Source organism: Stenotrophomonas sp. TWI700, assembly GCF_039673645.1.
In the GTDB taxonomy this organism is placed as follows: Bacteria; Pseudomonadota; Gammaproteobacteria; order Xanthomonadales; family Xanthomonadaceae; genus Stenotrophomonas; species Stenotrophomonas maltophilia_AA.
The window spans coordinates 168,979-224,777 of record NZ_JBDJMB010000002.1; the positions used below are offsets into that span (position 1 = coordinate 168,979).

The following is a 55,799-nucleotide window of genomic DNA, read 5'->3' on the forward strand; positions in this document are numbered from 1 at the left end:
TACGGCAAGGCCAGCCCGCAGTGCGACAAGGCGCGCGTGGCGCACGGCATGCCGGCGCTGACCCTGGCCGACTGGCGCTGGCGGGACGAGGCGGATAATGACGATGATCATCCCGATGACAACGGGAATTCCCCGGCGCCGCCGCAGGCACCGATCGCGGCGTGAGATGCGTACCGACCAACGGTCGGTACCTACCGGATCGACGATGGGTAGGTGACGACCGTTGGTCGTCACGCCGATCAGATCGGATTGCGATCCAGGAACGCGCGGATCTTCGGCACCAGCACCTCGTGCTTGTCTTCCAGCACGTAATGCCCGGCATCCTCGAAGGCATGCACTTCGGCCTGCGGCAGCGCGGCCTGGAAGCCCTTCAGGAAGTGGTGGTCGAACACGAAATCGCGCAGGCCCCAGCCGATGAAGGCCGGTCGATCGGCGTAGCTGGGCAGCGTCTGGCCGGACCGCTCCAGCAGCGACCAGGCCTTGTCGGCCGGCGACAGCGGGATGTCCTGCATGAAGCGGATGGTGCTGATGCGGTTGGCATAGCTGTTGTACGGCGACACGTACGCGCGGCGCACGTCCGCCGGCATCTTCCGTTCCACGCCCAGCCACGAGGCACCGGACGAGAAGGCGTTGAAGGTGCGGATGATCCACTCGCCCACCTTCCAGTGGCGGCCCAGCGCGATCTGCCACGGCATCGTCTTTGCGGCCGGCATCGGGAAGGCGGCGGTGTTGAGCACCACCAGGCGCTTGACCTGGGCATGGTGCGAGAGCGCCCAGCCGAAGCCGATCATGCCGCCCCAGTCGTGCACGGCCAGGGTCACCGGGCCGGTGATGCCCAGGTGCGCGAGCAGCGCATCCAGGTCGTCCACGCGCGACTGCAGGGTGTACTCGTAGTGCGCGTCATCGGGCTTGTCCGACAGGCCCATGCCGATATGGTCCGGCACGATGCAGCGGTAGCTGTCCGACAACCCGGCCACCAGGGTGCGCCAGTAATAGCTCCACGACGGGTTGCCGTGGACCATCACCACCACCTCGCCATCGCGCGGGCCTTCGTCGAGATAGTTCATCGACAGACCGGGACGCACCTCGAAGCGGTGCGGATGGGCGGGGTAACCGGGCAGCTGGGGCATGCAAACGCACCTGTGAAAAGGGCCGGCAGAACCGGCCCTTGATGTTCAATTCCAACGCCGCAGCAGGCTGCGGCGAGTGGTTTACCAGACCACTTCGGCCATCGAGCAGTTCAGGCCCGAGCCGATGCCGAGCAGCGCGATGCGATCGCCCTTCTTCAGCTTGCCCAGCTGCTTGAGCTTGCTCAGCACGATCGGCACCGAGGCCGGGCCGATGTTGCCGTGCTCGCCGAAGATCGTCATCACCTTCTTCGGGTCGATGCCGAAGTTCTTGATGAAGGCGGCGGTGTGCGGCTGGCTGACCTGGTGGATCACGAACTGGTCCAGTTCCTCCACGGCCCAGCCCAGCGCTTCGCGGGCGGCGACAAAGGTCTTCTGTGCCAGCTTGATGCCTTCGATCAGCAGCATGCGGGTGTCGGTGACCATGCGGTCCAGGTTGCCGCGGCACAGCTGGTTCCACTCGGTGGCCGAGCGGGTCACGCCACCGCGGTAACGCGGGGCATCGGGCACCAGCTCGGTGCGCGCCATGACCATCGCCGCGGCACCGCAGCCCAGGGTCAGGGCGGCCATCTCGTTGCGGAAGTCATCGGCGGTCACGCCCGGCAGGGCCATGCGCTCGAGGGTCTTCTCGTACACCAGATTGGCGGTTTCACCGTCGACGATCAGCGCATAGTCGATCTCGCCGCGTTCCAGCATGCGGGCGGCGATGTCCATGCCGTTGATGAAGGCCAGGCAGGCATTGGCGACGTCGAAGGTCATGCACTCGTCGCCGACGCCCAGGTTGCCCGAGACGATGCTGGCCGTGGACGGCTCCAGGTAATCGCGGCTGACCGAGGTGTTGACCAGCAGGCCGATCTTGTCGGCGCCGATCCCGGCGTCTTCCAGTGCCTTGCGGGCGGCCAGCGTGGCGGCGTCGGAGGCCAGCATGTCGGCATCCCACAGGCGACGGGCGTGGATGCCCGCGATGTCGCCGAGCACATCGGTACGGATGCCAAGGCGATCCAGCGTCGGCTTCAGCCGTTCGTTGATTTCCTTGGACGTCAGCGTGTGCGGCGCGTCGATGTGCGCCAAGCCGGCGATCGAGACATTCTTGAAGAGCATCAGTTAGCGCCAAGGCTCAGGCAAAGGGGGCGTTATTGTAAGCCGGCACGGCTTTCACCGCACCTTTACGAATTCACGCCCGGGCGTATGGTCCGGGCGCGGTGTGAAGGGTTCAGCGTGGCGGGCACTGGAAGGCCAGGAAGCGTTGGCTGCCATCGGCAGGCAGGCCCGAGGCCTGCACGGCATTGGCACCGGCACTGGGTGCCTCGTTGCGGGCCAGGGTTTCCAGCTCTTCCTGCACGCGCAGCGGGTTGCGGTTGTAGAAGGCGACCTTGCTCTTCACGGTCACCACCACCTCGCCCTTGCTCTGGCAGCCGCTGGGCGCAGGGCCGGCCGGCAGCACGCGGACCGTCTTCCCGGACGACTCGATCGGCACCCAGGTGCAGGCGGAAACGCTGAGGATCAGGGCGGACAGAAGCAGAATGCGCATGGACAAGGCCTGGCTGGAATACATGAGGGAGTGTGCGGGAAACATCTGAATCGGGGGTGATCAGGTGCCGGGACAGTGCCCGGCACCCGATGTGCTGGCCGGCGCGATGGCCGGCCAGCGGTCGGCATCACCGGGCCTTGGGCTTCGCAGCCGCCGGAGCGACCGCAGCGGCCGGGGCCTGGACGGCGTTCCCTTCCGCATCGATCACCTGCACCTTGCCGAGGTTGAGCGCACGCACCGGCGCCTCGGTCTGCTTGAGGTCACCGACCACCACCCAGGTCAGTGCGTTCGGGTCCAGCGTGGCCGCGGCCTGCTGCACCTGGGCCGGGGTCATCGCTTCGACCTCGGCCTTGCGCCGGACCACATAGTCGTCCGGACGCTGGTAGCGCACGATCCCGCTGATGGTGCCCATCACCGCACTGGCGGTTTCATAGGCACCGGGCAGGCTCAGGTTCTGGATGTTGCGGATGCGGGTGACTTCCGCGGCGGTCGCCGGCTCGGTGCCGTCGGCGAATTCCGCGATTTCCTTGCGCATCTCCTTCATCGCCTCGGCGGTCTTGTCGATCTGCACCGGCGCCACGGCCATCCACGGGCGCTGGCCCAGGGTGCTGCTGGCGGAGGTGCGGGCGCCGTAGGACCAGTGCTTGTCCTCACGCAGGTTCATGTTGAGGCGCGACGTGAAGTCACCGCCCAGCACGCCATTGGCGATATCGAAGCGGGTTGCACCCGGGTCCATGGTCGACGGCACCACCTGGCTGGCGAACAGGTTGGCCTGCACCGCGCCCGGCTGGTCGATCAGGTACACGCGCGACTGCGCAGGCCGTGCCACGGCGACCGGAGCCTTGACCTGCGGCGCCGGGCCTTCGGCCTTCCACGTACCCAGCTGGCGTTCCAGCAGCGGCACGATTTCCTTCAGCGTGGTATCGCCGACCACGATCAACGTGCCCTGCTCGGGACGCAGCCAGTCGCGATGGAAGCCGACCAGGTCGTCGCGGGTCATCGACTGGATGTCCACTTCATTGCCGCTGCCGGTGAACGGAATCGCATACGGGTGGCCCGCGCCGTACAGCAGCGTCGGCAGGACCCGCATCGCCACCGCGCTCGGGTTCACCTTTTCCTGCTGGATGCCGGCGATCCAGGTGGCCTTGATGCGGTCGATCTCGGCTTGGTCGAAACGCGGCTGGCGCAGCATGTCGGCATACAGGGCCAGCGACGGCGCCAGGTTTTCCTTCAGCGCGGACAGGTACACGCTGGTGCTGTCCAGCGAGGCGGAGGCATCGAGCTTGGCGCCCAGCGCATCGGCCGCATCGGCGAACGGCAGCGCGCCGAGCTTGCCGGCACCTTCGGTCAGCAGGCCCATGGTGAAGTTGGCCGTGCCGGACTTGCGGCCCTGGTCGGCGGTGAAGCCGCCCGGGAATTCATAGCTGAACTGCACGACCGGGATGTCGTGACGCTCGGCCAGGATCACCTGGGTGCCGTTCTTCAACGTGGCGCGGTGCAGCGCCGGGAATTTCAGATCCGGGAAAGTCTTGGTCTGCGGCACGCCGGTGCTGCGGTCGACCTGCTTGGCCAGCGTCGTGAAGCTGGGGTCCACGGCGGGCACGGTGAACGGCTTGGGCGTTTCCGACGGCAGTTCGGCCAGGGCAACGCGCGCACCCGGCTCGACCACGATGGTGTGGTCGCCGATGCCCAGCCACTTGGCACCGACATCACGCACCTGCGCGGCAGTGGCCGCATCGATGGTCGCCAGCGATTTGCGGAAGCAGCCCGGGTCACCTTCGTACACGGTGCACTCGGCCAGCGCATCGGCCTTGCCGCCGAAACCACCGATACGCTCGATGCCGCGGATGAAGCCGGCGCGGAACGCGGTCTTGCCACGGCTGAGCTCATCGGCGGTCGGACCGTCCTTGGCCAGGCGCTTCACTTCTTCATCGATGATCGCCTCGACCTTGGCCGGGTCAACGCCCTGCTTGACGCTGGCCATGATCACGAAGTTGGAGCCCAGCTGCGAGCTGTAGGCACCGGCGCTGATGTTGTCGACCAGCTTGTCCTGGTGCAGCAGGCGCTGATCGAGGCGCGAAGACTTGGCACCGCCGAGGACCTGCGCGAACAGCTGCAGCTGGTCGATGTCGGTGGTGCCGACCTGCGCCACGTTCCAGGCGCGGTAGATGCGCGCCTGCGGCACCTTGTCGGTCATCACTTCGCGCGTGCTCTTCTCGCGCTTGGCCACGTCCACCCTGGGCTGGGCCATGCTCGGGCCGGCCGGGATGTCGCCGAAGTACTTGGCGACCTTTTCCTTCGCGGTGGCCACGTCGATGTCGCCGGCCAGCACCAGCACCGCATTGTTCGGGCCGTACCAGGTGCGGAACCAGGTCTTCACGTCATCCAGCGAGGCGGCGTTGAGATCGTTCATCGAGCCGATCACGCTGTGGTGGTACGGGTGGCCGGCCGGATACATCGCGCGCGTCAGCTTTTCCCAGACCTGGCCATACGGCTGGTTCTCGCCCTGGCGCTTTTCGTTCTGGACCACGCCGCGCTGTTCGTCGAGCGCGGCCTGGTCGATCGCGCCGAGCAGATGGCCCATGCGGTCGGACTCCATCCACAGCGCCATGTCCAGCGCGGTGGTCGGCACGTTCTCGAAGTAATTGGTGCGGTCGGTATTGGTGGTGCCGTTCTGGCCGGTCACACCGACCTGCTTGAAGGGCTCGAAGTACTCGCCGTCGTGGTTCTCGCTGCCCTGGAACATCAGGTGTTCGAACAGGTGCGCGAAGCCGGTGCGGCCGGCCGGCTCGTCCTTGCTGCCGACGTGGTACCAGATGTTGACGGCCACGATCGGCGCCTTGCGGTCGGTGTGCACCACCACGCGCAGGCCATTGGGCAGGGTGAACTGCTCGAACGGAATGTCGACCTTGGCCACCGTGGCCGGCTTGGCGAGGACCGGTGCGGGCGCCAGTGAGCCCAGCGCGGCGGAGAGCGCGACAGCCAGCAGCGCAGCACGCGGTCGAAGTTGGACGGTCATTCCGGTTCCTTGGTCATGAAAGTGAAGCCGGATGCTAGCGCGCCGCCCAGGCAAAAGGCATCGGCCAACAGTCATTGGGGTCGAAACGGACAGCCTGCGGGCCCTGCGGCGGACAACTGTCCGGACAGCGGACACCGTCATACCGGGGAAAACCCTTTTAAATCAACGGCGAAAAGTTGGCACGCGGCCTGCTTGGTACTGGGCAAGGGAAGCAAGGATCAAACCGAAACTGACTGGATGCTGAACAAAAACAAGAAAGTTGAAATTGTTCTTGCAAGCCCCGAATCGGTGTACTACCTTACTACCACACCACTGCTCACCAACACTAAACAGGACCTCGCCATGAACACCAAGACTCTCGCCATCGCCATCGCCCTCGCCGCCGGTTCCGCGTTTGCTTCGTCGGTGCAGGCCGCCCCCGCCATCGTCACCCTGGAGACCGTGCAGGTCCGCCCGTCGGCCGACCAGATCGCCCAGGCCGAGGTCGAGCGCACCAGCAGCATCCCGACCCTGGCCGTCGTTGAAGTCCGCCCGACCGCCGGCCTGATCGCCGATTACCGCGCCGAACTGGCTGCCACCCGCCGCGTCACCACGCTGGCCGCCGTCGAAGTGCGCCCGACCGCCGAACAGCGCCAGGCCCTGGCTGCCGAACAGAGCAAGGACCGCGGTTACGCCGCTACCTTCACTGCAGTTGCGACCGCCGTCGCCAACGAAGTGATCATCAACCTGCCGACCCTGCAGGTGCGTCCGTCGGCCGCCGATCTGCAGGCCCTGGCGCTGGAAACCGCTGCTGCCGCCGCCTCGACCCTGATCCGCCAGTAAGCCGTAGCTGCGGTCCCCCGCAGCCTCGGCGTACACTTCGCCGATGACTGCCACGCCCACGTTCCATGTCGTCCTGTTCCAACCCGAAATCCCGCCGAACACCGGCAATGTGATCCGCCTCTGCGCCAATACCGGCGCGCGGCTGCACCTGATCGAGCCGCTCGGTTTCGACCTGAGCGACAAGCAGCTCAAGCGCGCCGGCCTGGACTATCACGAGTACGCCCGACTGCAGGTCCATCCAGACCTTGAGACCGCCCTGCAGGTGATTGCGCCCAAGCGCCTGTTCGCGCTGAGTACCCGCGGCAGCGTGCGTTACGACACCCCGCAATTCGACGATGGCGATGCCTTCCTGTTCGGCCCGGAAACCCGCGGCCTGCCCCAGGACCTGCTCGACAGCCTGCCCCACGGCCGACGCCTGCGCCTGCCGATGCAACCGGACAACCGCAGCCTCAACCTCTCCAATACCGTGGCCGTGGTGATGTACGAGGCGTGGCGCCAGCACGGGTTTGCCGGCGGGGTGTGACAGTGCGTGATCGCGTGCCGACCAACGGTCAGCACCTACCCTCTCAGAACGCGTTGATCCCGGTCAGCTCGCGCCCGATCACCAGTTGGTGCACGGTCTCGGTGCCCTCGTAGGTGATCACCGATTCCAGATTGAGCGCGTGCCGGATCGCGACGTGCTCGGTGGTGATGCCGGCGCCGCCGAGCAGGTCGCGGCACTCGCGCGCGATGTCGATGGCCATGCGGCAGTTGTTCCACTTGGCCAGGCTGACCTGCTGCGGCTGCAGCTGGCCGGCGTCCTTCAGGCGCCCCAGCTGCAATGCCAGCAACTGCGCGGTGGTGATCCGCCGCGCCATGTCGGCCAGCTTGATCTGCGCGCTCTGCGTGGCGGCCACCGGCCGGCCGAACAGCACGCGCTGCTTGGTGTAGGCCAGCGCTTCATCCAGACAGGCCACCGCGGCGCCGATCGGGCCCCAGCTGATCCCGTATCGGGCCTGGTTCAAGCAGCCCAGCGGACCTTTAAGCCCCTGCACGTTCGGCAGCCGGTTGCGGTCGGGCACGCGCACGTTGTCGAAGAACAGCGCACCGGTGAGCGAGGCGCGCAGGCTCATCTTGTGCTTGATCTCCTGCGTGGTGAACCCGGCCATGCCCTTTTCCAGCACGAAGCCCTGGATGCCATCCTCGGTATGCGCCCAGATGATCGCGATGTCCGCCACCGGCCCGCTGGTGATCCACATCTTGCTGCCGTTGACCACCCAGTCACTGCCGTCGCGCACCGCGCGGGTCTTCATCGCCGCCGGATCGGAGCCGCCGTGCGCCTCGGTCAGGCCGAAGCAGCCGATCACCGTGCCGGTGGCCATGTCCGGCAACCAGCGCACGCGCTGTTCTTCGCTGCCGTAGGCGTAGATCGGATACATGCACAGCGAGCTCTGCACCGAGACGAAACTGCGCAGGCCCGAATCGCCGCGCTCCAGTTCCTGGCAGATCAAACCGTAGCTCACCGCGTTCAGTCCGCCGCCGCCGTACTGCTCGGGCAGGCTGGAGCCGAGCAGGCCGAGCGAGGCGATTTCCGGGATCAACTCGTCCGGGAAACGTCCGTCGTCGAAGGCATCGCCGATGATCGGCAGCACCCGCGTATCGGTGAAGCGCGCCACCGTTGCCTGCACCGCGCGCTCCTCCTCGCTGAGCAGCGAACGGATATCGAACAGATCGAACGGATTCAGTGACATGGCATCCCGGCAGGTGGCGGTGGAACAGGCCCCCATTGTGGTCGTTGTCGTGGAATGGGCCAAGGGAAGCGGCAATCGCCGGCACGCGCGCGACGTGCTGCACCGCAGCATCCGCGCACCGAACACGCGGCGACACCGCTGTCATCGTCGGCGATCTAGGCTTAAATGCGCCGGGCCGGTACTCTGGCGCACTGATCCAACCGTTTCGCCGTGGTGTGACACGCGCGATTCCCAGGCAACCGCCGCCCGTTCAACCGCGGCACTACCCAAGAGTTACGCAGCCCCATGAGCGAAGAAATCAACGTCCTGCCCCCGCGTGAAGTGATGGAATTCGATGTGGTGATCGTGGGTGGTGGCCCTGCCGGCCTGGCCACCGCGATCCGGCTGCGCCAGCGCGCCATCGAGGCCAGCCGCGAGCTGTCGGTGTGCATCCTGGAAAAGGGCTCCGAACCCGGCGCGCACATCCTGTCCGGTGCGGTGATGGACCCGCGCGCGCTGACCGAACTGTTCCCGGACTGGGCCGAGCGCGGCGCGCCGCTGAAGCAGAAAGTGACCCGCGACGAATTCCTGTTCCTCAATGAGACGGGCTCGCGCAGCACGCCCAACGCGCTGCTGCCGGAGTGCTTCCACAACGAGGGCAACTACATCGTCAGCCTGGGCGAAGTCACCCGCTGGCTGGCGCAGCAGGCCGAGGCGCTGGAAGTCGCGATCTTCCCCGGCTTCCCGGCGGCGGAAGTGCTGTACAGCGACGACGGCGCCGTGATCGGCGTGGCCACCGGCGACATGGGCATCGAGAAGAACGGCCAGCCCGGCCCCGCGTTCGAGCGCGGCATGGCACTGCAGGCCAAGTACACGGTCTTCGCCGAAGGCTCGCGCGGCCATCTCGGCCGCCAGCTGATCGCGCGCTTCCAGCTCGATGCCGGCAAGGATCCGCAGGCCTACGGCATCGGCATCAAGGAACTGTGGCAGATCGATCCGGCCAAGCACGAACCGGGCCTGGTGGTGCATGCCGCCGGCTGGCCGCTGGACAATGACACCTACGGTGGCGCGTTCCTGTACCACGCCGAAGGCGGCAAGGTCTCGATCGGCTATGTGGTCGGCCTGGACTACAAGAACCCGTGGCTGAGCCCGTTCGAAGAGTTCCAGCGCTTCAAGACGCACCCGGACATCCGCAAGCACCTGGAAGGGGGCAAGCGCATCGGCTATGGCGCCCGCGCGATCACCGCCGGTGGCCTGATGTCGCTGCCCAAGACCGTGTTCCCGGGTGGCGCGCTGGTCGGCTGCGAGGCCGGCTACCTCAATGTCAGCCGGATCAAGGGCAGCCATGCCGCGCTCAAGACCGGCATGCTCGCCGCGGATGCCGCCTTCGATGCGCTGGTCGCCGATCGCCAGCACGATGAGCTGAGCGCCTACCCGCAGGCGTTCGAGGCCAGCTGGCTGCGTGCCGAGCTGCTGCAGTCCAAGAACTTCAAGCAGTGGTTCAAGAAGGGCCAGACCGTGGCCGCGCTGATGACCGGTGTCGAACAGTGGCTGCTGCCCAAGCTCGGCATCCGCAACCCGCCGTGGACGCTGCGCCACAGCACGCCGGACCACGCCTGCCTGGAGCCCGCGTCGAAGCACGCGAAGATCACCTATCCCAAGCCGGATGGCGTGCTCACCTTCGACCGGCTCAGTTCGGTGTTCCTGAGCAGCACCAACCACGCCGAAGACCAGCCCGGCCACCTCACGCTCAAGGACGCCAGCGTGCCGGTGCGCATCAACCTGGCCGAGTACGCCGGGCCGGAAGCACGCTACTGCCCGGCCGGTGTGTACGAATTCGTCGGCAGCGAGGGGCATGAGCAGCTGCAGATCAACGCGCAGAACTGCGTGCACTGCAAGACCTGCGACATCAAGGACCCGACCCAGAACATCGTGTGGGTCACACCGCAGGGCGGCGGCGGCCCGAACTACTCGGGCATGTGACCGGCATGGCCTGCGACCACCGGTCGCAGGCCATCGGGCGCGGCAGGCACGGCCGTACTGGCTATCCTGATCGTCCTGCCGGACATCTGCGCTGCGCCATGCCCCCCGCGTTCCGATCCCCCCTGCCGCTGCTGGTCTGCCTGGTGCTGAGCGCGTGCTCGCGCACCCCGCAGACGCCGGAACAGATCCGCCAGCAGGATCTGCAGCGCGCGTTCGCGATCTGCGCCGGCTGCCACACGGTCAGCGCCGGTGGCGTGCACCGCTTCGGCCCGAACCTGCATGGCGTGATCGGCCGCCGCGCCGGCAGCGTCGCGGGCTACCCCTACTCCAACGCGATGCGCGAGGCCGGGCTGACCTGGAACGAACAGACCCTGGATGCCTTCCTGCGCTCGCCTGCGCAGGTGGTGCCGGGTACCCGCATGGTCAACGCCACCGTCGACCCCGAGCGTCGGCGCCAGGTGGTCGAATACCTGCAGCAGCAGCGGTGATCGCCATCGCGGCGCTCAGGATGCCTGAAGCTGTACCAGATAATCGCGCAGCGCCGCATCGAACGCACTGATCGCCTCGGCGTGTGCCGCGACGCCGTCTGTGTCGACGCTGTCCATCAGATTGCGCGCCTGCAGCGCCAGGGTCTCCGCTCCCAGCGTCGCCAACCCGCCCACCAGCCGGTGCAGCACCTCCACCAGCGCCGGCCCCGCACGCTCGTTCAGCGCGGCCTGCAGCGTCACCAGATCGAGCGCGGAGGCCGTGCACAGGCTCTCGATCAACACCCCCGCCACATGCGCCGACCCGAACCGGCGCACGAGCGCGGCCCGGTCGGGCGGCGCGTCGATGACGCCCAGCGCATCCGCTGCGGCTGACGCGCTCGACGGTACCTCGGGCAGCCACTGCAGCAGTGCCTGACGCAACGCGGCCAACGCCACCGGCTTGGCCAACATAGCGTCCATGCCCGCCTCCCGGCAGCGTTGCAGATCATCCTCCATCGCGCTGGCGGTCAGCGCGATCACCGGCATCCGGGCGCTGCCGCGGTCACGCTCCTGGTCACGGATGCGCCGGGTCATCGCGTAGCCGTCCATGACCGGCATGCGGCAATCGGTAAGGACCAGATCGAAGTGGGTGCGCGCCAACAGTGCCAGCCCCTGCTCGCCATTCTCGGCCATCACGTGCGGCAGGCCGAGCTGCTGCATGCGCCAGCCCATCAGTGCCTGGTTGGTCGGATGGTCCTCGACGATCAATACCCGCCGCTGCAGCAGCGCGGCCGGCAACGGCAGTACCTGCGCCTGTGCTTCGGCGACGCCCGGCTGCTCGTCGATCGGCAGCGTGGGCAGGCTCAACTGCACCTCCACGCAGGTGCCTTCACCGGGCACGCTGCGCAGCGTCAGCGCACCGTGCATCAGCGCGACCAGCCGCTGGCAGATGCTCAGCCCCAGGCCGGTGCCGCCGTACTGCCGGCTGATCGTCGCATCGGCCTGCGCGAAGGGGGCGAACAGACGCTCACGCTGCTCCGCTGAAATGCCGATGCCGGTATCGCGCACGGTCAGGCGCAGCCGTTGCGTGCCGGCGGCATCGGTGTCGAGCACCGCGAGGGCGATGCCGACTTCACCGACGTGGGTGAACTTGATGGCGTTGCTCAACAGGTTGAAGGCGATCTGGCGCAGGCGCATGCCGTCAGCCAGATGCAGGGCCGCGACGTCGTCGTCGATCTGGATATGCAGGTCCAGTCCCTTGGCCACCGCCTGCGGCGCGAGCAGCTGCTGCACATTGCCGAGCAGCGCGCGCAGCGCGACCGGATGCGGCTGCAGCGACAACGCGCCGGCCTCGATCCGTGAGTAGTCCAGAAGATCATCGAGAATCTGCCGCAGCAACTGCGCCGAGTCTTCGATCACGCCGATGATGCGGCGCTGCTCCCCATCCAGCGCGGTATGCGAGAGCACCTCCACCATGCCCAGCACGCCGGACATCGGCGTGCGGATCTCATGGCTCATGGTGGCCAGGAACTCGGATTTGGCCGCCGTGGCGCGCTCCGCGGCCGCCTTGGCCAACGCCAGCGCATCGGCCTGCGCGCGCGCCTCGGTGACGTCCACCCAGTAACCACTCCACAGCAGCGCACCGTCGTCGGCGTCATAGGGCAACGCGCGCGAACGCACCCAGCGCAGCGTGCCCCGTGCCGAAGTACGGAACTCGACGTCCAGGGGCGTGAAGTCACGCGCGGCGCGCTCGATGGCCTGACGGACACTGGCGCGGTCGCGCTCGTCGATGCGGTCCAGCAAGGCGCTTTCGTCGGCCATGGCTTCGGCCGCGGTGACCCCGAACAACGCCTCGATGTCACCGGCGATGTACGGCAGCGACAATCGGCCATCGCGCTCGCGCCGGCCCTGATAGACGATCGCCGGCAGGTTGTCGGTAACCTCGGCCAGGCGCTGTTCGGCACGCCGGCGCATCGCCACTTCCCCGCGCAGCCGCCAATGGCCCCAGCCATGCACCAGCAGCGCGGTCAGCAGCACCAGCGCCAACGGCACCGCCCAGCGCGCGATCACGCGCCAGTCGAGGTTGCTGCGGTACTCGGCCGTGAGCCAGTCGCTGCGGATCGCCTCGTGCTCGCGGGCGCTCATGTTGACCAGCATGCGGTCGAAGGTGGTGGCCAGCGGCGCGTACTGGCGTTTGACGGCCAGCGACAGGCGATCGCTGAAGCCGGCCGGCGCGGCCACGTGCAGCTGCGCCGGATAGCGTTCGCGTACGATCCGGTCGACGACCGCCAGGTTGCCGATGTACGCATCGGCGTCGCCATGGGCCAACCGTGCCAGCGCCAGTTCGGCACTGCGCGCCGGCACGATGCGCGCATTGGGCGCCTGCTGCAGGATGTAGCCGCGCAGGCGGTCCGGATCGGTCAGCAGGATGCTGCGCCCGTCCAGGTCGCGCACGCCCAGTACCGACGGACTGCCCGTGGCGGTAACCACGACGTTCGGGACGGTGATGAAGGGCTGGCTGAACACCCAGTCGTCGCCCAGGTAGCTGGAATCGTTGGGGATGCCCATGATCGCGTCGACGTCACCGCGCCGCAGTTGTTCGCGCACGTCGAACCAGTCGTGGGCGGGGACCCGGGTGAGCTGCGCGCCGAAGGTGCGCAGCAGGCGCAGGTATTCGGCCGACACACCACTGGGCTGCTGGGCGCCGTCGATGAACGCCAGCGGCGCCGCGTTCGGCTCGAAGGCGAGGCGCAGCGGCGTGGCCAGCACGCGCTTCTCGGCATTGCCGAGGATCATCTGCGACTGCGCCGACCACTCCGGCGTCTGCAGCCAGCGCTGCCGCAGCCGTTCCCGCTCGGGCTCGGCCAGTGCGGCCAGTCCCATGTCCAGCGCCTCGGCCAACGGCTGCTTGGCATTGGGCACTCCGAAGTGCAGGCGTTCCGGGGCCAGGTCACTGGGGCGCAGCAGCGCGACATCGGTCAGCCGCCGCTCGGCGATCAGCGCGGTGGCGACGTAGGCATTGCCGATGTACACATCGGCCTCGCCTTTTCCCACCATGGCGAGCGCGGCGGTGGTGTCGTTGGCCACCACGCGACGGGCAGCAGGAAAGCGCGCGCGTACATCTTCGCTGGTGACGAACTCGCGCTCGGTGACCACGCGCAGGCCGCGCAGATCGGGATCGGCCGATGCCCGCGTATCGCCGGGGCGACCGACCAGGGCCAGGGGCGCACTGGCATAAGGACGCGTATAGACCATGCAACGGGTGCGGTCGGCGGTGAGGGTGATGTTCATCACCACGTCGACTTCACCGCGGCACGCCGCATCCAGCACTTCGGTCCAGTCGCGGTACATGCGTACCTTTACCTGCACGCCCAGCTGCTGTGCGAGCAGGCTCAGATAGTCGAATCCCAGACCGGCAGGTTTACCGTCGCGCAGGGATTCGAACGGCGGCCACCCGCTGTCGTACATGCCCAGGATGATGGTAGGGTGCCTGCCAAGCCACTCGCTCTGCCGGGGCGACAGGGCGGGAGGGTTGGCGGCGGAGGCCGACACGGCCCAGGCCATTGCCAGCACGACCAGCACCAGCCAGCGAACGACGTGGATACGCATGCTGCCTGATCTCCGTAGAATGATATCCCCATCCCGGCACGGCCCGACGGCTGCCTTACAGGCAATACTAGTCCATGACCCTGCGCATTATCATTGCCGATGACCATCCGGTCGTACGGATCGGCACGAAGGCCGTGATCGAATCCAGTGGCGTTGGCCAGGTGGTGGCCGAAGCCAGTACCGTGGCCGAGCTGATGACCGCGCTGTCCGAACATCCTTGCGATGTCCTGGTCACCGATTACTCCATGCCCGGCGGCCAGCAGGCCGATGGCTTTACGATGATCGCGATGATCCGCCGGCGCTTTCCCACGTTGCCGGTGCTGATGCTCAGTGTGTCCAACAACCTGGCGATCCTGCGCATGGTGGTCGCCACCGGTGTGCTGGGCCTGGTCGACAAGACCTCCTCGATGGACGAACTGCCCACCGCGATCCAGACCGTGCAGCGTGGCATGCCCTACGTCAGCCAGACCCTGAAAGAGCGCATTGACGCGATCGGCACGAACAGCGTGGAAGAAGGCGAAGCCAAACCGCTGTCGCCGCGCGAGGTGGAAGTGCTGCGCCTGCTCGGCAGCGGCATGACGGTCAAGGAGATCGCCATGCATCTGCACAAGAGCGTGAGCACCATCAGTCGCCAGAAGGGCGATGCGATGTTGAAGCTCGGCCTGAAGGGCGACGCCGAGCTGTTCGATTACCTGCGCGACGGCGAACGCTGATCGCCGCCGTCCGCTGACGGCCGCTCAACCGCATTTCCAGCCACCGCGATGCACGCTCATCGCAGCGATGCCGTGCGCGTGTGCGTAGCAGATACGGCGGATAAAGTTCCTTGAAATACGCTTGTATTTATGTACTGCTCAGTTTGATATTCAGGGCTAATTGGGGTGACTAACGGATAATTCACACCTGTCGCCAGCAGCGATTTCCCCTCCCCTCTGCTGGCGGACAAAACCAAAAAATAAAAAGGTGTCCCCGATGATGAAGACTTCCCTGCTTGCCCTGGGTCTGCTCGCTGCACTGCCGTTCGCTGCTTCGGCAACCGACGGCCTGTCGTACAACTATGTTGAAGGCGGCTACGTGAACACCGATGCCAAGGGCGGCGACGCCGATGGCTGGGCGGTGAAGGGCTCGGTCGCCGTGGCGCCGAACTTCCACGTCTTCGGTGATTACAACGCGCAGGAAACCAAGCGCGGCAGCAATGATGTGGACCAGTGGAAGGTCGGTGTCGGCTACAACTACGGCATCGCCCCGACCACCGATCTGGTCGCCCGCGTTGCTTACCAGAAGTTCGATCCGAAGCACGGCCTGGACTTCAACGGCTACTCGACCGAAGTCGGCGTGCGCAGCGCGTTCACCCCGAACTTCGAAGGCTACGTGATGGCCGGTTACGAGGATTACAGCAAGAAGCACGGCATCAACCCGGACGGCGAGTTCTACGGCCGCGTCGGCGCCCAGGCCAAGCTCAACCAGAACTGGGGCCTGGCTGGCGAAGTGAAGCTGGCCAAGGGCGGCGACAAGGAATGGTTCGTCGGTCCGCGCTTCACCTGGTAATACGCGATACGCAACACCGCGGTACGTTGTTGGATGGCGCGGTCTCTCTCCCCTGCGCCATGAAGCCCGGCTCACGCCGGGCTTCTTTTATGCAGCACCTGGCGACACCCTCGTCGGTACGCCACGAAACAACCCGGCCACGTGCCGGGTTTTTTCGTTCTGGCGCTGAAAAAAAACCCCGGCGCTTGCCGGGGTTTTTCATGCGTCACTTGAACAGCGTGTCCGGATACTCCGGCTTCTGTTCGCGTGCCAACAGCGCACGCAATCCTTCTTCCGGGGTCTGCTCACCGTGCAGCACGGCGCGCACCCGGTCGGAGATGGGCAGGTCGATGCCGTGACGCCGCGCCTGGCGCATCACTTCATCGGCGGTCTGCACCGACTCCACCACCTGGCCGATCTCGCGCACGGCATCGTTCAACGATTGCCCGCGGCCCAGGGCCAGGCCCAGCCGACGGTTGCGCGAAAGATCGCCGGTGCAGGTCAGCACCAGATCGCCCAGGCCGGCCAACCCCATCAGGGTTTCCGGCTTGGCGCCGATCGCGGCGGCCAGCCGCAGCATTTCATTGAGGCCACGGGTGATCAGGCCGGCACGGGCGTTGAGGCCCAGCTGCATGCCATCGGCGACGCCGGTGGCCACCGCCAGTACGTTCTTCATCGCACCGCCGAGCTCGGCACCGACCATGTCATCGCCGGTATAGGCGCGGAACGCTGGGCCGTGCATCGCATCGGCCACCTGCTGGGCGAAGTCCGGCGCGTCACCGTGCACGGTGATCGCGGTCGGCAGGCCCTGGGTGACTTCCTTGGCGAACGACGGGCCGGTCACCACCGCCAGCGGCACGTCCGGCCCGAGGACCTCACGTGCTACTTCGTGCAGGAACCGACCGGAGCCGGGTTCGAAGCCCTTGGTCGCCCACGCCACGCCGGCATCGGCCGGCCGCAGCGGTGCCAGCGCACGCACGGTTTCACCGAAAGCGTGCGACGGCACCACCACCAGCACCCAGGCCGCGTCCTTGACGGCAGCGGCGAGGTCGGTGGTCGCGCGCAGCGACTCGGGCAGCGGGATGCCCGGCAGATAACGGGTGTTCTCGTGGCGCTGGTCGATGGCCTCGACCATCGCCGCATCGCGCCCCCACAGCACGGTCGGGTGACCGTGCCGCGCGAGCAGGCTCGCCAGGGCGGTGCCCCAGGAGCCGGCGCCGAGAACCGCGATTTTGTCTGCGTGGTTGCTCATCCGTACGACCGCAGCGCCGATCAGGCGTTGCCGGCCGGCTCGGAATCGGCGAGCGAGGTCTCGCCCTGTTCCTGGCGCTGGCGCAGGGTTTCGGCGTACAGGCCTTCGAAGTTGATCGGCTGCAGGAAGAACGGCGGGAAGCCGCCGGCCTGGATCAGCTCGCTCACCAGCGAACGCACGTACGGGAACAGGATGTTCGGGCACTGGGTGCCGAGCAGCACATCGATCGACTGCGGGTCCAGGCCGACCAGGCCGAACACGCCGGCCTGCTGCACTTCGGCCACATAGGCGGTCTTCTCGCCGGCCTTGCAGGTCAGGGTCACGGCCAGCACGACTTCGAAGGCGCTCTCGCCCAGGCGCTGCACGCGCTGGTTCAGGTTGAGCTGCAGTTCCGGCTGCACGGCGTCATTGAAGACGGCCGGAGCGTTCGGCGATTCGAACGAAACGTCCTTGACGTAGATCTTCTCGACGGTGAACGAGGGACCGGTAGCGGCGTCGACCGGCGCGACGGCGCCGTTGGTGTTCTCTTCGGACATTTCCTGTTGCTCCAAAAATGAATGCTGTAAAAACGGATTGTTACATGCCCTGCGATGGGGGCGCTGTGCGCCGCGCACAAGGCGTGCGCTTCACTCCGAGGGGAATCAGTTGCGGCCCTTGACCAGCGGCAGCTCGGCCTGCTGCCACGCCGGGATGCCACCGTCGAGCACGCTGACCTGGGTGAAACCGGCCTTCTTCAGTGCCTTGGCCGCGGTCTCGGAGGCATTGCCGCTGCGGCAGACCAGCACCACCGGGCTCTGCTGCGCCTTGGCCACCAGCTTGTGCTCCGGACCGAACTGGGCCGGCTGCACGTTGCGGCTGCCGGCGATGTGGCCCTTCTCGAAATCGCTGCTCGAGGACAGGTCGACCACGATGGCGCCACCGGCATTCATCAGCTGGGTCAGTTCAGCCGGCTTGAGCGACTTGAAGCCACGGAACAGGCGGCGGACTTCGGTCACGATGATGGCCACGGTCAGGCCGACCAGGGCCATCGACAACATCGGGTTTCGGCCGGCAAAGGCCAGCAACTCTTCGTAATTCACTAAGATCACGGGTCGATAAGCGGGCGCCGATTGTCGCACATGCGGGCGAATCGGCGTCCAGCCCCGTGCGGGCGGGCCTCAGCGGTCCTGCCAGAGGTCCGGCAGGCCGTTGGCCTGGAGCCAGCGCTTGTCCTCGGCGTCCCAGCGCCAGATCTCCCGCACCCGCACCGTCCGCTCGGACTGGGTGTTGTTGTTGATCACCCGCACCTCGGCCGTGCGCCCGACCCGGCCGTCGGGCATGGGCACGTTGTCGCTGGCGCGATAGCTGGAGATTTTGACCTGCTCGAAGCGGCGCAGCTCCAGATCGGTCATCGGGTGGGCCTTGGCGTATTCCGGATCCAGGTACGGCAAGGCATCCTCGACGGTGCCCCAGCGCATCGTGGCGTCGTACTTGACCTGGGTTTCCTCCAGCGCCTTGCGCTGTTTCCTGGTGGTCTTCTGCTCGGCGGCCAGCGCGGTCACGCTGGTCAGCGCGAACAGGGCGATCAGCAGGATCTGAAGCGTACGGCGCATGCGAATTCCCCACTAGGCAAGGCGCCCATCCTACCGCCTGGCGAAGGCCACGAAACGGCCGCTCAGTTCAGCGGCCGCCTTGTCGCCCTCGCCCGGCTGGCGGGCGGTGAGGCTGATGCGCGCCTTGCCGCGCTGGGCGAAGGTGGCCAGGAAGCTGTCCCAGTCGGTTTCCGCATCGGCCTGGGCCTGCGCGTGCAGATCGCCGTACACCGGCGCGAGGTAGCGGATGTGGCTGTCGGCCACGTAGACATCCGCATCGAACCCGGCCAGGCGCAGCCGCAGCGTCACCAGGGCCCAGCCGGACAGGGTCAGGGCCGAGGCCAGGCTGCCGCCGAAGGCGTTGCCCTTGTCGTTGACGTTGGCGGCCAGCGGGGCATGAATGTGCAGGACGCAGTCGCGATAATCGTGGACACGGATCTGCATGGCCGCCACCGGCGGCATGGCATCCAGGACATGCTGCAGCGCGGACAGCTGCGCCGGCAGGGAATCGGTTGCGGACATCTGGCTGGTCACGTCACATCGAAGGGCTCGCATAATGCCCGCAATGAACACCGAAACGAAAGTCGCGCGCTGGACCCTGATCTCGCTGCGCCCGCGTGGCCAGCATGCGCCGCTGCGGCGCGCGGCCAAGGCCACCGGCGCAACCGTCATCGCGTTGTCGCCGTGGGCGCTGCAGGCGCGCAGGAATGCGGCCACCTGCGTCGACCTCGCCGCTGCGCTGGCGGCCGAGCGGGTGGTCTTCAGCAGTCCGGCCGCCGTCCATGCCGCCGCGCGGCTGACCGCGCTGGATGCCCCGCACGCCGGCCAGTGGCTGGCGGTCGGCGCAGGGACGGCCGCCGCCCTGGCGCGGCATGGCGCGCGCGATGTGCTCGCCCCGGGGCGGATGGACAGCGAAGGCCTGCTGGCGCTGCCTGCGCTGGCGGACCTGCGGGGTCTGCGTGCGGGGTTGGTGACGGCACCCGGCGGCCGTGGCGTGATCGCCGACACCCTCCAGCAGCGCGGCGCCCAGCTGCTGCGGGCCAACGTGTATGCGCGCCAGCCCCTGCCGCTGGCAGCGCGCACGCTGCAACGGCTGCGGCGGTCGGCCGCCCCGTGGGCGCTGGCCTTGAGCAGTGGCGAGGCCCTGTCACTGCTGTTGGAGCAGCTCCCTGCGGACCTGCAGGTTCGCCTGCGCACCGCTTCCGTGGCGGCGGCCAGCGAGCGGCTGGCAATGCAGGCACGGGCTGCCGGCTTCCTCAACGTGACCCTGGCCGCCGGCCCGTTGCCGGCGCAGCTGGTCAGCGCTGCACACGCCGCGCTCATGCACCCGGCGTCTTCCTGAACAGGGAGGGCGCGCGGCCTTGCAGGGGGCTCGGGCGACGGGCGATGCTGTGCGCCACGTCGCTCGCCAGCCAGCGGACTGCCCGGCGCGCGCGACAAGGATGCCCGTATGAACGACCCGGTTTCGCCCCCCTCTTCGAACCGCCCCCTGCGCTGGATCGTGCCGATCGCGGCGTTGACCGTATTGGTCGGGGCCGGGGCATGGGGCTGGACGCAGTGGCAGGCGCGGCAGGCCCAGGAGCAGTTGCGGCTGGAGAACGCCCAGCTGCAGGTGCAGGGCCTGCTGGACAGCGTCGAGGCACTGCGCCGTGACCAGCGTTCGACGTCCCAGCGCGTGCAGGATGCCGCCGCGACCAACCGCGTATTGCGCGATGAAATGCTGGGCCTGAGCCAACGCAACGCCCTGCTCGAAGAGAACCTGGCCAAGCTCGCCGACAGCACCCGCCACGGCGCCCAGGCGCTGCAGCTGGAAGAGGCCGAGCTGCTGCTGAGCCAGGCCGGGCAACGGCTGGCCTATGCCGATGACGTCGAGGGGGCCAAGCGCTTGTACGCGTTGGCGGCCACCTCGTTGGACGATGTACAGGGCAATGAATATCTGAACCTGCGGCAGGCGCTGATGCAGGAGCGCAACGCGGTGGATGCCCTCGGCCCCGGCGCGCGTGCCCAGGCGCAGGCCGCGCTGGCGCAGTTTGCCGCTGCGCTGACCGGGCTGCCCGAGCAGATCGACGCAGCGGTCGACGCCACCGCGGTGGCGCCGTGGTGGCACCAGTTGCTCGCCCCGTTCGTGACCATCACCCCCACCCGCCTGCAGGGCCCGTTGACCGAGGCCGAGCGTGTGGCCGCCTGGGATTCGATGCAGCTGGAGCTGACCCTGGCGCGCGCCGCCGTGGAGCGCGGCGACCAGGCCGGCTACGTCCAGGCGCTGGACCGGGTGGCGCTGTGGCTGCCGCGGCTGTGGCCGGATTCACCTGCTCTGCGCGAGCGTCGTGCTGAACTGCACCAACTACGCGCCCGTGAGCTGCGTCCATCGTTGCCCGAACTGGGCAGCACCCTGCAGCAACTGCGCACGATGCGTACTGGGAGTTAATCGATGAAGCCGTTTCAATCTCTAGTGGTCCTGCTGCTGGCCGTGGCCCTGGGCGTGATCGCCTCGCAGTGGCTCGGCACCGAGCAGCTGCGCCAGTTCGGTGAAGTGATCTATCGCTACGGCGGTACCGACTACCGCTCCACCGTGCCGCAGGTCGCCCTGATGGTGCTGGTCGGGCTGCTGGTGCTGTGGCTGCTGTGGAGCCTGCTGGCCTCGCCGTTCCGCGCCTGGGGCCGCTACCGCCGCAAGCAGGGCCGCGCCCGCCTGACCGAAGGCCTGCAGGCGCACGAACACGGCCACTGGCAGCGTGCGGAAAAGCTGCTGACCAGTGCTGCTGAAGACAAGGAAGTGAGCGCTGTCGCCATGGTGACCGCGGTGCGCAGTGCGCAGGCGCGCGATGACGATGCTGCGGTCAATCAGTACCTGCAGCGCCTGGCCACCGAAGATGCCACCAGCCATGCCCTGCTGCTGGCCGAACGCCTGCTGGCCCAGGAACGCCCGGTCGATGCGATCAACGTGCTCGACGTGGCCGCGATCCAGCCGCTGCCGCCGCGCGGCCTGTGGCTGCGGACCGAAGCACTGGCCCGTGCCGATCGCGCGCACGAGGCGTATGGCCAGCTGGGCGCGCTGCGCAAGCAGAAAGTGCTGCCCGATGCCGCCGTGGCCGAACTGGAAATCCGCCTGGCCGCGCAGTCGCTGCTCGAAGCCGGTGACGTGAACGCGCTGGCCGCCCAGTGGGAAGCCACGCCGAAGGCATTGCGCAGCGATCCCGATGTCGTCTCCGCCTATGCGCTGCGCGCAGTGGCCCTGGACTGGGACGAACCGGCCCTGCTCAACCTCGAACAGGCACTGGACACGCGCTGGGACGAATCGGTGGTGACCCTCTACGGCCAGATGCCCGTAGAGAAACTGGCCACCCGCCAGGCCAACCTGCAGCGCTGGTTGACCACGCAGCCTTCCAGCCCGGCATTGCTGCTGGCGCTGGGTCGCATCGCCGCCCGTCAGCGTCAGCACACGCTGGCCGAGGATTACCTGCATCGCGCGATCGCCGCCGGTGCCGGCCCGGCCGCATGGGAAGCGTTGGGCGAAGTGTTCCTCGACCGTGGCGAGACCGCGCTGGCCTCGCAGTGCTTCGCCAATGCGCTGCGCCAGCAGCGCGGCGATGACAGCGTGGCGCTGGCCCGTGCCTCGACCGCGACGCCACTGGACCCGATCGTGCCCGAGCGCGCGACCATCGAAGAGCAGTCGCTGATGGGCGAACCGGCGCCGCTGCAGGATCGCCTGCACGGGGAGCCGGGCCGCGTGCACGTCGAAGAAGATCGCCTGCACGTGGAACGCGACGAGTTCGGCAATCCGCGCCTGCCGTAACAGGCGGCGCGGGATTTGGGACATCCACGCATGGCGTGGATCTACCCGGAAACGAAGAAGGCCGCCCTTGGGCGGCCTTCTTCATTTCCTGCGTCGGCGATCAGCGCTCGACGATCGCCACCACGCCCATGCCGCCGGCGGTGCAGATCGAGACCAGCGCGCGGCCACCGCCGCGCTCGGCCAGCTGCTTGGCCGCCGTGGCGATTACGCGGGCACCGGTGGCGGCGAACGGGTGGCCGGTGGCCAGCGACGAACCCAGCGGGTTGATCCTGGCCGGGTCGATCCTGCCGAGCGGCGCATCCAGGCCGAGGCGGTTGCGGCAGTAGTCTTCGCTTTCCCACGCGCGCAGCGTGCACAGCACCTGGGCGGCGAACGCTTCGTGGATTTCGTAGATGTCGAAATCCTGCAGGGTCAGGCCGTTGCGCTTGAGCATCTCCGGCACGGCGATCGTCGGCGCCATCAGCAGGCCTTCGCCGTGCACGAAATCAACCGCGGCCACCTGCGAATCACGCAGATACGCCAGCGGCTCATGGCCGTGCGCGCGCGCCCATTCTTCACTGGCCAGCAGCACCGCCGAGGCACCATCGGTGAGCGGGGTCGAGTTGGCGGCGGTCAGCGTGCCGCGGCCGGAGACCTTGTCGAACGCCGGCTTCAGCGTGGCCAGCTTTTCCAGCGAGGTATCGGCACGCAAAATGTTGTCGCGCTCCACGCCACGGAACGGGGCGATCAGCTCGTTGAAGAACCCGCGCTCGTAAGCAGCGGCGAGCTTCTTGTGCGAGGACACCGCCCACTCGTCCTGCGAATCGCGGGAGATGTTCCACTCCTTGGCCATGTCTTCGCAGTGATCACCCATGCTCTTGCCGGTGCGCGGCTCGGCCACGCCCGGGAATTCCGGCTTGAGTTCGCTCAGCTTGAAACCCCGGGTCAGCGCCTTGAGCTTGTCGCCGGTGCTCTTGGCGCGGTTGGCGGCCAGCAGGCGTGCGCGCAGCTTCTTGCCGTAGACGATCGGCACGTCGGACGTGGTATCCGAGCCGCCGCCGATGCCCGAGTCGATCTGGCCCAGCGCGATCTTGTTGGCCACCGCGATGATGGTGTCCAGCGAGGTGCCGCAGGCACGCTGCATGGTGATGCCCGGGGTCAGCGGGGACAGGCCCGAGGACAGCGTCGCTTCGCGGCCCAGGTTCCAGTCGCTGGAGTGCTTGATCACCGCGCCCATCGCCACTTCGCCCAGCTGCTGGCCGTGCAGGCCGAAGCGCTCCACCAGCGCCCCGAGCGTGCGTACCGACATACCGAGGTTGCCGACGTCCGAATAAGCCGTGTTCTGGCGACAGAACGGGATGCGGACGCCGCCGAGGATGGCGACGGGACGGGCGTTGGGCATGGAGATACCTGGCATGGGAGGGGTGTCTGCAACATGGCCTGCACGAAGGAGCAGGCATAATGGGGCCAAGTGTAGCTGCCGCCCTGTGATGGGCCAACCGTGAAACCATGAGCAAACCCGACCACGGCATGAATGCCATTGGCGTACTGGCATTGGAACTGGCCGGCGGCGACGCCCCGCGCCATGCCGCGCTGTCCTCTGAACAGGCTGGTGAACTGGCCGAACGTGTCGGCCGCGATCTGGCCAAGCTGGTGCCCGGCGTCAGCGGGCTGGATTTCGTGTTCGCCGGCGCCCATTTCGATCCGGCCGAAGTGCTGCGTCCGGGCTGGCCGGTACACCGGCGCCTGGAAGAGCTGCAGATGCGTGCCCCGGGCCGCAGCCAGGGCCCGCGCGTGCTGGCCTTTGGTGCCGGCGCCGACGGCGATGTGCCGCTGCCGTTCCAGGCCGATGCCACCCTCACCGGTGGCGGCCTGCGGGTGGTGCCGTTCCTGCTGACCGGCACCGAAGTCGCCCAGACCCAGGCCGTGGCCGAAGCACTGGAAGAGGTGCTGCTGGCCCAGGGCATGGCCCAGCCCGATACCGCCCTGCAGGCGCAGAACGCATTCGGCGCGCAGATCGAGCATGCCCGCTATTTCACGGTGAATGATCTCGCCGCGATGATGTCGATGCAGTACGACAACCAGGGCCTGGCGATCCTGTGGCCGCTGATCGAGACCGCGCTGATGGCACCACACGTGGAAGAGTGGCTGGATGCCGCGCCGGAGCCGCTGCTTCGATACGCTGACGGCGAAGTGCGTATGGCGCTGTTCGACCCTGCCGGCTGGTGTGCGTACTACAACCACGGCACCGGTGACTGCGATCGCCTGCAGGCCATCTACGACCAGTACCTGATCCGCCAGCGGCAGATGGCCGCCGTGCTGGAAGCCCACGGACTGCCGGTGCTGTTCGTGCATTGCGAAGCAGGGCAGGACGCGCGCGAATTGCTGGCGCGCTAATAGGGACGGAGGTAGTTAAGCCGGCGGCTTAACTACCTCCGTCCCCGTTATTTAAAAAAATACGCCGGCGAATGCCGGCGTGGTTTCGTCAACCACGGCCCGGTTTACGGGGCCGCTTTGATCGCCGCGCAGGCCAGGCGTGCGCCGGCGTTGCCGGTCGGCTGGGTCTTGTAGTCGTCCGCGTCGGCGTGGACGATCAGCCCGCGGCCGATGATGTCGAAGTCATCGCCCTTGCCGATGTTGACGTTGGTCGAGACCGGAGCGTCGACCACGGCATTGCCCTGGGCGTCGGCCTTGATGTTGGGCATGTCACCGCCGTGGTGCGGAGCGGTGGCAACGCTGCCGTGGTCTTCCTTGCCCGGGTTGAAGTGGCCGCCGGTGCTGGCGCCGTCCGGCGCGCTGCAGTCGCCCTTCTCATGGATGTGGAAGCCATGCTCGCTGTTGGGCTTCAGGCCGCTGACCTGGCCCTTCACGTGGACCTTGCCGTCGACGATGCTGAAGGTCACGTTGCCCTTGACGTCGTTGCCCTGGGTGGCGGCGAGATCGGCACTGGCGGTGTGGTTGGCATGGGCTTCGCTGGTCATGGCCGGCGGGGCTTCCGGGGTCGCTTCGGCGGTCGGCTGGGCCGCGGTGGCTTCTGCGGCCGGGGTGGCTTCCGGCGTGGTGTCGGCCGGCTTGTTGCAGGCGGTCAGGCCGAGCGCTGCGATGGCAGCGAACAGCGTGGTGTGGATCAGGCGCATGTGGATCTCCTTGCGGGTAGCGTTGGAAGAAGCGACGTCGGGGGGCCTGCGCGATCAGCGCACGACCCGGATGACGCCGCAGGCGATTCTGGCGCCGGCGTTGCCGGCGGGTTGGCTGCGGTAATCGTCGGCGTTGGCATGCACGATCAGTGCACGTCCTGCGATATCGGTGGCTGCGCCGCCGCCAAGGGTAACCGCTGGCAGGCGGATGTCGACGTTGACGCGACCCTGTGCGTCGGCACGCAGGTTGTCCATGTCACCGGCGTGATGCGCACCGGCACTGTTGCGGCCGTGCGGCTGGCCGGCTGGATTGAAATGCGCACCGGCGCTGCTCGCATCGACCGCACTGCAGTCACCGCGCTCATGGACATGGAACCCGGCCACCTGCAGGGGCTGCAGGCCGCCGATGACGCCGGTGATATGCACGCCGCGCGTGTCCGGGACCAGCGCAAGGCGCCCGCTGACCAGGCTGGCCGAGGCCGGCGACAGATTGGCTTCGGCCATCTGCGCGGTGCTGACCACCGGCACGACGGGTGCCACGGGGCGCGGCGGCGGCGTGCTGCCGCAGGCGGCCAGACCGACCGCGATCACCGCAGCGAGGACGACAGGGGAACTGCGCATGGGAAGACTCCTTGGTTGCAAACTAACGGTGCGCTCGTCCACAGGCCATGAAAGCGGCCGGGACACGGCGCACACGCGGTGTGGACATGCGGTTCATCCGCCGCGGCGGCGACCGGCGCCGAGCTTGCGGGTGAGGGTGTTGCGGCCCATGCCCAGCCGCGCGGCGGCCTCGGCACGGCGGCCGTGGGTGATCTGCAGCGCGGCCTCAAGCAGTGCGTGGTCGACGCGTTCACGCACCTGTGCGTGCAGGCCTTCGGCGCCTTCGGCCAGCCGCTGGCGCGCCCACGCCGACAGCAGCGTTTCCCACTGGCCCGGATCGCCGGCGCTGCGCGAGCGCGGCGCACCCGCGCCCCGATGCAGCGCGCTGTCCACGTCGGCCACACCGATGCTGTCGGCTGCAGCGAGCGCGGCCATGCGCCAGCACACATTCTCCAGCTCCCGCACGTTGCCCGGCCAATCGTGTTCGCGCAGTGCCTGCAGCGCCGCCGCGGTCAGCCGCTTGGGGGACGTGTCCAGTTTGTGTGAGGCAGCCGCAAGGAAGGTCTCGGCGAGCTGGGCGATATCGTCGCGACGCTCGCGCAGTGGCGGCAGCCGCAGCCGAACGACATCCAGCCGATGCAGCAGGTCAGCGCGGAAGCGCCCCTGCGCGACCAGGCTTTCCAGGTCCTGGTGGGTTGCGGCGATCACGCGCACATCGACGCGGATCAGTTCGCGGCCGCCAACGCGGAAGAACTCACCCTCGGCCAGCACGCGCAGCAGGCGCGTCTGCAGCGGCAACGGCATGTCGCCGATTTCATCGAGGAACAGCGTGCCGCCATTGGCCTGCTCGAAGCGGCCGATATGGCGACGCTGCGCCCCGGTGAACGCGCCGGCTTCGTGGCCGAACAGTTCGCTTTCCAGCAGTTCGGACGGAATGGCCGCGGTATTGAGTGCGACGAACGGCCCCTGCACGCGCGGCGATTCGTGGTGCAGCGCATGCGCGACCAGCTCTTTGCCGGTGCCGGTCTCGCCATTGATCAACACCGACAGCGGCGCCTGCGCCAAGCGCCCGATCGCGCGGAACAGCGCACGCATCGCCGGCGTATCGCCGACCAGCTGCGGGCGCTGGTCCGGCGGCGTGGCGCTGGCGGTCTCGCTCGGCTCGGCCAGGGGCACATCCGGGGCCGGCAGCACGCGCTGCGCCAGGGCGACCGCATCGTCCAGATCGAAGGGCTTGGACAGGAACTCCTGCGCACCGCCGCGGAAGGCACCGGCCGTGCTGGCCACGTCGGTGTAGGCCGACATCACGATCACCGGCAGCTGTGGATGCGCGGCCTTGAGCTTGTCCAGCAGCACCAGCCCATCATCGCCGGGCATGCGCACATCGGTGAACAGCAGGTCCGGTGGCGGCTGATCGGCCAGCATCGCCAGCGCCGCAGCTGCGCCGTCGAAGCCTTCGACACGGTAGCCGGCCTCGCGCAGCGCGGTGCACAGCACGAAGCGCACCGCGCGGTCATCGTCGACCACCCAGACGCGCTGGGCAGTGGTATCGACCTGGTCAGCCATGGGCGGCGGTGTCCTCGGCGGGGCTGCCCTGCCCGATCGGCAGCAGCACGGTGAATACGGTATGGCCCGGGCGCGAGCGGTAGGTCAGGGTGCCGCGATGCTCGCGCGCCACCTGCTGGGCCAGCGCGAGGCCCAGCCCGGTGCCCTCGGCGCGGCCACTGACCAGCGGCAGGAACAGATGCTCGGCCAGGTCTTCGGGCACGCCACGGCCGTCATCGGCGATTTCCAGCCGCAGCGCCAGCGGGTGCAGTTGATCCGTGATGCGCACACCGTGCTCCACCCGCGTGCGCAGGGTCACCGTGCCGGCACCGGCCTGGATCGCATTGCGGACCAGGTTCCACACGGCCTGGGTGAGGCGGTCGGCATCGCCATCGAACTCGGGAATGCTGGGGTCATAATCGCGCTGCATCCGGACGGCCCAGCCACCCTCGCTCTCGGCCAGGCGCAGCACGCGCTCCAGCGAGGCATGGATGTTGAGCGCTGCGTGCGGCGCGGCCGGCGCCGGCGACAGCAGCTGCTCGAGCAGGCCGTTGAGGCGTTCGATCTCCGAGCCGATCAGCTCGATCAGTTCACGCTCGTCCGGATCGCGTTGCGCGTTGCGGCGTGCCAGCAGCTGGGCCGCGCCCTTCAACCCGGCCAGCGGGTTGCGCAGCTCATGCGCCAAGCCCTTGAGCGCGGCACTGAGCGCGCTGGGCAGCGCCTGGGTGGGATCCAGCCCCGGGAATTCATCGACCGGATGCGCCTCCAGCAACCAGCCACCCTCGTCCCAGCGGCTCAGCCAGCCCTCGGCAAAGCGCGGCGCATCGCCCGGCAGCGCCAGGGCCAGCCGGTGCAGGCGCAGGGTGTCGCGCTCGTCACGGGCCAGAAAGTGGGCCAACGCGTCGCCCTGTGCCTCCAGCGAGGCCAGCGGCTGGCCCAGCAGGCGCCGCACGCTCACGCCCAGCCAGCGCGCGAAGGCGGGATTGCAGCCCACCAGGCGGCCACTGGCATCGGCCCAGGCGACCGGGGTGCCGAGGGCGTCGAGGGCGGGGGGCGATAGCGCGGTGGTCATTGCACCAATGTAGTGCAAAACGTGGGAGATGCGGATGGCGGCGTGGCGTCAGCAGAAGCGCCGTCACTCCATGCTCCTGCGCAGCTCCAGCAGCACCTGGTCGGCAGCATCCACCCGGATGAACCCCAGGCGCGGGAATTCAAGATCGAAGATCACGTAAACCGTCAGGGCCAGGATCGCGCCGAAGGTCACCGTATGGAGCCAGCTTCGTTCGCGACGCATGGCCGTGCCGTAGCCCACCAGCAGTGCGCCGATCAGACTCAGCCCACCGAGCAGCAGAAACACCACGGCCGGCGGATGGTTGCGCGTGGCCATCGCCCGGGTTGTCGTGATGTCGATCATGTCGTTCAACGCGGGCAGCAGCAGCATGGCCACATGCGACCCGGCGCCGGGTTGCCGGGTCGCGGTAACGGCGCGCGCCCATATCTGCTGCTGCAGCGCCGTGGTGGCCGCCAGCCGCTGCTCGACGACGGCGGTACTGGCGGCGTCCTGGTAGGCGTGCGCGCGCAGATCGACATACTGGCGGAACAGAACGCGCATCGGCGGTTGTTCTTCTATGGGCACCAGGTCGATGCGCAGATAGGCGGTTCCGATGGCATTGGCTTCGGCGGTGATCAGGTGGCGACGATCCTCGAAACGTGACGCCGCCCCGGAGAAGGTGAATGCAATCAACAGACCGAGCAGCCCGAATACCGCCGCTTCGGCGGCGGCCGCGCCCTTGGTCGGATCATCCGGGTCGCGCCGCAGCCGCGCCAGGCCCAGCCGCCGGCCGAGTTCGGCGGCGATCAGAATCGCGGCGAACAACCCCAAGGCAATCAGCGGTGCAATCAGTCCGAAGTCCATGAGCTTCCCCTGTTGCGAGGCTCAATTGTGGCACGACCGCGATCTGCTGTGATGTGGCCGCTGCGGGGCGCAGCCGGCCGCCCTTGGCGCTCCTACCAAGCAACGTGTTTGCCGGAAACGGAATGCTTACTGCCCTGCGGGCAGCGCCACACCCTTCGGCCACAGCATCCAGATCGTGCCCTTCTGCTTCATGTGCCCCGCCAGTTCGCCGGCCGCATCCCCGGTGCCCCAGAACAGGTCCGCGCGGACCTCGCCGGTGATGGCACCGCCGGTATCCTGCGCGGCGACCGGGCGCACCAGCGCGGTGCCGTCCGGGCGCGTGGTGGACAGCCACAGCAGGCTGCCCAACGGCACCACGTTGCGGTCCACGGCGACGCTGTAGCCGGCGGTCAGCGGCACGTTCAACGAGCCGCGCGGGCCGTCGTCGCTATCGGGGCCGCGGGTGAAGAACACATAGCTGGGGTTGCTGGCCAGCAGCTCGGGCACGCGCGTCGGGTGGGCATCGGCCCAGGCGCGGATGGCGGCCATGCTCACGTCGGTCTGCTTCAGCTCGCCCTGCTCCACCAGCCAGCGGCCGATCGGGCGGTAGGGATGACCGTTCTGGTCGGCGTAGGCGATCCGAAGCTGGCGGCCGTCGGCCAGCTGCACGCGCCCCGAGCCCTGGATCTGCAGGAACTGCAGGTCCATCGGGCTGGTCAGCCAGGCCAGCACCGGTGCTTTGACGCCGTTCGCGGCGATCCGCGCGGCATCGTCATAGGGCTTGAGCACGCGCCCCTCCACGCGGCCGCGCAGGCGCTTGCCCTTGAGTTCGGGGTAGAGGCTGTCGAGCTGGACGCTGACCATGTCGCCCGGCACGCCGTACACCGGCACGGATGCCTTGGCGGTACGGGTGAGGCTGCCGGCATAGATCGGCTCGTAGTAGCCGGTGATCAGGCCGTCGGCCCGGTTGTTGGCGGCGCGCAGCGCATAGACGTCGAGATTCGCCTGCAGGAACTGGCGGATGGCGGCCGGCGTGGTGGCGACATTGGCCGCTGCAGCGCAGGTGGACGCCCAGCTGACCTCCGTCTTCAGGCGCGGGCAGGCACTGCGCCAGGCCGCGAAGCCAGCCTGCAGATCGGCGTCTGCGACGGCAGGCAATGCGTTCCAATTCGCCTTCGCGTAAGTGCTGGTTTGCACAGGCGCTTGTGATGCGGGGCGCTGCGGCGCGACCGCACACGCACTCAGCAGCGCCGACGCGATGCCCATCAACGCGGCGTGCTTGAGTGCGGGGAGGAGGGGCGTGAACTTCATGGGCGGCGTTCCTGTTGCAACAGCAGCGAGTGCAGGATGCGGGCGTCTTCGGCATCGAGATCTGCGGGGAGATCGTCACGACCGCGGAAGCGGCGATGGAAGGCACCGACCGCGGCAGCCCGGTCGTCCATCGGATAGCCGAACGCGTGCAGCGCCAGCCAGGCATCGAAGCCGGGCGGGGCCGGGCCATCGGCGGCGCGCGGCCATACGCCGAAGCCGGCCTCGGCCAGGGTCTGCCACGGGAAGAAACGGCTGGGATCCTGCTTGCGCGACGGCGCCAGGTCGGCATGCGCGATGATCTGGCTGGGTGGAATGCGCAGGCGCGTGCACAGGTCCTCGAGCAGGCGGATCAGGGCGGCGATCTGCGCCGGTGCGAACGGCGTGTCGCCGTCGTTGTCGATCTCGATGCCGATCGAGGCCGAGTTGAGATCGGTGATCGTGCCCCAGCGCCCGGGACCGGCATGCCAGGCGCGGCGGTCATCGCCCACCAGCTGGTAGAGGTGGCCGTCGGCGCCGACCAGATAGTGCGAGCTGACCTTGCCGCCGCTGTTGGCGCTACGCAGCGTATCCAGGCTCTCCTGCACGGAATGCTGATCGGTGTGGTGCAGGACGATCACGACCGGCGCGCGCGCGTTGTGGTTCGGCGACGGCACCCAGGTGGCGAGCGGGCTGCGGACCCCGGTACTGGCGCAGGCAGCGAACAGCAGGCAGGCGAGCAGCGGAAGCAGGAAGCGGATCTGGCGCATGACCGCATTGTGCGTGATCTGGCGCGCGGTTGCCTGGCGCGGCGTGAATCGCGCGGTCGTCGTTGAAAGCAGCCCGATAGAAAAAGCCGGCGACCCGAAGGCCGCCGGCGAAGGTGAAGCATCTCTCTCTCGTTTCTAATGCGATATCGCGCGGATCAGGCCTCGTAGGCCGACTCGCCGTGCGAGGTGACATCCAGGCCGGTGCGCTCTGCTTCTTCGGTGACGCGCAGGCCGAACACCATGCGCACCACCAGCAGGATCAGCACGGTGGCCACGGCGCACCAGACGATGGTGAAGCCGACGCTGACCAGCTGCACCCAGACCTGGTGGCCGATGTCCAGGTCGGCCTTGGTGCCGCCCAGCGATTGCGCGCTGAACACACCGGTGAGCAGCGCACCGACGATGCCGCCGATGCCGTGCACACCGAAGACGTCGGCGGTGTCATCGACCTTGAGCAGGCGCTTGAGGCCGGTGACGCCCCAGACGCAGACCACGCCGGCGACCAGGCCGATCACGATCGCGCCCAGCGGGCCCACGGTGCCGCAGGCCGGGGTGATGCCGACCAGCCCGGCCACGGCGCCGGAAGCAGCGCCCAGCGCGGACGGCTTGCCCTTGCTGACCGCTTCAACCAGGGTCCAGCCCAGCACCGCGGCGGCGGTGGCAAGGAGGGTGTTGATGAAGGCCAGCGAGGCGACGGTGTCGGCGGCGGCGGCCGAGCCGGCGTTGAAGCCGAACCAGCCCACCCACAGCAGCATCGCGCCGATATAGGTGAACGGCACGTTGTGCGGCTTCAGTGCGGTCTGGCCGTAGCCGATGCGCTTGCCGACGAAGTACGCGCCCACCAGGCCGGCCACGCCGGCATTGATGTGGACCACGGTGCCACCGGCGAAATCGATCGCGCCGAGCTCGGCCAGGTAACCGCCGCCCCACACGATGTGCGCCATCGGGATGTAGCTCAGGGTGAACCACAGGGCCGAGAACAGCAGGACGGCCTTGAACTTGATGCGCTCGGCGAACGCACCGACGATCAGTGCGGTGGTGATGCCGGCGAAGGTCGACTGGAAGGCGACGAACAGATAGTCCGGCAGGCCGGCGATCGGCGTGTTGCCGACGCTGTCCGGCCCGAAGCCCTTGAGGAAGGCGAACTGGGTGAACGAGCCGAAGAAGGCGTTGCCTTCGCTGAACACCGCGCTGTAGCCATAGGCCACCCACAGCATCAGCACCAGCGAGAACACCACCAGGATCTGGCTGAGGATCGACAGCACGTTCTTGGAGCGCACCAGGCCGCCATAGAACAGCGCCAGGCCCGGCACCACCATCAACAGCACCAGCAGGGTGGAGGTGAGCATCCAGGCCACGTCGCCGCGGTCGAAGGCAGGTGCAGCGGCGGCGTCGGCGACCGGGGCAGCCGTGGCCTCCGGCGTGGCCGGCAGCGGCTCGACCGCGACCGTTTCAGACGGCACGGGGGTGATCTGGGCCTGGGCATGCGCACTGCTGGAGAAGGCACCAACGGCCAGCGCGCTGAGCAGCATCATCAGGCACACGGCATGGAACCGGGCTTGCCACCCGGTGAACAAAGAGGTCTTCATTGTGGGCTCCGAGTGGGGTTAGAGCGCGTCAGCGCCGATTTCGCCGGTGCGGATGCGGACGACCTGTTCGACCGCGGTGACAAAGATCTTGCCGTCGCCGATCTTGCCGGTGCCGGCCGCGGACTGGATGGCCTCGACCACGGCCTCCAGGCGATCGTCGGTCACGACGGTCTCGATCTTGATCTTCGGCAGGAAATCCACGACGTACTCCGCGCCGCGATACAACTCGGTGTGGCCCTTCTGGCGGCCGAAGCCTTTGACTTCGGTCACGGTGATGCCCGACACGCCAGCGTCGGAGAGGGCCTCACGGACCTCGTCGAGCTTGAACGGCCGGATGATGGCGGAGATCAGTTTCATGCGCATATCCCGATGGTGGATGGAACCGGCCCGCGTGGGGCCGATGTCAGGTCAACCGGCGGCCACTTGCACATGGCCGCCGGTCGTTGCGCCGAACGTTGCATGGGCCACGCCGTTGCCGACGCCCGGAGGGCGACGCCAGCGGTGACGCGGGAGGGAGGAAGGGCCCATGACACGCGTCCGGTCTCTCTTGCCCCTGGTGGTGCGTACTGCCTGCGTCGCGGCTCCCCAGCCGCAGCGCATCTACCACGGTCCCGTTGAACCGCGGTGCGGGGCGCGTTGCAGGCCGCCCCGGCCCCGGTTGCAAAAGGTGGCGACGATGACGAAGGGTGGGAGGGAAATCCTTCGTCATCGTCACCCATTGCTCAGTTCGCGTAGTACATCTGGTACTCGAGCGGGTGGGTCGCCGCGCGGAACCTGGTGACTTCCTGCATCTTCAGCGCGATGTAGCCGTCGATGAAGTCGTCGCTCATCACGCCACCGGCCTTGAGGAACTCGCGGTCCTTGTCCAGCGCTTCCAGGGCCTGGTCCAGCGAGGAGCAGACCTGCGGGATCAGCTTCTCTTCTTCCGGCGGCAGGTCGTACAGATCCTTGTCGCTCGGCGCGCCCGGATCGATCTGGTTCTTGATGCCGTCCAGGCCGGCCATCATCAGCACGGTGAAGGTCAGGTAGCCGGACTGGATCGGATCGGGGAAGCGCATTTCGATGCGGCGCGCCTTCGGGTTGGACACCCACGGAATGCGGCACGAGGCGGAGCGGTTGCGGGCCGAGTAGGCCAGCATCACCGGCGCTTCGAAGCCCGGGACCAGGCGCTTGTAGCTGTTGGTGCCGGAGTTGGCGAAGGCGTTGATGGCCTTGGCGTGCTTGAAGATGCCGCCGATGTACCACAGCGCCAGCTGGCTCAGGCCGCCGTAGCCGTCACCGGAGAACAGGTTGGTGCCGCCCTTGGAGAGCGACTGGTGCACGTGCATGCCGCTGCCGTTGTCGCCGACCAGCGGCTTGGGCATGAAGGTGGCGGTCTTGCCGTTGCGGTGGGCGACGTTCTTGATGACGTGCTTCATGCGCAGCAGTTCGTCGGCCTTCTGCACCAGGGTGCTGAACTTGGTGCCGATCTCGCACTGGCCGGCGGTGGCCACTTCGTGGTGCTGCACTTCCACTTCGATGCCGACCTGTTCCAGCGTCTTGCACATTTCCGCGCGCAGGTCGTGCAGCGAATCGGTCGGCGGGACCGGGAAGTAGCCGCCCTTCACCGCGGGACGGTAGCCGCTGTTGGCGCCGTCGTACTTGTCACCGGTGCTCCAGGCCGCTTCTTCGGAATCGATCTTGAAGAAGGTGTGGCCCATGTCGTTGGCGAAGCGGACCGAATCGAAGATGAAGAATTCCGGCTCCGGGCCGAAGAAGGCCTGCTCGGCGATGCCGGAGGACTTCAGGTAGGCCTCGGCGCGCTTGGCGATGCCGCGCGGGCAGCGGCCGTACGGCTGCATGGTGGCCGGATCGAGGATGTCGCAGCTGATGACCAGGGTCGGATCGGCGTAGAACGGGTCGATGTAGGCGCTGGACGGGTCCGGCAGCAGGACCATGTCCGATTCGTTGATGCCCTTCCAGCCGGCGATCGAGCTGCCATCGAACATCTTGCCTTCTTCGAACAACGACGGCTCCACGATGCTCACCGGGAAGGTGACGTGCTGTTCGATACCGCGCATATCGACGAAACGCAGGTCGATGAACTCGATCTGGTTGTCCTTGATCAGCTTCTCAACATTTTCCACGGACATCGGTGAAACCTCAGATGGGTGATTGCCTGAGTGGATAGAGCAATCGCCGTGCCAACTTTTCGGGCTTCACAAGTCGTTGATTTTGAAGACGCTGCCCTGGCTTAGCGCGAGGCGCGCCGCACCATAACGGTGCAAAGACCGCATCGTGCACACATTTGGTGCGGCGTTTGATGTTTTATGCTCCTCCCTGATTTCCCTCCTGCCGAGCCACCGTCCCCGATGTCCGACCTGCTCTCCGCCCTTCTGCTGGGCATCCTCGAAGGCCTCACCGAATTCCTGCCGATCTCCAGCACGGGCCACCTGCTGATCGCCCAGCACTGGTTGGGCGCACGCTCGGACTTCTTCAACATCATCATCCAGGCCGGCGCGATCCTGGCGATCACGCTGGTGTTCCGGCAGCGGCTGTGGACCCTGGCGACCGGCCTGCATGAGCGCGCCAACCGCGACTACGTGCTCAAGCTCGGCACCGCGTTCCTGGTGACGGCCGTGGTCGGCCTGCCGGTCCGCCTGGCCGGCTGGGAACTGCCCGAGACGGTCACCCCGGTAGCCTGGGCACTGATCATCGGCGGCCTCTGGATGATCCTGGTGGAGGCCTACACCGCGCGTCTTCCCGAACGCGATGAAGTGACCTGGAAGGTCGCGGTCCTGGTGGGTGTGGCGCAGGTGGTGGCGGGCGTGTTTCCCGGCACCTCGCGTTCGGCGGCGGCGATCTTCATCGCGATGCTGTTCGGCCTGAGCCGACGCGCGAAAGCCACCGAGTTCGTGTTCCTGGTGGGTATCCCGACCATGTTCGCCGCCAGCGGCTATGCCTTCCTGGAACTGGCCAAGGACGGCAAGCTCGCCAGCGAGAACTGGACCGATGTCGGCGTGGCCTTCCTTGCCGCGGTCGTCACCGGCTTCGTCGTAGTGAAGTGGTTGCTGGGCTACATCAAGTCGCACCGGTTCACTGCGTTCGCGGTTTACCGCATCGCACTGGGCGCGGCATTGCTGCTCTGGTTGCCGGCTGGCAACTGAACAGCCCGGCGCCGGCGTAACCCCGTTGTGGTGGCACCGGCGTTTTTCCCCAGGTTCCCAAGGAGATGTACATGAAACGCACCCTGATGCTGATCCTGCCGCTGGCCCTGATGGCCGCCTGCAGCAACCCCTCGACCGCCCCGGCCGGCCGCGATGACCTCGCCCCGGCGCCGACCGCCGCCGCCGACCAGGCCGCCGTGGCCCGTCTGGACGTGCAGCGCCTGCAGGGCAGCCATTGGCGCCTGGAGTCGGCCACCGATGCCAGCGGCAAGCGCATCGATGCGCTGTTCGCCCGCGCCGACAAGCCGGTCACGCTGGACTTCCAGGATGACCGCATCGCGATCAGCAATACCTGCAACCGCATGGGCGGCGGCTACACGCTGGCCGATGGTTCGCTGACCATCTCTCCGATGGCGTCGACCATGATGGCCTGCACCGACAAGAACCTGATGGCGCTGGACCAGGCCGTCGGCAGCCGTCTGGAAGGCGCGCTGAAGACTGAACTGGGCGATGCCGGCCGGCTGACCCTGCGCACCGCCAAGGGCGATGTGCTGGTGTTCACCCCGGAGCCGACCGCGGATACCCGCTACGGCGGCGAAGGCGAGACCGTGTTCCTGGAAGTGGCCGCGCAGACCAAGCCGTGCCCGCACCCGATGATCCGCGACAAGCAGTGCCTGCAGACCCGCGAAATCCGCTACGACGCCAACGGCATCAAGCAGGGCGAGCCGGGCGAGTGGGAGAACTTCTACGATGTCATCGAGGGCTATACCCACGAAGACGGCGTGCGCAACGTGGTGCGCGTGAAGCGCTACAAAATCGCCAACCCGCCGGCCGATGCCTCGTCCAACGCGTATGTGCTGGACATGGTGGTCGAGTCCGCGAACGAGAAGAAATAAGAAAGCAGAAGGGCGGCCACCGGCCGCCCTTCTCCATTCTGTAGTGCCGGCCGCTGGCCAGCTCCCGATAGCGCAGTACCGGCCAGCGGCCGGTACCTACCGGATATAGCGCCGACCAACGGTCGGCCCCCCCGGGGAATCACGCCAACGCCGGGTTCAACGTGTAGGTGCCATGCAGCGATGCTTCGGCCAGCACGTGCCCCTGCATCGCGCGCAGCACGTCCGCCCCGGTGAACGGGGTCGGCAGCGCCAGCTGCGCCACGTTCAGCGCGAATACGCGGAAGAAATAACGGTGCACGCGCTCGTCGTTGAACGGCGGATACGGGCCGTCATAGCCCAGGTACTGGCCGGCCATGTCCGGGTTTCCGGCAAACCAGCCGGTGAAATCATTCACTCCCTGGCGGCTGCCCGCCGGGCCCGCCGGCTGGGTCTTGCCGCGCACCGTGAAACCGTCGCTGCAGCTGCCGGCGGCCAACGCGTGCACGTCGGCCGGAATATCGGCCATCGCCCAATGGGTGAAGTGCGCGCGCGGCTGGTCGCGCGGCACCGTGCAATCCTCGCGGCCGACCGTGTCCGGCACGGTCGGCACGTCCGGATCGATGCACAGCAGCGCGAACGACCGGGTGCCGGCCGGCACGTCGTGCCAGGCCAGCTGCGGATTGCGGTTGGGTGCGAAGCCCTCGGCATTGCCGGCCGCGAACGTGGCGGGGATCGGCTGGCCGTTGGTGATGCTGTCACTGCTCAGGTGCATGTGCCTCTCCTCACTCTTCCGGATAGCCCAGGCGCACCGCGACCGAGGTCAGCAATGCGAACGCGGGGCCCATCTCATCGCGGTAATCGCGCCAATGACCGGGCGCCATCCGGGCCGGGCCCAGCGTCGCCGCCGGCGGGAAGCGCATGCCGAACAGACTGCCCAGGTACTGGGCCATCGCCTGCGCGTCGTGCCCGATGTCATCGATGCGCACCAGCGCGTTCGGGTACAGATCCTGCTCGTGCAGCGTCGCGATCTGGGCCAGCGAGCGTGCCAGCCACTCGGCGGCTTCGTGCACCGAGTTCACCGCGAACGGCGCCGGCGCACCGAAGGCGATCCATTCCAGCAGCATGTCACGCGGATCGCGCAGGGCGACGATCAGGCGGCCTTCCGGCAGCTGCGGACGCAGCGCCCACAACAATGCGTTGTCCCACCACAGCAACCAGTCGATCACCGCGCCACTGTTGAGCCCGCGCGCGGGCAGCTGTTCGCGCCACCCTGCGACCAGCGCCTCGGGCGTCAGCGTGCCGGTCGAAAGGTCCTGCAGCGTGTGATAGCTCTGGAAGGCATCGTTGGGCGGCGTCGCACCGAAGCGATCGCCGCGGACCACCGGGCTGGCGGCGGCCAGGGCGGCGATCACGCGCTCCACGCCCGAGCCCGGGGCGCCCCAGACGAAGATCGGCGCGATGGCATTGTCCTCCGGCACCGGTGCCAGCTCCGGCCAGCTCAGCGGCGCCTTCGCCTGCGGCGGCAGCGGCAGGCGCTGGGGCGCTTCGGCGGCGTGCAGATCGACCCACGTCCGGACGGCATCGCGGTACTGGCCGGCACGGTCCTGGATCGCGCCCAGCCACGCGCGCAGCGATGGCCTGGCCGCCTCGGGCGCGCCATCGTGCAGGGCCTGCACGCGCGCGATCGCCGCGGATGGATCCCGCTTCAGCAGGCCTTCGACCAGGCGCGCTTCGCCACTGACGCGGCCCGGCTCCAGGGTGACGATCCGCTCGGCGATCGCTTCGGCCGCGTCTTCTTCATTGTTCATGTCGTGCAGGCGCAGGCGCGTTTCCAGCGCCGGCAGGTGCTCGGGCATGGCCTGCAGCCAGCGCTCGCCGACGGACACCGCTTCCGGGCCCCCCACCGGCTCGACGGTCAGGCGCGCCATCCACAGGTCGTGCACCTCGGGGTGATCGGCCAGGGTCGCATCGAGCGTCTCGCGGGCCTGCTCTTCGCGACCCAGGCGCTGCCAGGCCATCAGCAGCAGCTGCAGCGTGTGGCGATCGGACGGCCATTGGCTCAGCACCGGCAGCAGATGCTCCAGCGCCTGCAACGGCTGCCCGGCCTGCAGCTCCAGCTCGCCGGCCAGGCGACGCATCGCCGGGGTGTCACCGGCCGGCGTGGCCAGCACCTGGCGCATCATCTCCGCAGCCACATCCACATGGCCCTGGCGCAGCGCCAGCTGCACGATCAGGCCCTGCAGCGAGGTGACGCTCGGGTTCACCTCCAGCACGCGGCGGAAGGCCTGCTCGGCGAAGGCCAGCATGTCCTTGCCCAGGTAGGCGAAGCCGAGCGCGTACAGCACCCGCGAATCGCCGGGCAGGGCTTCGTTGGCGGCCGACAGCAGGGCCAGCGCGCGATCCACCTCGCCCCGGCGCAGCGCGACCATGCCCGAAAGCGCGGCCAGTTCCGGGTGCTCTTCATCCACGCGGGTGGCCATGCGGGTCAGCCGCTCGGCTTCGTCCACATCGTTGCGGGCCAGCGCCAGATGCGCCTGCATCACGTAGGCGGAAAGTTCATTGGGATTGAGTTCGGCGGTGCGGTCCAGTGCCGAGCCGGCCGCATCGAACTGGCGCAGGGCCAGCAGCAGGCCGGCCTGCTGCAGGTGCAGATCCGCATTGTCCGGGGCCAGCGTCAGCGCCTGCTGCAGGCTGACCAGCGCGTCATCGAACTGGCCCTGCTGCTGCAGCGACAGCGACAGCCAGCGGTGCGCCTGTGGCTGCTCCGGCTCGGCCGTGGTCCACTCGCGCGCCAGCTGCACGGCATCGTCCACCGCATTGCGGCGCAGGGCTTGGAGAATCTGGTCTTGCATGACGGTCCGAACTCGAGGGCAAACCCCGATTGTAGCGGGGCCGGCCAGCTTGGGCGGCCGCTCAGGCCGGCGTATTCGCCTCGATCCGCAGTCGCTGGGCCACCCAGCGCTCGGAGAAGCCATCGCCGCGCCAGTTCTCCAGGAAGCCGCAGTGGCCGCCCCAGGGGGCGATTTCCAGGTGGGCGTGGGCCGGCAGGCGCCAGCCGTTGAAGGTGGCGAAAGGGATGACCGGGTCGTCCTGCGCCATCAGGATGTCGGCCGGCACCTGCAGCCCGGCCAGCCGGTCGCCGGCGATCGAGTACCCGTCGAAGTAGGCCTGCAGCGAGCCGAACTCGGTGTGGTGCTCGACCAGCCAGGCGGTCAGCGCACGGATGTCCAGCTTCAGCACGCGGTCGTCCCAGTCGCTCAGCTCGGGGAACAGATCGCGCTTGCGGCGCAGCGAGCCGGCCCACTTGCGCCGGAAGTACCAGTCGTACATCGCCGGGCCGTTCTCGATGCTCTCCATCGTGATCGCCGGGTCCAGCACCGGGCAGACCGAGGCCACGCGGCGCAGCGGCACGCCGGCCGAGGGCGCGCGCAGTGCCAGGCGCAGCACGAAGTTGCCACCCAGCGAGTAGCCGGCCGCGACCAGCGGCAGCTCCGGCCAGCGGCGGGCGATGTCGCCGGCGGCCTGCACCACTTCATCGATGCGGTTGGAGTGGAAGATGCCGGGATTGAGGTGATGGGTGTTGCCGTGGTCGCGGAAGTTCAGCCGGACCACGTCGTAACCCTCTTCCAGCAGCCGCGCGGCGGTCATGCGCATGTAGCTGGATTCGGCGCTGCCTTCCCAGCCATGCAGCAGCAGCGCCATGCCGATCGGCTGGCGCCCCGGGATATAGCTGTGCCAGCCCTGCAGGCGGACGCCTTCGCCACCATCGAGGAGGAGTTCGTCGGTGTGCGCGCCGGTGGCCGCAAGCAGTACCAGGCCGCGCTGCATGCGCATCCGGCTGGAGCTGAGCATCGACTGCAGGTGCGGATTGCGCAGCCAACGCGGCGGTTGATAGTCGGCAGCGGTCAACATGGGCGCGAGCCTGCTCCCGGCTGCGACGCTGGCGCGTGAAGGAACACCGCCGGCTTACTCGGCGGACATGGCCGCCAGGATGCGCGCGCGCGAGGTTTCCGCGATGCGGCGACGGCCTTCCAGATCATGGGTATCAATGGGCGCGAGGAAGTGCACCTCGGCCCGCCGTGCCGGCTCTCCCAGCAGACGCAGGAAGTTGGCGAAAAAGCTCTCTTTCGGGCCGAAGGCGACAATGGTCTGCGCATCACCGCGCCAGCCATAGCGCAACGCCACCGGCTGGATCGGCACCTGGGTCTCGACCGCGGCCTGGAAAATACGCGCATGGAACGGGCCCACGTCATGGCCGCCACGGGTACGCCCTTCCGGGAACACACCCACTGCCTTGCCTTCGCGCAGGCGCACGACCATTTCCTGCATCACGCCGCCCAGCGATTCGGTGCTGCCGCGCTGGTGGAAAATGGTCTGCCCGCGCGCGGCCAGCCACCCGACCACCGGCCAGCCGGCGATCTCCTGCTTGGCCACGAAGCCCATCATGCGCTGGCTGTGCAGCATCGAGATGTCGACCCAGCTGACATGGTTGGCCACGAACAGCACCGCACCCGGCAGCGGCGTGCCGATCCGGTGCAGGCGGAACCCGAAGATCCACATCAGGCCGGCCGACCAGACGTTCACCGCCGCATGCTCGAGCGTGCGCTCGCCCACGCGCACGCGCGCCCACAGCGGCAGCATGGCGATCAGCAGCATCGGCAGGAACAGCAACAGGTGGACCAGCAGCAGCGGTACGCGGTACAGGTAACGGCACACACGCGCCACGCCGCCACGTGAGGCCGGAGTGGGGGAATTCATCCGCGAACGATACCCGAGCGCCGCAGGCTCTGCCAGCGGAATCCGGACAAATCGATGGCGTGCGCACGCCAGCCGCCGCAAGCGATCAAGCCAACGGCCAGCGACGGCACAACGGCCGTCCGACATGCGCCGGCGCACTGTCGTGGGTCGCGCAACACAGCATCCGTGCCATGTGCGCGATCAGCCCGGGCGCACGGCCGGTACCACCGCCAGGGTCAGCCGCGAGGTGCAGACCAGCTTGCCGGCCTCGTCCTCGATGCGGATGTCCCAGACCTGGGTGCTGCGCCCGACATGCACCGCACGCGCGGTGCCGGTGACGGTGCCGGCGCGCACGGCGCGGATGTGGTTGGCGTTGATCTCCAGCCCCACGCAGACCTGCTGCGTCGTATCCACGCACAGATTGCCGGCGCTGCTGCCGAGGGTTTCCGCCAGCACCACCGAGGCGCCACCGTGCAGGATGCCGTACGGCTGGCGGGTCCGCGGGTCGACCGGCATGGTCGCGCTGATCCAGTCCTCGCCGGCGGCGGTGAACGTGATGCCCAGATGCTCGATGAGCGTGTTGCGGCCGAGATCGTTGAGGGCTTCGATCGACACCGCATCGCGGAATACCTGGGACATGCAGCTTCTCCGTGGGGGTTGCAGACTTACAGAATCGGGACCAGCCCGGCGCCGAAGGCGGTGAGCATGCGCACCAGCAGCCACTTCGGCCCGACGTTGACCTCGGGGAAGTCCCCGACCGCCACATAGCAGGTGTGGAAGGCCGGGTCCTGCCGCTTGAGCGGGTCCGGGCACTCGGGCCCCGGCTGGAATTCGTAGTCGGTGGCGTAGCGCCACGGCCAGAAATCGAGCACCGGCAGCGCTTCGGAGGCCTTGCCGACACTGTAGTTCAGGCCGGACAGCACCGGCGGCTTGGCCCGCGGCGCGACCACCCAGGAGTTCTGCGGATGGATGTCACGCAGGATGCTCTGCGCCAGCGCTTCGGCGAACACGGGGTCATCGATGATCACCGCGCCTTCGGTGTTGTAGTTCTCGCTGCGCGGATCGAAGTTGTGCGTGCCGATCACGCCGATGCGGCGATCCACCACCATCGACTTGGCATGCAGGCCCATGCGCGCGCCCTTGCGGGTGACCGGCAGCGGCTTGTTGACCGCCTTGGTGCCCAGGAACGAGGGCCGGGTTTCGGCACGCAGCACGCGGCGCTCGACCACGCTGCCATCGGTGCGCCGGCGCGCGGACGGACCCGGCGTGGGCTGGCGCGTGGCGCGGGCCTCGCTGGCACTGTCCGCATCGCTGCCGGCATCGCGGCCGCGGCGACCATCGGCACTACCGCTGCCGCGCGCATTGCTGCCGGCCGCGCTGCCGCCGAGCAGGCTGCTGCGCTTGCCCTGCGACGGCGGCACCTCGGTTCCCAGCGGGGCGGGCAGCAGGTTGCGGTAATCCACCGGCGCGTCCAGCGGGAACGGCTTGAACTCGTAGATGTTGAAGGCCAGCTCGCGCAGGTTGCGGCGTTTGTACTTGTAGGACAGCGCGTAGACGATCGGGTTGTCGGTGGCGGCCAGGCTGTTGGTCGACACCACCACGCGCGGTGCGTGCTCGCGCTTGCGCAGGTCGCGGAACAGGCGCTGCGCCGGCTTGGACAACACCAGATACGGCGTCTGCAGCAGCACTTCGGACTGCGCGCTGGCGATCAGCGCGTCCAGCTGCGGCTCGGTCACGTGCTGGCCGTTGGCCGGCTGGCTGGCGCGTTCGCGGCGATGCTTGCGCGGCAGATCGGCGACGTACTGCACCGAGGCCACCGGCAGGGCGGTATCCACGAACGTGCGGCGCACGAAATCGGGATCGTCGGCCTCTTCGCTGACCCGCTCGACCCGCTCCGGCCGCCGGAAGTCGGCCGGCGGCATCGTCGGGACGCCCTGGCGGAGCAGCGTGCGCCCGACATCGTTGAGACGCTCGGCCGGCACGCTGCGTGGGGCGCGCCAGAACGCATCGAAGTTGGCGGCCATCTCGCGCACTTCCGGGCCGGCCACGATCACATCGCGGTCGCGGAAGTTGTATTCGCTGTCCCAGTCGTAATAGTCGTCCTGGTAGTTGCGTCCGCCGACCACGCCGAGTGCGTCGTCCACCACCAGCAGCTTGTTGTGCATGCGCTGGTTGAAGCGGCGGAAGCAGCACACCACGCTGGCGGCGTAATCGAAGTAGTTCAGGCGGGCCTTGCCGAAGGTCGGGTTGTAGACCCGCAGCGCGAAGTTGGCATGGCTGCCGGACAGGGCGCCGAGGATCTCCAGATCGGAGATCGCCGAGAGCTGGTCGATCAGCACCCGTACCTTGACCCCGCGGCGGGCGGCCGCCTGCAGTTCGTCCAGCACCAGCCGGGCGCTGTCGTCCTTGTCGAAGATGTAGGTCTGCAGGTCGATGCTGCGGGTGGCGCTGCGGATCAGGTTCAGCCGCGCGACCAGGGAGACCTCGCCCTCGTCCAGGATGGTGGCGTAATGCCGCGGCTGGTCCGGCCGGGATTCGGCGAACGCGCGGCCGCCCAGGGCGCGCAGCGGTGAATCCAGCGCGCAGCGGTCCGGCTGGTCGCAGTCGACCACGGTCGAGCGCGCCTGCACGGCGATGCCGGCCGCGCGGTCGCGCTCGGCGTTGGACAGCGAGGCACAGCCGCTGCCCAGCAACAGCGTTGCCAGCACCAACAGACGCAGCAATGGATTCACGGTTTCGGCGCCTCGCTCAGACGCGCACGCAATACAAAGGTCACTCGATCACTCAGGGCAAGCTGCCAGCTGTCCATCCCATACCGGCCACGCTGGACGGTACCGCGGCTGACCACATCGCAATCATACCCGGCCCGGGCACACGTCGGCGGTTCGACCCGCAGGGTCTCCGGGTGGCTGACCCCGCGCAGGATCAGGCGGCCCTCGATGCTGCCGCCCTTGTCGACCACCTCGGGCCAGTAGGGCAGCGAGTCGAACTCGACCACCGGGTAGCGGGCCGAGTCGAAGAACTCCTCGCCCCGCATCCAGCCGGTGTAGCGCGGCTTGCCGGGGATCTCGACATAGCGGGTGAACATCCGCAGGTGCACCTGGTGGCGACCGTCGGAGAGCACCTCGATATTGCCTTCGAAGCGGGGGAATACCCCCTCCATGCGCTGCCCCAGCCGGGTCCTGATCTCAAACCCGAAGCGCGACTTGGCCGTGTCGAAGGCCAGCGCATGGCTGGTCGGTGCCGGTACGGAGGACGGCGGGGCGGCATGCGCCGCCCCTGCCATCAGCAATAGCCCGACCCAGGCCGCGCGGACTGCCCACACGGGTTATGGCCACCAGAAGGCGGTCAAGCTGGCGACACCCGGCTCGATGGCAGCATCACGATCAAATGCCAGCACCGCGATCCCGCCCGGCGGCATGCCGCGGTAGTCGCTGCTGGTGCCCTCGCTCATCAGGGCCACCAGTTGTTCCAGGCCGGGGTTGTGGCCCACCACCAGCAGGCGGTCCACGTCGCGGCGTGCATCGATCAACCCCATCAGGGTGCCCGGGGTGGCGTCGTAGACGGCATCCTCCAGCCGCTTCTCGACGAAGCCGGTGATGCCCAGTACGGCCTCCAGGGTTTCGCGGGTCCGCCGTGACGGCGAGCAGAGCACGCAGTCGGGCAGCAGGTTGTTTTCCTTGAGCCAGCGGCCGGCGGCCTCGGCTTCGGCCAGACCGACCGGCGACAGCGGGCGGTCCAGATCGGCCTGGCCGGTGCTGGCGGTTTCGGCATGGGCGTGACGCAGCAGTATCAGTTCTCGCATGGGATCTCTCGTGTCAGGCTTTCTTCAGCCACTTCAACAGCGGCTCCCAGTCACTCTGGTGCTCGCGCACCTGGGCCGAGCGGTAGTCGAACAGACTCCGTCCCAGCCCGACCATCACCACATAGCTCTGGCTGTCGCGCAACTGCGCGACGACCTCATACGGCCAATCGGCCAACATCTGTATCGCCTGTTGCGAGGTCTGCGTCCAGGGTTTGGTGCGGTTGAGCACCAGGCCGACCGGCAGGCTGCGGTTGTGCACGCGGGGGACGCGCGACAGGCTGTTGAGGAAGCCGACGATGGCCTCGATGTCCAGCGCCGAAGGCAATACCGGCACCACCACGGCATCGGCAACGTCAAGGAAATGCGGAATATCGTCGGCCATCGCACCGGCCGGGGCATCGATGATGACCTCCTCGGTGCCGTCGGGAATCAGTCGTTCCCAGCTCTTTTTGCGGTACACGTCGATCGGCAGCACCGCGCTTTCCAGGACCGAGCGCCGTTGTGCCCAACGGGTACTGGAGCCCTGTGGATCGGCATCGGCCAGCACGGTCGGTCTGCCCTGCAATGCCGAATGCGCGGCCAGGTGGGTGGCAACGGTGGTCTTGCCCACCCCGCCCTTGGAACCGGCCACCAGGATCGTCTTCATGCAAGCCTCGCTTCCGGGGAACGTTTCCGCAGCCTACACCGGCGCCTGTGACGGAGATAGTCGCAGCGCTGAACCCGAACCGACGGCCGTGGCTTTGCTATCGTGGATGGTTCCAATGGACTGACCGCCAGCATGAGCGAACTACAGGACCTCAGCGCGCTGATCCGCGCCAACACCCCGCTGATCATCATCGAGACCCAGGATGAGGGCCGGGTGGTGGAGCTGTTCCGGCAGACCCTCATGCATGTCTGGCGTGCCCTGCACCGCTGGTCGATCACCGAAGGCCTGCGCCGGATCGACATGGACCGCGAGGACGACCCGGTCGGCCCGCCGGATGCCAGCGCGGCGCTGCAGATGATCCGGCAGGCCGAGCAGCGCGGCATCTACCTGCTGCTCGATTTCCATCCCTACCTGGGGTATGCCAGCCATCAGCGCGCGCTGCGCGACCTGATCCAGCGGCGGCACTGCGAGGCGCACGTGCTGGTGCTGATCGGGGCCAAGGTCGAGCTCCCGGCCGAGCTGGAAGCGCTGGCCACCCGCTTCAACCCGCGCCTGCCCGACCTCAACGCGCTGCTGAAGATGCTGCGCGAGGAAGCCGAAGCCTATGCCCGCGAGAACGGCGGACGGCGCGTGGAGGTGGACAACGAGGCGGTCCAGAAAATCCTGCACAACCTGCGCGGGCTGAGCCTGGTCGATGCCCGGCGGATCGCCCGGCAGCTGATCTTCGCCGACGGCGCGCTCAGCCAGGACGACCTGCCGCAGCTGGCCCGGCTCAAGTTCGAGCTGCTCAACCGCGCCGGGCACCTGCACTACGAATACGACACCACCCGCTTTGCCGACGTGGCCGGCGCCAACCGGCTCAAGCGCTGGGTCAACCAGCGCCGCCCGGTGTTCCTCGGCGGTGCCGGCCCGGCCGGGCTGGATCCGCCCAAGGGCATGCTCCTGCTCGGCGTGCAGGGCTGTGGCAAGTCGATGCTGGCCAAGGCGACCGCCGCCGGTTTCGGCGTGCCGCTGCTGCGGCTGGACTTCGGCAGCCTGTACGACAAGTTCCACGGCGAGACCGAGAAGAACCTGCGCGAGGCGCTGGCCTCGGCCGAGCAGCTGGCGCCCTGCGTGCTGTGGATCGACGAGATCGAGAAGGGCCTGGCCAGTGGCGGCGAGGACGGCGGCGTCTCGCGCCGCGTGCTCGGCCACCTGCTGACCTGGCTGGCCGAGCGCAAGAGCACGGTGTTCATCGTCGCCACCGCCAACCAGGTGCACGAGCTGCCGGCCGAGCTGCTGCGCAAGGGCCGCTTCGATGAAATCTTCTTCGTCGACCTGCCCGATCCCAACACCCGGATCGAGCTGCTGCGGCTGCACCTGGGCAAGCGCCAGCTCAACGCCGACGACTTCGCGCTGCCGGCGCTGGCGGCCGCGGCGGAGGGCTTCTCCGGCGCGGAGATCGAACAGGCGGTGGTCTCCGGGCTGTACGCCGCGCATGCCGAATCCCGGGCGCTGGATACCGGGCTGCTGATGCAGGAGATCCGCGGCAGCCGGCCGTTGTCGGTGTTGATGGCCGAACAGGTCACCGCCCTGCGCGACTGGGCCCGGGGGCGCACGGTCAGCGCGGACGAGTGACGCCCGCGCGTCATCCCGCCAGGCGGTGCAGCACCCATACCCACGCCGGCAGCGTCACCAGCGACAGCAGGATGCCGTAGCCGACCAGCGCGGCGGCCAGGCGCGGGGCCAGCCGGTGCGACATCGCCAGCGCCGCGGCGGTGATCATGGTCGGCATCGCCGATTCAAGCACATTGGCCTGCAGCATCGTGCCCTGCAGGCCGAAGGCCCAGGAAATCGGCAGCGCCAGCGCCGGCATCACCAGCAGCTTGAGCAGCAGGCCGATGCCCAGCGGTTTGAGTTCATCCAGGGGCAGCCGCAGCTGGATCGAGAAGCCCACCGCCAGCATCACCAGCGGCAGCATCGCATCGGCCAACTGCTTCAGCCCGGTGCCGATCCAGGCCGGTGGCTGCTCGGGCATCAGGGTCAACGCGAACAGCAGCGCCCACAGCGGGGGGAACTTCGCGATCCGCAGCAGGATCTGCGCGGCGGTGGGCGGGGTATCGCCGCTGTAGCGTGCGATCACGTACAGGCCGAAGGTCGACAGCAGTACGAAGGTGCCGAACTGGTCGTAGACCACCGCATACGGCAGGGCGTGGTCGCCGAGCAGCGCGCGCACCATCGGGTAGCCGATGAAACTGGAATTGGCCAGCGCCACGCAGATCAGCAGCACCGCGTGCACGTCGCGGGCGAAGCCGAACGCGCGCGTGGCCAGGCTGACCAGGACCAGGGTGGCGAGCATGAGCAGCCACGGTGTCGCCACCAGTCCGATCAGGCTGGCATCCAGGTGCAGCCGCGGGACGTAGATCAGTACCGCCGCCGGCAGGCACACGTACAGCACGATGCGGTTGAGCACATCGGCGGTGTTGTCCGGCAGCGCGCGCAGGCGCGAGAACGCCATGCCCAGGCCGAGCATGGTCAGGATGAGCGCGAATGCATCGAAAGCCATCGCGACAGCCTAGCCCACGCGCCTGCGGTCTACGCCCCGACCTTGGTCGACGTGCCGGCGCCCCGCGCGACCGACAGTCCCTGCCCGCCCGCGCGGGCAGGGACGCCCGATCACGGCCAGGCCGGCGGTTTCTCGGCCCACGCCTGCTGGATTTCGGCCAGCGTGCTGCGTTCGCTGTCGCGCCAGCCCGGCAGCAGGGCGGCGTAGCGGTCCGTCCCGCTCCACTGCTGCGGCTCGGTGCGCACCGCGGCGGCATACCACTGCACCGCCTCGTTTTTGCGGCCCAGTGTCCACAGGGCGAGCGCGTACGTGGGCGGCACCCACGACGGATTGCCGCGCAGCCCGTTCTGGGCCGCGGTCCACTGCGCCAGCGCGGCCTCGGTATCGCCCAGGCGGAACAGGTCCCAGCCGTAGTTCCAGCGCACCGAACGCGCCTGCATCGAGCTGACGGCGGTGGTCGAGGTGGCCTGTTCGTACAGGCTGCGCCCCAGTTCCGGCCGCCCCTGCGCGATCGCCACGCCGGCCAGCTGCACGGTCGCCTCCAGCGTCTTGCGGCCGCGTTCGCGCTGCTTCATCAACTGGTCGACCAGGTCGGCACTGCTGCCCGTCACCGCCACCATCGGCGTGGCGGCCGCGTCGTTGTCGAAGTAGAACTCCTGCACGGCCGGCAGCGATTGCGCCGACACGTTGAACACACAAGCCCCCATGGCCAGCATCACGCCGGCCAGCATCTGTCTTGCAACTGCCATGCAAACTCCCCCAGGTTGTCACAACAACCTCCCCTCCTGATCCTAACCGCAGCGCGGGCCCGGCACCAAGCGCCGCCGACCGGCGGTCGGCGCTACCGGCCGCGGTGCCAGACCCGCAGGCGGTTGTTGGCCGGCATCGCCACGTCCTCGACCAACACCAGGCCCACCCCGGCCGCCAGCGCATCCACCGCCTCGGCGTCGCGGATGCCCGAGGCCGGATCCCGCGCCTTCAGCCACGCATCGAACTGGCGGTTGCTGTCGCTGCTGAAGGCGCCGTGGTGATTGAAGGGCCCGTAGACCGCCAGCACGGCGTCATCGGCCATGACCGCGGGCAGTCCGGCGAACAGCGCCTGGACATGCGCCCAGCTCATGATGTGCAGGGTGTTGGCGCTGAACACCGCATCGAACGCCAGCGCGACGGCCGGCAGCGGGCCGAGCCCGGGCGCGGGCGACAGCACCGCCTGCAGCGGCCACGGGGCGGGCGTGTTGGACAGGCCGGCGGCCTGCAGCCGCGCGGCGATCCCGGGCAGATGATCCGGATGGTCGCTGGCCTGCCACTGCAGGTGCGGCAGCGCGCCGGCGAAGTGTTCGGCATGCTGTCCGGTGCCGCTGCCGATCTCCAGCACCCGGCGGCGGTCGGCGAAGTGGCGCTGCAGCACCGCCAGGATCGGCGCGCGGTTGCGCTCGCAGGCCTCGGACCAGCGTATCTGGCTCATCGGGATGTCACACCGGCAGGGAATCGATCTCCATCCAACCATGACCGCAGTCACTTGTGCCACTGTGCGCTGGCACCGAAAGTCGAAGACTTGTCCAACGCCGGCCGCCTCCGTGCCGTCGGCCGTCCTTGGGGGATGTGAGCTGTGCAACGTCGTGAGTTCCTAGCGCTGTCTGGAATGGGCCTGGCTGGCCTGGTACTGCCGCACGGCCGGCTGATCGCCGCCGAGCAGCTGCTCGAACCGGGCGATGTCGGCCGGCGCAAGGCACTGGCCGAGGCCGCGCTCGCCGCCGCCAAACGGGCCGGCGCCAGTTACTGCGACGTGCGCATCGGGCGTTACCTCAACCAGGCGATCATCACCCGCGAGAGCAACGTCCAGAACGTCACCAACAGCGAATCCTCGGGCATCGGCATCCGCGTGATCGTCAACGGTGCCTGGGGCTTCGCGGCCACGCACCAGCAGACGCCGGCCGCAGTGCTGGCCACGGTGGAACAGGCCGCGGCGATTGCCCGCGCCAACGCCGGCATCCAGACCCGCCCGGTGCAGCTGGCCCCGGTCACCGGGGTCGGTGATGTGAGCTGGAAGACGCCGATCCGCACGAACGCGATGGCGGTGCCGATCAAGGACAAGGTCGACATGCTGTTGTCGCTGAACGCGGCCGCGCTCAATGCCGGTGCCGACTTCATCAACTCCACGCTGTTCCTGGTCAATGAGCAGAAGTTCTTCGCCTCCAGCGACGGTTCTTTCATCGACCAGGACGTGCACCGGATCTGGCTGCCGTTCACCGCTACCGCGATCGACAAGGCCAGCGGCAAGTTCCGCACCCGCGCCGGGCTGTCCTCGCCGATGGGCATGGGCTACGAATTCCTCGACGGCGACGCGCGCGGCAAGATCGCGCTGCCGGGCGGCGTGGTCGCTTACCGCGATTCCTACGACCCGGTCGAAGATGCCATCGCCGCGGCCCGCCAGGCCCGCGAAAAACTCAAGGCGCCGTCGGTCAAGCCGGGCAAGTACGACCTGGTGCTGGACCCGTCCAACCTGTTCCTGACCATCCACGAGAACGTCGGCCACCCGCTGGAGCTGGACCGCGTGCTCGGCTACGAGGCCAACTACGCCGGCACCAGCTTCGCCACGCTGGACAAGCGCGATGCGGGCTTCCGCTGGGGCAGCGACATCGTCAACTTCTTCGCCGACAAGACCGCGCCGGGCAGCCTGGGCGCGGTGGGCTACGACGATGAAGGCGTGAAAACCAAGCGCTGGGACCTGGTCAAGGACGGCATCCTGGTCAACTACCAGGCCACCCGCGACGAGGTACATATCCTTGGCGAGAAGGAGAGCCACGGCTGCAGCTACGCCGATTCGTGGTCCAGCGTGCAGTTCCAGCGCATGGCCAACGTCTCGCTGGCGCCGGGCAGGACCCCGCTCAGCGTGGCCGACATGATCAGGAACGTGGAGAACGGGATCTACATCCACGGCCGTGGCTCGTACTCGATCGACCAGCAGCGCTTCAACGCGCAGTTCGGCGGCCAGCTGTACTACCAGATCAAGAACGGTGAGATCACCGGCATGGTCGAGGACGCCGCCTACCAGATCCGCACGCCGGAGTTCTGGAATGCCTGCAGCGCGATCTGCGACGAGCGCGATTTCCGCTTCGGCGGTTCGTTCTTCGATGGCAAGGGACAGCCGGGCCAGGTCTCGGCGGTCTCGCACGGCTCGTCGACCACGCGCTTCGATGGCATCAACATCATCAACACCGCACGCAGCCTGGGATGAGCCTGTCCCCGCTCCGTGCCGAATGTCACTACCGCGGCGCCCGCATGGCCGCAAGAATCGGCTGTGCCGCCGCGGCGGTCGCCCTGATGTCGCTGTTTCCCTGCCACCCCCACACCGACGTGGAGAGCTGCCTTGCAAAGACGTGACTTCCTCGCCCTGACCGGGCTTACCGCCGGCGGACTGATCGTGCCGTCGTTCTTCGGCAAGGTCATTGCCGCCGAACAGCTGCAGAGCGCGCTCGATCCGGCCCTGAAGAAGCGCCTGGCCGATGCCGCGCTGGCCGCCGCCCGCCAGGCCGGCGCAACCTACTGCGACGTGCGCATCGGCCGTTACCTGCGCCAGTACGTGATCACCCGCGAGGACAAGGTCCAGAACGTGGTGAACACCGAATCGACCGGCGTGGGCATCCGCGTGATCGTCAACGGCGCCTGGGGCTTTGCCGCCACCAACCAGCTCGGCACCACCGATGTGGCCCGTGCCGCGCAGCAGGCCGCCGCGATCGCCAAGGCCAACGCCGGGGTGCAGACCGCCCCGGTGCAGCTGGCGGCCGCACCCGGCGTGGGCGAAGTGTCCTGGCGCACGCCGATCCGCAAGAACGCGATGGACGTGCCGATCAAGGAGAAGGTCGAGCTGCTGCTGGACGTCAACGCAGGCGCGATGGGCGCCGGTGCCAGTTTCGTCAACTCGATGCTGTTCCTGGTCAACGAGCAGAAGTACTTCGCCTCCACCGATGGCTCCTACATCGACCAGGACGTGCACCGCATCTGGGCGCCGATGACGGTCACCGCCATCGACAAGAGCACCGGCAAGTTCCGCACCCGCTCCGGGCTGTCCTCGCCGATGGGCCTGGGCTACGAGTACCTGGATGGCGTCGGCACCGGCAAGGCGGTCTCGCCCAACGGCGTGGTCAACTACCGCAACTCGTACGACATGAAGGCCGATGCGATCGCCGCGGCCAAGCAGGCGCAGGAGAAGCTCAAGGCACCGTCGGTGAAGCCCGGCAAGTACGACCTGATCCTGGATCCGTCGCATACCTGGCTGACCATCCACGAGTCGGTCGGCCACCCGCTGGAACTGGACCGCGTGCTCGGCTACGAAGCCAACTATGCCGGCACCAGCTTCGCCACGCTGGACAAGCGCGAGCAGCATTTCCAGTACGGCAGCGACAAGGTCAACATCTTCGCCGACAAGACCCAGCCGGGCAGCCTCGGCGCGGTCGGTTACGACGATGAAGGCGTCAAGACCAAGCGCTGGGACCTGATCAGCGAAGGCAAGCTGGTCGATTACCAGACCATCCGCGACCAGGCCCACATCCTGGGCAAGACCGAGTCCGACGGCTGCTGCTACGCCGATTCGTGGTCCAGCGTGCAGTTCCAGCGCATGGCCAACGTGTCCCTGGCGCCGGGCAAGACCAAGCTGAGCGTGGCCGACATGGTCAAGGACGTCGAGAACGGCATCTACATCATCGGCGACGGCTCGTTCTCCATCGATCAGCAGCGCTACAACGCGCAGTTCGGTGGCCAGCTGTTCTATGAAATCAAGAACGGCCAGATCACCCGCATGCTCGAGGACGTGGCCTACCAGATCCGCACGCCGGAGTTCTGGAACGCCTGCACCGCCGTGGCCGATGAAAGCGACTACCGCCTGGGCGGTTCGTTCTTCGACGGCAAGGGCCAGCCGGGCCAGGTCTCGGCGGTCTCGCACGGTTCGTCCACCGCGCGCTTCAACGGCATCAACGTCATCAACACCGCGCGCAGCCTCGGCTGACCGGTCAGGAGCCCCAATCCATGAGTATCTTCACCGAAGCCCAGGCCAAGGCCATCCTCGACAAGGTCATCGCGCTCTCCAAGGCCGATGAGTGCACCGCCGTGCTGGCCGGCTCGATCGACGGCAACATCCGTTTCGCACTGAACAACGTCTCCACCAGCGGCATCGTCGACAACACCGAACTGGCCGTCACGGTCGCCTTCGGCAAGCGGGTCGGCACCGCCTCGATCAACGAGTTCGACGACGCCGCGCTGGAACGCGTGGTGCGCCGCGCCGAGGATCTGGCCCGCCTGGCCCCGGAAAACCCGGAATTCCTGCCGGCGATCGGCAAGCAGACCTACCGGCCCAGCCCGACCTTCAGCGCATCCACCGCGGCGATCGACCCGGCGTTCCGCGCCAAGGTCGCCGCCGACTCGATCGCGCCGTGCCGTGGCAACGGCCTGATCGCGGCCGGCTTCCTCGAAGATGGCCAGAGCTTCCAGGCCACCGCCAACAGCAACGGCAACTTCGGTTACCAGCGCGGCACCAACTTCGATTACACCTGCACGGTGCGCACCGAAGACGGCCGCGGCTCGGGCTGGGTCGGCCGCAACCTCAAGGAGGCCGCTGACTTCAAGGCCGACCAGGACATCCGCATCGCCATGCGCAAGGCCACCGAATCGGCCGAAGCCAAGGCGCTGGAGCCGGGCAAGTACACGGTGATCCTGGAGCCGGCCGCCGCGGCGGGCCTGATCAGCTTCATGATGAACTTCTTCGATGCGCGCTCGGCCGATGAAGGCCGCAGCTTCCTGTCCAGGAAGGGCGGCGGCAACAAGCTCGGCGAACAGGTCTACGACCCGCGCGTGAACATGGTGGCCGACCCGTGGCACCCCGAGGCCGCCGTGCTGCCGTGGGACAACGAAGGCCAGCCGCGCGAGAAGCTGGACATCATCAAGAACGGCAAGATCGCCAACCTCAACTACTCGCGCTTCTGGGCGCAGAAGCAGGGCAAGACCGCCAACGCGCGGCCCGGCAACCTGCTGATGGCCGGTGGCGACAAGAGCACCGCCGAGCTGGTGCGTGGCACCCAGAAGGGCATCCTGGTCACCCGCACCTGGTACATCCGCATGGTCGATCCGCAGACCGTGCTGCTGACCGGCCTGACCCGCGATGGCACCTTCTACATCGAGAACGGCCAGATCAAGCACCCGGTGAAGAACTTCCGCTTCAACGAATCGCCGGTGATCATGCTCAACAACATCGAAGAACTGGGCAAGCCGGTGCGTGTGGCCGGTGACGAATCCAGCCTGGTGATGATGATCCCGCCGATGAAACTGCGCGATTTCACCTTCACTTCGTTGTCCGACGCGGTCTGATGCACGGTCGTGACGGCCGCTGGCCGTCTCTCCGTCTGGCCGGTTGCCCCCGGGAACGTGCGTGGCGATGAACCGCGCACAGTTCCTGCGCCTGATGCTGGGCAGTGCCGCCTTCGCGGCATTGCCCGCGCCGGCGCGTGCCCAGGCCGGGCGCTATGACGTCTGGTTCACCCGCCTCAGGTACGACTCCGGCGACTGGGACGTGGATGCGCGCATGCCGTCCAACGTGATCACCTCGCTGATCGATTACACCTCCCTGCGCGTGGACCCGACCGAGCACGTGATCGCCCTGTCCGATCCGCGCATGCTGGAGGCGCCGTTCTGCTATCTGGCCGGGCACAAGCTGGTCGAGTTCAATGCCGCCGAGCGGCAGAACTTCGTGCGTTACGTGCGCAACGGCGGCTTCGTGTTCGTCGATGACTGCAACCACGACATCGACGGCCTGTTCGCCAAGTCCTTCGAAGCACAGATGGC

General features: G+C 67.9%; 53 protein-coding genes (2 of these 53 only partly in view). 19 read left to right on the forward strand and 34 right to left on the reverse strand.

Going from position 1 to position 55,799, the window contains the following annotated elements:
- Nucleotides 1-165, forward strand: the 3' end of a protein-coding gene (locus ABE473_RS02580; RefSeq protein WP_152154128.1) for a YkgJ family cysteine cluster protein. The gene continues 264 nt to the left of window position 1, outside the view; only the last 165 of its 429 coding nucleotides appear in the window; its start codon lies beyond the left edge, outside the window; it ends in the stop codon at nt 163-165.
- Nucleotides 166-239: 74 nt separating this feature from the next.
- On the opposite strand, the gene ABE473_RS02585 is transcribed toward ABE473_RS02580, so the two are convergent.
- The 4 genes from ABE473_RS02585 to ABE473_RS02600 form a co-directional block, all read right to left on the reverse strand.
- On the reverse strand, nt 240-1,130 hold the full coding sequence (locus tag ABE473_RS02585; protein ID WP_346478493.1) for an alpha/beta fold hydrolase: 891 nt from the start codon (nt 1,128-1,130) through the stop codon (nt 240-242).
- A gap of 81 nt (nt 1,131-1,211) precedes the next feature.
- Nucleotides 1,212-2,228 carry a 3-oxoacyl-ACP synthase III gene (locus ABE473_RS02590; protein WP_019184878.1) on the reverse strand — a complete coding sequence of 339 codons (1,017 nt, stop codon included), beginning with the start codon at nt 2,226-2,228 and terminating at the stop codon, nt 1,212-1,214.
- 112 nt (nt 2,229-2,340) lie between these two features.
- A complete protein-coding gene (locus tag ABE473_RS02595) occupies nt 2,341-2,658 on the reverse strand; it encodes a DUF4156 domain-containing protein (RefSeq protein WP_176990219.1) in 318 nt (105 codons plus the stop codon).
- 127 nt (nt 2,659-2,785) lie between these two features.
- Nucleotides 2,786-5,677, reverse strand: a complete 2,892-nt coding sequence (locus ABE473_RS02600) for a pitrilysin family protein (protein ID WP_346488385.1) — start codon at nt 5,675-5,677, stop codon at nt 2,786-2,788.
- A gap of 342 nt (nt 5,678-6,019) precedes the next feature.
- Here ABE473_RS02600 and ABE473_RS02605 point away from each other — a divergent pair, with 342 nt between their 5' ends.
- A complete protein-coding gene (locus ABE473_RS02605; protein ID WP_346478495.1) occupies nt 6,020-6,499 on the forward strand; it encodes a hypothetical protein in 480 nt (159 codons plus the stop codon).
- Between the two features lie 43 nt (nt 6,500-6,542).
- Nucleotides 6,543-7,022: a tRNA (uridine(34)/cytosine(34)/5-carboxymethylaminomethyluridine(34)-2'-O)-methyltransferase TrmL gene (trmL, locus tag ABE473_RS02610; protein ID WP_346478496.1), complete on the forward strand. Its 480-nt coding sequence runs from the start codon at nt 6,543-6,545 to the stop codon at nt 7,020-7,022.
- Between the two features lie 43 nt (nt 7,023-7,065).
- Here trmL and ABE473_RS02615 read toward each other — a convergent pair whose 3' ends face one another.
- Complete coding sequence (locus ABE473_RS02615; protein WP_346488386.1) at nt 7,066-8,229, reverse strand: acyl-CoA dehydrogenase family protein; 1,164 nt, start codon at nt 8,227-8,229, stop codon at nt 7,066-7,068.
- Nucleotides 8,230-8,514: 285 nt separating this feature from the next.
- Between ABE473_RS02615 and ABE473_RS02620 the strand changes: the two genes are divergently transcribed.
- Together ABE473_RS02620 and ABE473_RS02625 are read left to right on the forward strand one after the other, a co-directional pair.
- Nucleotides 8,515-10,191, forward strand: a complete 1,677-nt coding sequence (locus ABE473_RS02620; RefSeq protein WP_346488387.1) for an electron transfer flavoprotein-ubiquinone oxidoreductase — start codon at nt 8,515-8,517, stop codon at nt 10,189-10,191.
- A gap of 98 nt (nt 10,192-10,289) precedes the next feature.
- Nucleotides 10,290-10,679 (forward strand): c-type cytochrome, encoded by a 390-nt coding sequence (locus tag ABE473_RS02625; protein WP_346488389.1) that lies wholly within the window; start codon nt 10,290-10,292, stop codon nt 10,677-10,679.
- Nucleotides 10,680-10,694: 15 nt separating this feature from the next.
- Here the strand turns inward: ABE473_RS02625 and ABE473_RS02630 are convergent, their stop codons facing one another.
- Nucleotides 10,695-14,267 (reverse strand): transporter substrate-binding domain-containing protein, encoded by a 3,573-nt coding sequence (locus ABE473_RS02630; protein WP_346488391.1) that lies wholly within the window; start codon nt 14,265-14,267, stop codon nt 10,695-10,697.
- Between the two features lie 74 nt (nt 14,268-14,341).
- On the opposite strand from ABE473_RS02630, the gene ABE473_RS02635 reads away from it, so the two are divergent.
- Both ABE473_RS02635 and ABE473_RS02640 read left to right on the forward strand, forming a co-directional pair.
- Nucleotides 14,342-14,980 (forward strand): response regulator transcription factor, encoded by a 639-nt coding sequence (locus ABE473_RS02635; RefSeq protein WP_346478501.1) that lies wholly within the window; start codon nt 14,342-14,344, stop codon nt 14,978-14,980.
- A gap of 259 nt (nt 14,981-15,239) precedes the next feature.
- Nucleotides 15,240-15,812 (forward strand): Ax21 family protein, encoded by a 573-nt coding sequence (locus ABE473_RS02640; RefSeq protein ID WP_172407593.1) that lies wholly within the window; start codon nt 15,240-15,242, stop codon nt 15,810-15,812.
- A 205-nt stretch (nt 15,813-16,017) separates the two neighbouring features.
- On the opposite strand, the gene ABE473_RS02645 is transcribed toward ABE473_RS02640, so the two are convergent.
- From ABE473_RS02645 to ABE473_RS02665, 5 genes are all read right to left on the reverse strand, one after another.
- Nucleotides 16,018-17,043 carry an NAD(P)H-dependent glycerol-3-phosphate dehydrogenase gene (locus ABE473_RS02645; RefSeq protein WP_088434819.1) on the reverse strand — a complete coding sequence of 342 codons (1,026 nt, stop codon included), beginning with the start codon at nt 17,041-17,043 and terminating at the stop codon, nt 16,018-16,020.
- A 20-nt stretch (nt 17,044-17,063) separates the two neighbouring features.
- A complete protein-coding gene (gene secB / locus ABE473_RS02650) occupies nt 17,064-17,579 on the reverse strand; it encodes a protein-export chaperone SecB (protein WP_019184891.1) in 516 nt (171 codons plus the stop codon).
- A gap of 105 nt (nt 17,580-17,684) precedes the next feature.
- A complete protein-coding gene (locus ABE473_RS02655) occupies nt 17,685-18,122 on the reverse strand; it encodes a rhodanese-like domain-containing protein (protein ID WP_176990234.1) in 438 nt (145 codons plus the stop codon).
- A gap of 78 nt (nt 18,123-18,200) precedes the next feature.
- Nucleotides 18,201-18,635, reverse strand: coding sequence for a hypothetical protein (locus ABE473_RS02660; protein ID WP_176990235.1), 435 nt, complete (start codon nt 18,633-18,635; stop codon nt 18,201-18,203).
- Between the two features lie 30 nt (nt 18,636-18,665).
- A complete protein-coding gene (locus tag ABE473_RS02665) occupies nt 18,666-19,136 on the reverse strand; it encodes a YiiD C-terminal domain-containing protein (RefSeq protein WP_346488392.1) in 471 nt (156 codons plus the stop codon).
- Between the two features lie 43 nt (nt 19,137-19,179).
- On the opposite strand from ABE473_RS02665, the gene ABE473_RS02670 reads away from it, so the two are divergent.
- The 3 genes from ABE473_RS02670 (at nt 19,180) to ABE473_RS02680 (ending at nt 22,410) form a co-directional block, all read left to right on the forward strand.
- Nucleotides 19,180-19,956, forward strand: coding sequence for a uroporphyrinogen-III synthase (locus ABE473_RS02670; protein WP_346488393.1), 777 nt, complete (start codon nt 19,180-19,182; stop codon nt 19,954-19,956).
- Nucleotides 19,957-20,064: 108 nt separating this feature from the next.
- A complete protein-coding gene (locus ABE473_RS02675; protein WP_346488394.1) occupies nt 20,065-21,042 on the forward strand; it encodes a uroporphyrinogen-III C-methyltransferase in 978 nt (325 codons plus the stop codon).
- A 3-nt stretch (nt 21,043-21,045) separates the two neighbouring features.
- A complete protein-coding gene (locus ABE473_RS02680) occupies nt 21,046-22,410 on the forward strand; it encodes a heme biosynthesis HemY N-terminal domain-containing protein (RefSeq protein WP_346488395.1) in 1,365 nt (454 codons plus the stop codon).
- Nucleotides 22,411-22,510: 100 nt separating this feature from the next.
- Here ABE473_RS02680 and ABE473_RS02685 read toward each other — a convergent pair whose 3' ends face one another.
- Complete coding sequence (locus ABE473_RS02685; protein ID WP_346488396.1) at nt 22,511-23,806, reverse strand: acetyl-CoA C-acetyltransferase; 1,296 nt, start codon at nt 23,804-23,806, stop codon at nt 22,511-22,513.
- A 92-nt stretch (nt 23,807-23,898) separates the two neighbouring features.
- On the opposite strand from ABE473_RS02685, the gene ABE473_RS02690 reads away from it, so the two are divergent.
- On the forward strand, nt 23,899-24,786 hold the full coding sequence (locus ABE473_RS02690) for a hypothetical protein (protein ID WP_179460550.1): 888 nt from the start codon (nt 23,899-23,901) through the stop codon (nt 24,784-24,786).
- Between the two features lie 104 nt (nt 24,787-24,890).
- Here ABE473_RS02690 and ABE473_RS02695 read toward each other — a convergent pair whose 3' ends face one another.
- The 7 genes from ABE473_RS02695 to ABE473_RS02725 all read right to left on the reverse strand — a co-directional run bounded on the left by ABE473_RS02695 (nt 24,891) and on the right by ABE473_RS02725 (nt 31,622).
- Complete coding sequence (locus ABE473_RS02695) at nt 24,891-25,526, reverse strand: superoxide dismutase family protein (RefSeq protein ID WP_346488397.1); 636 nt, start codon at nt 25,524-25,526, stop codon at nt 24,891-24,893.
- A gap of 54 nt (nt 25,527-25,580) precedes the next feature.
- Nucleotides 25,581-26,147 (reverse strand): superoxide dismutase family protein, encoded by a 567-nt coding sequence (locus ABE473_RS02700; RefSeq protein WP_179460552.1) that lies wholly within the window; start codon nt 26,145-26,147, stop codon nt 25,581-25,583.
- Nucleotides 26,148-26,240: 93 nt separating this feature from the next.
- Complete coding sequence (ntrC, locus tag ABE473_RS02705; protein ID WP_346488398.1) at nt 26,241-27,692, reverse strand: nitrogen regulation protein NR(I); 1,452 nt, start codon at nt 27,690-27,692, stop codon at nt 26,241-26,243.
- Entirely contained in the window at nt 27,685-28,743 is a 1,059-nt protein-coding gene (locus ABE473_RS02710; RefSeq protein WP_346488400.1) for an ATP-binding protein, read from the reverse strand. Before ABE473_RS02710 ends, ntrC begins: the two co-directional genes overlap by 8 nt.
- A gap of 63 nt (nt 28,744-28,806) precedes the next feature.
- Nucleotides 28,807-29,586 carry a hypothetical protein gene (locus ABE473_RS02715; protein WP_346488401.1) on the reverse strand — a complete coding sequence of 260 codons (780 nt, stop codon included), beginning with the start codon at nt 29,584-29,586 and terminating at the stop codon, nt 28,807-28,809.
- 126 nt (nt 29,587-29,712) lie between these two features.
- Entirely contained in the window at nt 29,713-30,831 is a 1,119-nt protein-coding gene (locus tag ABE473_RS02720) for an MltA domain-containing protein (protein WP_346488517.1), read from the reverse strand.
- Nucleotides 30,832-30,872: 41 nt separating this feature from the next.
- Nucleotides 30,873-31,622, reverse strand: coding sequence for an N-acetylmuramoyl-L-alanine amidase (locus ABE473_RS02725; RefSeq protein ID WP_346488402.1), 750 nt, complete (start codon nt 31,620-31,622; stop codon nt 30,873-30,875).
- Between ABE473_RS02725 and ABE473_RS02730 the strand changes: the two genes are divergently transcribed.
- On the forward strand, nt 31,621-31,761 hold the full coding sequence (locus ABE473_RS02730; RefSeq protein WP_346488403.1) for a hypothetical protein: 141 nt from the start codon (nt 31,621-31,623) through the stop codon (nt 31,759-31,761). The two genes, ABE473_RS02725 and ABE473_RS02730, sit on opposite strands and share 2 nt — an antisense overlap.
- A 16-nt stretch (nt 31,762-31,777) precedes the next feature.
- Here ABE473_RS02730 and amt read toward each other — a convergent pair whose 3' ends face one another.
- The 3 genes from amt to glnA form a co-directional block, all read right to left on the reverse strand.
- On the reverse strand, nt 31,778-33,211 hold the full coding sequence (gene amt / locus ABE473_RS02735) for an ammonium transporter (RefSeq protein WP_346488405.1): 1,434 nt from the start codon (nt 33,209-33,211) through the stop codon (nt 31,778-31,780).
- An 18-nt stretch (nt 33,212-33,229) separates the two neighbouring features.
- Nucleotides 33,230-33,568, reverse strand: a complete 339-nt coding sequence (locus ABE473_RS02740; protein ID WP_346488406.1) for a P-II family nitrogen regulator — start codon at nt 33,566-33,568, stop codon at nt 33,230-33,232.
- Nucleotides 33,569-33,933: 365 nt separating this feature from the next.
- Nucleotides 33,934-35,343, reverse strand: a complete 1,410-nt coding sequence (gene glnA, locus ABE473_RS02745) for a type I glutamate--ammonia ligase (RefSeq protein WP_346488407.1) — start codon at nt 35,341-35,343, stop codon at nt 33,934-33,936.
- A gap of 219 nt (nt 35,344-35,562) precedes the next feature.
- Between glnA and ABE473_RS02750 the strand changes: the two genes are divergently transcribed.
- Together ABE473_RS02750 and ABE473_RS02755 are read left to right on the forward strand one after the other, a co-directional pair.
- The gene (locus ABE473_RS02750; RefSeq protein ID WP_346488408.1) at nt 35,563-36,357 is read left to right on the forward strand and encodes an undecaprenyl-diphosphate phosphatase; all 795 of its coding nucleotides are present in this window, start codon (nt 35,563-35,565) and stop codon (nt 36,355-36,357) included.
- Between the two features lie 71 nt (nt 36,358-36,428).
- On the forward strand, nt 36,429-37,253 hold the full coding sequence (locus ABE473_RS02755; RefSeq protein WP_346488409.1) for an META and DUF4377 domain-containing protein: 825 nt from the start codon (nt 36,429-36,431) through the stop codon (nt 37,251-37,253).
- Nucleotides 37,254-37,392: 139 nt separating this feature from the next.
- Here the strand turns inward: ABE473_RS02755 and ABE473_RS02760 are convergent, their stop codons facing one another.
- The 9 genes from ABE473_RS02760 to ABE473_RS02800 all read right to left on the reverse strand — a co-directional run bounded on the left by ABE473_RS02760 (nt 37,393) and on the right by ABE473_RS02800 (nt 46,420).
- Nucleotides 37,393-38,004: a YbhB/YbcL family Raf kinase inhibitor-like protein gene (locus tag ABE473_RS02760; RefSeq protein WP_346488410.1), complete on the reverse strand. Its 612-nt coding sequence runs from the start codon at nt 38,002-38,004 to the stop codon at nt 37,393-37,395.
- 10 nt (nt 38,005-38,014) lie between these two features.
- Complete coding sequence (locus ABE473_RS02765) at nt 38,015-40,084, reverse strand: tetratricopeptide repeat protein (protein WP_346488412.1); 2,070 nt, start codon at nt 40,082-40,084, stop codon at nt 38,015-38,017.
- Nucleotides 40,085-40,145: 61 nt separating this feature from the next.
- Nucleotides 40,146-41,141 (reverse strand): alpha/beta fold hydrolase, encoded by a 996-nt coding sequence (locus tag ABE473_RS02770; RefSeq protein WP_346488518.1) that lies wholly within the window; start codon nt 41,139-41,141, stop codon nt 40,146-40,148.
- A gap of 57 nt (nt 41,142-41,198) precedes the next feature.
- Nucleotides 41,199-41,990, reverse strand: coding sequence for a lysophospholipid acyltransferase family protein (locus ABE473_RS02775; RefSeq protein WP_179460572.1), 792 nt, complete (start codon nt 41,988-41,990; stop codon nt 41,199-41,201).
- Between the two features lie 180 nt (nt 41,991-42,170).
- A complete protein-coding gene (locus tag ABE473_RS02780; protein ID WP_346488413.1) occupies nt 42,171-42,608 on the reverse strand; it encodes a hotdog fold thioesterase in 438 nt (145 codons plus the stop codon).
- Between the two features lie 26 nt (nt 42,609-42,634).
- Entirely contained in the window at nt 42,635-44,701 is a 2,067-nt protein-coding gene (locus ABE473_RS02785; protein WP_346488415.1) for a phospholipase D family protein, read from the reverse strand.
- Nucleotides 44,698-45,255 (reverse strand): YceI family protein, encoded by a 558-nt coding sequence (locus tag ABE473_RS02790; protein ID WP_346488519.1) that lies wholly within the window; start codon nt 45,253-45,255, stop codon nt 44,698-44,700. Before ABE473_RS02790 ends, ABE473_RS02785 begins: the two co-directional genes overlap by 4 nt.
- Nucleotides 45,256-45,297: 42 nt before the next feature.
- Nucleotides 45,298-45,774, reverse strand: coding sequence for a histidine phosphatase family protein (locus tag ABE473_RS02795; protein WP_346488416.1), 477 nt, complete (start codon nt 45,772-45,774; stop codon nt 45,298-45,300).
- Between the two features lie 13 nt (nt 45,775-45,787).
- Entirely contained in the window at nt 45,788-46,420 is a 633-nt protein-coding gene (locus ABE473_RS02800; RefSeq protein WP_176990258.1) for a ParA family protein, read from the reverse strand.
- A 132-nt stretch (nt 46,421-46,552) separates the two neighbouring features.
- On the opposite strand from ABE473_RS02800, the gene ABE473_RS02805 reads away from it, so the two are divergent.
- On the forward strand, nt 46,553-48,037 hold the full coding sequence (locus ABE473_RS02805) for an AAA family ATPase (protein WP_346488417.1): 1,485 nt from the start codon (nt 46,553-46,555) through the stop codon (nt 48,035-48,037).
- 10 nt (nt 48,038-48,047) lie between these two features.
- Here ABE473_RS02805 and ABE473_RS02810 read toward each other — a convergent pair whose 3' ends face one another.
- The 3 genes from ABE473_RS02810 to ABE473_RS02820 form a co-directional block, all read right to left on the reverse strand.
- Complete coding sequence (locus tag ABE473_RS02810) at nt 48,048-48,965, reverse strand: AEC family transporter (RefSeq protein ID WP_176990260.1); 918 nt, start codon at nt 48,963-48,965, stop codon at nt 48,048-48,050.
- 110 nt (nt 48,966-49,075) lie between these two features.
- Nucleotides 49,076-49,714, reverse strand: a complete 639-nt coding sequence (locus tag ABE473_RS02815) for a tetratricopeptide repeat protein (RefSeq protein WP_346488418.1) — start codon at nt 49,712-49,714, stop codon at nt 49,076-49,078.
- Between the two features lie 92 nt (nt 49,715-49,806).
- Nucleotides 49,807-50,430, reverse strand: a complete 624-nt coding sequence (locus ABE473_RS02820) for a DUF938 domain-containing protein (RefSeq protein WP_346488419.1) — start codon at nt 50,428-50,430, stop codon at nt 49,807-49,809.
- A 144-nt stretch (nt 50,431-50,574) separates the two neighbouring features.
- Between ABE473_RS02820 and ABE473_RS02825 the strand changes: the two genes are divergently transcribed.
- The 4 genes from ABE473_RS02825 to ABE473_RS02840 form a co-directional block, all read left to right on the forward strand.
- Complete coding sequence (locus tag ABE473_RS02825) at nt 50,575-52,203, forward strand: TldD/PmbA family protein (protein ID WP_346488420.1); 1,629 nt, start codon at nt 50,575-50,577, stop codon at nt 52,201-52,203.
- A gap of 132 nt (nt 52,204-52,335) precedes the next feature.
- Entirely contained in the window at nt 52,336-53,970 is a 1,635-nt protein-coding gene (locus ABE473_RS02830; RefSeq protein ID WP_176990264.1) for a TldD/PmbA family protein, read from the forward strand.
- Nucleotides 53,971-53,990: 20 nt separating this feature from the next.
- Complete coding sequence (locus ABE473_RS02835; RefSeq protein WP_179460580.1) at nt 53,991-55,325, forward strand: TldD/PmbA family protein; 1,335 nt, start codon at nt 53,991-53,993, stop codon at nt 55,323-55,325.
- Nucleotides 55,326-55,392: 67 nt separating this feature from the next.
- Nucleotides 55,393-55,799: the 5' portion of a DUF4159 domain-containing protein gene (locus tag ABE473_RS02840; RefSeq protein ID WP_346488422.1), read on the forward strand. It continues 295 nt past the right edge of the window; only the first 407 of its 702 coding nucleotides appear in the window; it begins with the start codon at nt 55,393-55,395; the stop codon falls past the right edge of the window.

Excerpts from the sequence above, each read along its gene's own strand:
- ABE473_RS02605 (WP_346478495.1), top strand. The coding sequence starts at position 6,020 with ATGAACACCAAGACTCTCGCCATCGCCATCGCCCTCGCCGCCGGTTCC.
- ABE473_RS02805 (WP_346488417.1), top strand. The coding sequence starts at position 46,553 with ATGAGCGAACTACAGGACCTCAGCGCGCTGATCCGCGCCAACACCCCG.
- ABE473_RS02800 (WP_176990258.1), bottom strand. The coding sequence starts at position 46,420 with ATGAAGACGATCCTGGTGGCCGGTTCCAAGGGCGGGGTGGGCAAGACC.
- ABE473_RS02645 (WP_088434819.1), bottom strand. The coding sequence starts at position 17,043 with ATGAGCAACCACGCAGACAAAATCGCGGTTCTCGGCGCCGGCTCCTGG.
- amt (WP_346488405.1), bottom strand. The coding sequence starts at position 33,211 with ATGAAGACCTCTTTGTTCACCGGGTGGCAAGCCCGGTTCCATGCCGTG.
- ABE473_RS02585 (WP_346478493.1), bottom strand. The coding sequence starts at position 1,130 with ATGCCCCAGCTGCCCGGTTACCCCGCCCATCCGCACCGCTTCGAGGTG.
- ABE473_RS02715 (WP_346488401.1), bottom strand. The coding sequence starts at position 29,586 with ATGGACTTCGGACTGATTGCACCGCTGATTGCCTTGGGGTTGTTCGCC.
- ABE473_RS02665 (WP_346488392.1), bottom strand. The coding sequence starts at position 19,136 with ATGTCCGCAACCGATTCCCTGCCGGCGCAGCTGTCCGCGCTGCAGCAT.
- ABE473_RS02660 (WP_176990235.1), bottom strand. The coding sequence starts at position 18,635 with ATGCGCCGTACGCTTCAGATCCTGCTGATCGCCCTGTTCGCGCTGACC.
- ABE473_RS02690 (WP_179460550.1), top strand. The coding sequence starts at position 23,899 with ATGAGCAAACCCGACCACGGCATGAATGCCATTGGCGTACTGGCATTG.
- ABE473_RS02790 (WP_346488519.1), bottom strand. The coding sequence starts at position 45,255 with ATGGCAGGGGCGGCGCATGCCGCCCCGCCGTCCTCCGTACCGGCACCG.
- ABE473_RS02780 (WP_346488413.1), bottom strand. The coding sequence starts at position 42,608 with ATGTCCCAGGTATTCCGCGATGCGGTGTCGATCGAAGCCCTCAACGAT.
- trmL (WP_346478496.1), top strand. The coding sequence starts at position 6,543 with ATGACTGCCACGCCCACGTTCCATGTCGTCCTGTTCCAACCCGAAATC.
- ABE473_RS02620 (WP_346488387.1), top strand. The coding sequence starts at position 8,515 with ATGAGCGAAGAAATCAACGTCCTGCCCCCGCGTGAAGTGATGGAATTC.
- ABE473_RS02795 (WP_346488416.1), bottom strand. The coding sequence starts at position 45,774 with ATGCGAGAACTGATACTGCTGCGTCACGCCCATGCCGAAACCGCCAGC.
- ABE473_RS02775 (WP_179460572.1), bottom strand. The coding sequence starts at position 41,990 with ATGAATTCCCCCACTCCGGCCTCACGTGGCGGCGTGGCGCGTGTGTGC.
- ABE473_RS02635 (WP_346478501.1), top strand. The coding sequence starts at position 14,342 with ATGACCCTGCGCATTATCATTGCCGATGACCATCCGGTCGTACGGATC.
- ABE473_RS02685 (WP_346488396.1), bottom strand. The coding sequence starts at position 23,806 with ATGCCAGGTATCTCCATGCCCAACGCCCGTCCCGTCGCCATCCTCGGC.
- ntrC (WP_346488398.1), bottom strand. The coding sequence starts at position 27,692 with ATGGCTGACCAGGTCGATACCACTGCCCAGCGCGTCTGGGTGGTCGAC.
- ABE473_RS02810 (WP_176990260.1), bottom strand. The coding sequence starts at position 48,965 with ATGGCTTTCGATGCATTCGCGCTCATCCTGACCATGCTCGGCCTGGGC.
- secB (WP_019184891.1), bottom strand. The coding sequence starts at position 17,579 with ATGTCCGAAGAGAACACCAACGGCGCCGTCGCGCCGGTCGACGCCGCT.
- ABE473_RS02695 (WP_346488397.1), bottom strand. The coding sequence starts at position 25,526 with ATGCGCCTGATCCACACCACGCTGTTCGCTGCCATCGCAGCGCTCGGC.
- ABE473_RS02640 (WP_172407593.1), top strand. The coding sequence starts at position 15,240 with ATGAAGACTTCCCTGCTTGCCCTGGGTCTGCTCGCTGCACTGCCGTTC.
- ABE473_RS02590 (WP_019184878.1), bottom strand. The coding sequence starts at position 2,228 with ATGCTCTTCAAGAATGTCTCGATCGCCGGCTTGGCGCACATCGACGCG.
- ABE473_RS02680 (WP_346488395.1), top strand. The coding sequence starts at position 21,046 with ATGAAGCCGTTTCAATCTCTAGTGGTCCTGCTGCTGGCCGTGGCCCTG.
- ABE473_RS02595 (WP_176990219.1), bottom strand. The coding sequence starts at position 2,658 with ATGCGCATTCTGCTTCTGTCCGCCCTGATCCTCAGCGTTTCCGCCTGC.
- ABE473_RS02675 (WP_346488394.1), top strand. The coding sequence starts at position 20,065 with ATGAACGACCCGGTTTCGCCCCCCTCTTCGAACCGCCCCCTGCGCTGG.
- ABE473_RS02750 (WP_346488408.1), top strand. The coding sequence starts at position 35,563 with ATGTCCGACCTGCTCTCCGCCCTTCTGCTGGGCATCCTCGAAGGCCTC.
- ABE473_RS02725 (WP_346488402.1), bottom strand. The coding sequence starts at position 31,622 with ATGCGCCAGATCCGCTTCCTGCTTCCGCTGCTCGCCTGCCTGCTGTTC.
- ABE473_RS02615 (WP_346488386.1), bottom strand. The coding sequence starts at position 8,229 with ATGTCACTGAATCCGTTCGATCTGTTCGATATCCGTTCGCTGCTCAGC.
- ABE473_RS02760 (WP_346488410.1), bottom strand. The coding sequence starts at position 38,004 with ATGCACCTGAGCAGTGACAGCATCACCAACGGCCAGCCGATCCCCGCC.
- ABE473_RS02835 (WP_179460580.1), top strand. The coding sequence starts at position 53,991 with ATGAGTATCTTCACCGAAGCCCAGGCCAAGGCCATCCTCGACAAGGTC.
- ABE473_RS02730 (WP_346488403.1), top strand. The coding sequence starts at position 31,621 with ATGACCGCATTGTGCGTGATCTGGCGCGCGGTTGCCTGGCGCGGCGTG.
- glnA (WP_346488407.1), bottom strand. The coding sequence starts at position 35,343 with ATGTCCGTGGAAAATGTTGAGAAGCTGATCAAGGACAACCAGATCGAG.
- ABE473_RS02755 (WP_346488409.1), top strand. The coding sequence starts at position 36,429 with ATGAAACGCACCCTGATGCTGATCCTGCCGCTGGCCCTGATGGCCGCC.
- ABE473_RS02625 (WP_346488389.1), top strand. The coding sequence starts at position 10,290 with ATGCCCCCCGCGTTCCGATCCCCCCTGCCGCTGCTGGTCTGCCTGGTG.
- ABE473_RS02720 (WP_346488517.1), bottom strand. The coding sequence starts at position 30,831 with ATGGGCATCGCGTCGGCGCTGCTGAGTGCGTGTGCGGTCGCGCCGCAG.
- ABE473_RS02820 (WP_346488419.1), bottom strand. The coding sequence starts at position 50,430 with ATGAGCCAGATACGCTGGTCCGAGGCCTGCGAGCGCAACCGCGCGCCG.
- ABE473_RS02765 (WP_346488412.1), bottom strand. The coding sequence starts at position 40,084 with ATGCAAGACCAGATTCTCCAAGCCCTGCGCCGCAATGCGGTGGACGAT.
- ABE473_RS02740 (WP_346488406.1), bottom strand. The coding sequence starts at position 33,568 with ATGAAACTGATCTCCGCCATCATCCGGCCGTTCAAGCTCGACGAGGTC.
- ABE473_RS02670 (WP_346488393.1), top strand. The coding sequence starts at position 19,180 with ATGAACACCGAAACGAAAGTCGCGCGCTGGACCCTGATCTCGCTGCGC.
- ABE473_RS02710 (WP_346488400.1), bottom strand. The coding sequence starts at position 28,743 with ATGACCACCGCGCTATCGCCCCCCGCCCTCGACGCCCTCGGCACCCCG.
- ABE473_RS02700 (WP_179460552.1), bottom strand. The coding sequence starts at position 26,147 with ATGCGCAGTTCCCCTGTCGTCCTCGCTGCGGTGATCGCGGTCGGTCTG.
- ABE473_RS02600 (WP_346488385.1), bottom strand. The coding sequence starts at position 5,677 with ATGACCGTCCAACTTCGACCGCGTGCTGCGCTGCTGGCTGTCGCGCTC.
- ABE473_RS02815 (WP_346488418.1), bottom strand. The coding sequence starts at position 49,714 with ATGGCAGTTGCAAGACAGATGCTGGCCGGCGTGATGCTGGCCATGGGG.
- ABE473_RS02630 (WP_346488391.1), bottom strand. The coding sequence starts at position 14,267 with ATGCGTATCCACGTCGTTCGCTGGCTGGTGCTGGTCGTGCTGGCAATG.